Annotated in this window: 60 protein-coding genes (1 of these 60 cut by a window edge); 22 read left to right on the forward strand and 38 right to left on the reverse strand. The window is 64.9% G+C overall.

Features of this window, described 5'->3' with window-relative positions; genetic code table 11:
• Positions 1-116: 116 nt before the first annotated feature.
• From QMG28_RS10840 to QMG28_RS10850, 3 genes are all read right to left on the reverse strand, one after another.
• Complete coding sequence (locus QMG28_RS10840) at positions 117-914, reverse strand: 2-keto-4-pentenoate hydratase (protein WP_281842318.1); 798 nt, start codon at positions 912-914, stop codon at positions 117-119.
• Positions 915-950: 36 nt separating this feature from the next.
• Complete coding sequence (locus QMG28_RS10845) at positions 951-1817, reverse strand: alpha/beta fold hydrolase (protein WP_281842319.1); 867 nt, start codon at positions 1815-1817, stop codon at positions 951-953.
• A gap of 92 nt (positions 1818-1909) precedes the next feature.
• Entirely contained in the window at positions 1910-3079 is a 1170-nt protein-coding gene (locus tag QMG28_RS10850) for a 3-carboxyethylcatechol 2,3-dioxygenase (RefSeq protein WP_307726351.1), read from the reverse strand.
• On the opposite strand from QMG28_RS10850, the gene QMG28_RS10855 reads away from it, so the two are divergent.
• The 3 genes from QMG28_RS10855 (at position 3007) to QMG28_RS10865 (ending at position 6907) form a co-directional block, all read left to right on the forward strand.
• Positions 3007-3849 (forward strand): IclR family transcriptional regulator domain-containing protein, encoded by an 843-nt coding sequence (locus QMG28_RS10855; RefSeq protein WP_281842321.1) that lies wholly within the window; start codon positions 3007-3009, stop codon positions 3847-3849. The genes QMG28_RS10850 and QMG28_RS10855 overlap by 73 nt on opposite strands.
• A 99-nt stretch (positions 3850-3948) precedes the next feature.
• A complete protein-coding gene (locus QMG28_RS10860) occupies positions 3949-4974 on the forward strand; it encodes a TRAP transporter substrate-binding protein (protein WP_281842322.1) in 1026 nt (341 codons plus the stop codon).
• 73 nt (positions 4975-5047) lie between these two features.
• The gene (locus QMG28_RS10865; protein WP_281842323.1) at positions 5048-6907 is read left to right on the forward strand and encodes a TRAP transporter large permease; all 1860 of its coding nucleotides are present in this window, start codon (positions 5048-5050) and stop codon (positions 6905-6907) included.
• Between the two features lie 276 nt (positions 6908-7183).
• Here QMG28_RS10865 and QMG28_RS10870 read toward each other — a convergent pair whose 3' ends face one another.
• Both QMG28_RS10870 and QMG28_RS10875 read right to left on the reverse strand, forming a co-directional pair.
• Positions 7184-7864, reverse strand: coding sequence for a DUF4386 domain-containing protein (locus QMG28_RS10870; protein ID WP_281842324.1), 681 nt, complete (start codon positions 7862-7864; stop codon positions 7184-7186).
• 124 nt (positions 7865-7988) lie between these two features.
• Positions 7989-8993, reverse strand: coding sequence for an NAD(P)-dependent alcohol dehydrogenase (locus QMG28_RS10875; protein WP_281842325.1), 1005 nt, complete (start codon positions 8991-8993; stop codon positions 7989-7991).
• A gap of 101 nt (positions 8994-9094) precedes the next feature.
• Here QMG28_RS10875 and QMG28_RS10880 point away from each other — a divergent pair, with 101 nt between their 5' ends.
• Positions 9095-9979 carry a LysR family transcriptional regulator gene (locus QMG28_RS10880; RefSeq protein ID WP_281842326.1) on the forward strand — a complete coding sequence of 295 codons (885 nt, stop codon included), beginning with the start codon at positions 9095-9097 and terminating at the stop codon, positions 9977-9979.
• Between the two features lie 99 nt (positions 9980-10078).
• Here QMG28_RS10880 and QMG28_RS10885 read toward each other — a convergent pair whose 3' ends face one another.
• Genes QMG28_RS10885 through QMG28_RS10900 form a run of 4 tightly spaced genes read right to left on the reverse strand, consistent with a single transcriptional unit; the run spans position 10079 to position 12597 of the window.
• Positions 10079-10657, reverse strand: coding sequence for a hypothetical protein (locus QMG28_RS10885; RefSeq protein ID WP_281842327.1), 579 nt, complete (start codon positions 10655-10657; stop codon positions 10079-10081).
• Positions 10654-11313, reverse strand: coding sequence for a hypothetical protein (locus tag QMG28_RS10890; RefSeq protein WP_281842328.1), 660 nt, complete (start codon positions 11311-11313; stop codon positions 10654-10656). Before QMG28_RS10890 ends, QMG28_RS10885 begins: the two co-directional genes overlap by 4 nt.
• Positions 11306-12061: a MotA/TolQ/ExbB proton channel family protein gene (locus QMG28_RS10895; protein WP_281842329.1), complete on the reverse strand. Its 756-nt coding sequence runs from the start codon at positions 12059-12061 to the stop codon at positions 11306-11308. The genes QMG28_RS10890 and QMG28_RS10895 overlap by 8 nt, the downstream gene beginning before the upstream one ends.
• Before the next feature lie 11 nt (positions 12062-12072).
• Positions 12073-12597: a thermonuclease family protein gene (locus tag QMG28_RS10900; protein ID WP_281842330.1), complete on the reverse strand. Its 525-nt coding sequence runs from the start codon at positions 12595-12597 to the stop codon at positions 12073-12075.
• Positions 12598-12632: 35 nt separating this feature from the next.
• On the opposite strand from QMG28_RS10900, the gene QMG28_RS10905 reads away from it, so the two are divergent.
• Positions 12633-13385 (forward strand): pentapeptide repeat-containing protein, encoded by a 753-nt coding sequence (locus tag QMG28_RS10905; RefSeq protein ID WP_281842331.1) that lies wholly within the window; start codon positions 12633-12635, stop codon positions 13383-13385.
• A gap of 2 nt (positions 13386-13387) precedes the next feature.
• Here the strand turns inward: QMG28_RS10905 and QMG28_RS10910 are convergent, their stop codons facing one another.
• From QMG28_RS10910 to QMG28_RS10920, 3 genes are all read right to left on the reverse strand, one after another.
• Positions 13388-14119 (reverse strand): hypothetical protein, encoded by a 732-nt coding sequence (locus QMG28_RS10910; RefSeq protein WP_281842332.1) that lies wholly within the window; start codon positions 14117-14119, stop codon positions 13388-13390.
• Positions 14120-14125: 6 nt separating this feature from the next.
• Complete coding sequence (locus QMG28_RS10915; RefSeq protein WP_281842333.1) at positions 14126-14635, reverse strand: c-type cytochrome; 510 nt, start codon at positions 14633-14635, stop codon at positions 14126-14128.
• A gap of 83 nt (positions 14636-14718) precedes the next feature.
• A complete protein-coding gene (locus tag QMG28_RS10920; RefSeq protein ID WP_281842334.1) occupies positions 14719-16467 on the reverse strand; it encodes a pyrroloquinoline quinone-dependent dehydrogenase in 1749 nt (582 codons plus the stop codon).
• 181 nt (positions 16468-16648) lie between these two features.
• Between QMG28_RS10920 and QMG28_RS10925 the strand changes: the two genes are divergently transcribed.
• A complete protein-coding gene (locus QMG28_RS10925) occupies positions 16649-16900 on the forward strand; it encodes a hypothetical protein (RefSeq protein ID WP_281842335.1) in 252 nt (83 codons plus the stop codon).
• Between the two features lie 213 nt (positions 16901-17113).
• On the opposite strand, the gene QMG28_RS10930 is transcribed toward QMG28_RS10925, so the two are convergent.
• Positions 17114-17713, reverse strand: a complete 600-nt coding sequence (locus QMG28_RS10930) for a hypothetical protein (protein WP_281842336.1) — start codon at positions 17711-17713, stop codon at positions 17114-17116.
• 664 nt (positions 17714-18377) lie between these two features.
• On the opposite strand from QMG28_RS10930, the gene QMG28_RS10935 reads away from it, so the two are divergent.
• A complete protein-coding gene (locus QMG28_RS10935) occupies positions 18378-18650 on the forward strand; it encodes a hypothetical protein (RefSeq protein WP_281842337.1) in 273 nt (90 codons plus the stop codon).
• Positions 18651-18971: 321 nt separating this feature from the next.
• On the opposite strand, the gene QMG28_RS10940 is transcribed toward QMG28_RS10935, so the two are convergent.
• Positions 18972-19559 carry a rhodanese-like domain-containing protein gene (locus tag QMG28_RS10940; RefSeq protein ID WP_281842338.1) on the reverse strand — a complete coding sequence of 196 codons (588 nt, stop codon included), beginning with the start codon at positions 19557-19559 and terminating at the stop codon, positions 18972-18974.
• A 132-nt stretch (positions 19560-19691) separates the two neighbouring features.
• Here QMG28_RS10940 and QMG28_RS10945 point away from each other — a divergent pair, with 132 nt between their 5' ends.
• Positions 19692-20099 carry a GFA family protein gene (locus QMG28_RS10945; protein ID WP_281842339.1) on the forward strand — a complete coding sequence of 136 codons (408 nt, stop codon included), beginning with the start codon at positions 19692-19694 and terminating at the stop codon, positions 20097-20099.
• Here the strand turns inward: QMG28_RS10945 and QMG28_RS10950 are convergent, their stop codons facing one another.
• Together QMG28_RS10950 and QMG28_RS10955 are read right to left on the reverse strand one after the other, a co-directional pair.
• Positions 20100-20915, reverse strand: coding sequence for a sugar phosphate isomerase/epimerase family protein (locus QMG28_RS10950; protein WP_281842340.1), 816 nt, complete (start codon positions 20913-20915; stop codon positions 20100-20102).
• Between the two features lie 109 nt (positions 20916-21024).
• A complete protein-coding gene (locus QMG28_RS10955; RefSeq protein ID WP_281842341.1) occupies positions 21025-21330 on the reverse strand; it encodes a hypothetical protein in 306 nt (101 codons plus the stop codon).
• A gap of 125 nt (positions 21331-21455) precedes the next feature.
• Between QMG28_RS10955 and QMG28_RS10960 the strand changes: the two genes are divergently transcribed.
• On the forward strand, positions 21456-21851 hold the full coding sequence (locus QMG28_RS10960; RefSeq protein WP_281842342.1) for a hypothetical protein: 396 nt from the start codon (positions 21456-21458) through the stop codon (positions 21849-21851).
• Between the two features lie 4 nt (positions 21852-21855).
• Here QMG28_RS10960 and QMG28_RS10965 read toward each other — a convergent pair whose 3' ends face one another.
• The 4 genes from QMG28_RS10965 to pobA form a co-directional block, all read right to left on the reverse strand.
• Complete coding sequence (locus QMG28_RS10965) at positions 21856-22176, reverse strand: antibiotic biosynthesis monooxygenase family protein (RefSeq protein WP_281842343.1); 321 nt, start codon at positions 22174-22176, stop codon at positions 21856-21858.
• A gap of 59 nt (positions 22177-22235) precedes the next feature.
• The gene (locus tag QMG28_RS10970) at positions 22236-22589 is read right to left on the reverse strand and encodes a TFIIB-type zinc ribbon-containing protein (protein ID WP_281842344.1); all 354 of its coding nucleotides are present in this window, start codon (positions 22587-22589) and stop codon (positions 22236-22238) included.
• Between the two features lie 88 nt (positions 22590-22677).
• Positions 22678-23085, reverse strand: coding sequence for a universal stress protein (locus tag QMG28_RS10975; RefSeq protein ID WP_281842345.1), 408 nt, complete (start codon positions 23083-23085; stop codon positions 22678-22680).
• Positions 23086-23188: 103 nt separating this feature from the next.
• Entirely contained in the window at positions 23189-24373 is a 1185-nt protein-coding gene (gene pobA / locus QMG28_RS10980; protein ID WP_281842346.1) for a 4-hydroxybenzoate 3-monooxygenase, read from the reverse strand.
• Between the two features lie 89 nt (positions 24374-24462).
• Between pobA and QMG28_RS10985 the strand changes: the two genes are divergently transcribed.
• Entirely contained in the window at positions 24463-25311 is an 849-nt protein-coding gene (locus QMG28_RS10985) for a helix-turn-helix domain-containing protein (RefSeq protein ID WP_281842347.1), read from the forward strand.
• 70 nt (positions 25312-25381) lie between these two features.
• Here the strand turns inward: QMG28_RS10985 and QMG28_RS10990 are convergent, their stop codons facing one another.
• Genes QMG28_RS10990 through QMG28_RS11015 form a run of 6 tightly spaced genes read right to left on the reverse strand, consistent with a single transcriptional unit; the run spans position 25382 to position 30074 of the window.
• Complete coding sequence (locus QMG28_RS10990) at positions 25382-26233, reverse strand: class III extradiol dioxygenase family protein (protein ID WP_281842348.1); 852 nt, start codon at positions 26231-26233, stop codon at positions 25382-25384.
• A gap of 12 nt (positions 26234-26245) precedes the next feature.
• Complete coding sequence (locus tag QMG28_RS10995) at positions 26246-26605, reverse strand: protocatechuate 4,5-dioxygenase subunit alpha (protein WP_281842349.1); 360 nt, start codon at positions 26603-26605, stop codon at positions 26246-26248.
• A gap of 13 nt (positions 26606-26618) precedes the next feature.
• Positions 26619-27512: an amidohydrolase family protein gene (locus QMG28_RS11000; protein ID WP_281842350.1), complete on the reverse strand. Its 894-nt coding sequence runs from the start codon at positions 27510-27512 to the stop codon at positions 26619-26621.
• Between the two features lies 1 nt (position 27513).
• Complete coding sequence (locus tag QMG28_RS11005) at positions 27514-28587, reverse strand: 4-oxalomesaconate tautomerase (RefSeq protein ID WP_281842351.1); 1074 nt, start codon at positions 28585-28587, stop codon at positions 27514-27516.
• A gap of 57 nt (positions 28588-28644) precedes the next feature.
• The gene (locus QMG28_RS11010) at positions 28645-29337 is read right to left on the reverse strand and encodes a 4-carboxy-4-hydroxy-2-oxoadipate aldolase/oxaloacetate decarboxylase (protein ID WP_281842352.1); all 693 of its coding nucleotides are present in this window, start codon (positions 29335-29337) and stop codon (positions 28645-28647) included.
• A complete protein-coding gene (locus QMG28_RS11015; RefSeq protein WP_281842353.1) occupies positions 29337-30074 on the reverse strand; it encodes a PIG-L deacetylase family protein in 738 nt (245 codons plus the stop codon). Before QMG28_RS11015 ends, QMG28_RS11010 begins: the two co-directional genes overlap by 1 nt.
• 165 nt (positions 30075-30239) lie before the next feature.
• Here QMG28_RS11015 and QMG28_RS11020 point away from each other — a divergent pair, with 165 nt between their 5' ends.
• From QMG28_RS11020 to QMG28_RS11035, 4 genes are all read left to right on the forward strand, one after another.
• Complete coding sequence (locus tag QMG28_RS11020; protein WP_281842354.1) at positions 30240-31451, forward strand: LysR family transcriptional regulator; 1212 nt, start codon at positions 30240-30242, stop codon at positions 31449-31451.
• A gap of 95 nt (positions 31452-31546) precedes the next feature.
• Positions 31547-31939: a protocatechuate 4,5-dioxygenase subunit alpha gene (gene ligA, locus QMG28_RS11025; protein ID WP_281842355.1), complete on the forward strand. Its 393-nt coding sequence runs from the start codon at positions 31547-31549 to the stop codon at positions 31937-31939.
• The gene (locus QMG28_RS11030; RefSeq protein WP_281842356.1) at positions 31939-32790 is read left to right on the forward strand and encodes a class III extradiol dioxygenase subunit beta; all 852 of its coding nucleotides are present in this window, start codon (positions 31939-31941) and stop codon (positions 32788-32790) included. Before ligA ends, QMG28_RS11030 begins: the two co-directional genes overlap by 1 nt.
• An 11-nt stretch (positions 32791-32801) precedes the next feature.
• Positions 32802-33749 carry a Gfo/Idh/MocA family oxidoreductase gene (locus tag QMG28_RS11035; protein WP_281842357.1) on the forward strand — a complete coding sequence of 316 codons (948 nt, stop codon included), beginning with the start codon at positions 32802-32804 and terminating at the stop codon, positions 33747-33749.
• A 63-nt stretch (positions 33750-33812) separates the two neighbouring features.
• Here the strand turns inward: QMG28_RS11035 and QMG28_RS11040 are convergent, their stop codons facing one another.
• The 5 genes from QMG28_RS11040 to QMG28_RS11060 all read right to left on the reverse strand — a co-directional run bounded on the left by QMG28_RS11040 (position 33813) and on the right by QMG28_RS11060 (position 40405).
• On the reverse strand, positions 33813-35066 hold the full coding sequence (locus QMG28_RS11040; RefSeq protein ID WP_281842358.1) for a glycerate kinase type-2 family protein: 1254 nt from the start codon (positions 35064-35066) through the stop codon (positions 33813-33815).
• Between the two features lie 232 nt (positions 35067-35298).
• Positions 35299-36564, reverse strand: a complete 1266-nt coding sequence (locus QMG28_RS11045; RefSeq protein ID WP_281842359.1) for an ABC transporter permease — start codon at positions 36562-36564, stop codon at positions 35299-35301.
• The gene (locus QMG28_RS11050; RefSeq protein ID WP_281842360.1) at positions 36561-37709 is read right to left on the reverse strand and encodes an ABC transporter permease; all 1149 of its coding nucleotides are present in this window, start codon (positions 37707-37709) and stop codon (positions 36561-36563) included. Before QMG28_RS11050 ends, QMG28_RS11045 begins: the two co-directional genes overlap by 4 nt.
• Positions 37706-39232: an ABC transporter ATP-binding protein gene (locus tag QMG28_RS11055; RefSeq protein ID WP_281842361.1), complete on the reverse strand. Its 1527-nt coding sequence runs from the start codon at positions 39230-39232 to the stop codon at positions 37706-37708. Before QMG28_RS11055 ends, QMG28_RS11050 begins: the two co-directional genes overlap by 4 nt.
• A 153-nt stretch (positions 39233-39385) precedes the next feature.
• Positions 39386-40405: a BMP family lipoprotein gene (locus QMG28_RS11060; RefSeq protein WP_281842362.1), complete on the reverse strand. Its 1020-nt coding sequence runs from the start codon at positions 40403-40405 to the stop codon at positions 39386-39388.
• A gap of 255 nt (positions 40406-40660) precedes the next feature.
• On the opposite strand from QMG28_RS11060, the gene QMG28_RS11065 reads away from it, so the two are divergent.
• Positions 40661-41380, forward strand: a complete 720-nt coding sequence (locus tag QMG28_RS11065; protein ID WP_281842363.1) for a DUF5765 domain-containing protein — start codon at positions 40661-40663, stop codon at positions 41378-41380.
• On the opposite strand, the gene QMG28_RS11070 is transcribed toward QMG28_RS11065, so the two are convergent.
• On the reverse strand, positions 41377-41754 hold the full coding sequence (locus QMG28_RS11070) for a c-type cytochrome (protein WP_281842364.1): 378 nt from the start codon (positions 41752-41754) through the stop codon (positions 41377-41379). The genes QMG28_RS11065 and QMG28_RS11070 overlap by 4 nt on opposite strands.
• A gap of 104 nt (positions 41755-41858) precedes the next feature.
• Between QMG28_RS11070 and QMG28_RS11075 the strand changes: the two genes are divergently transcribed.
• On the forward strand, positions 41859-42263 hold the full coding sequence (locus tag QMG28_RS11075) for a PaaI family thioesterase (protein ID WP_281842365.1): 405 nt from the start codon (positions 41859-41861) through the stop codon (positions 42261-42263).
• Between the two features lie 8 nt (positions 42264-42271).
• On the opposite strand, the gene QMG28_RS11080 is transcribed toward QMG28_RS11075, so the two are convergent.
• From QMG28_RS11080 to proS, 6 genes are all read right to left on the reverse strand, one after another.
• On the reverse strand, positions 42272-42829 hold the full coding sequence (locus QMG28_RS11080; protein WP_281842366.1) for a L,D-transpeptidase: 558 nt from the start codon (positions 42827-42829) through the stop codon (positions 42272-42274).
• A gap of 118 nt (positions 42830-42947) precedes the next feature.
• Positions 42948-43394, reverse strand: a complete 447-nt coding sequence (locus QMG28_RS11085) for a L,D-transpeptidase (protein ID WP_281842367.1) — start codon at positions 43392-43394, stop codon at positions 42948-42950.
• Positions 43395-43481: 87 nt separating this feature from the next.
• On the reverse strand, positions 43482-44165 hold the full coding sequence (locus QMG28_RS11090) for an ABC transporter ATP-binding protein (RefSeq protein WP_281842368.1): 684 nt from the start codon (positions 44163-44165) through the stop codon (positions 43482-43484).
• Positions 44158-45444: a lipoprotein-releasing ABC transporter permease subunit gene (locus QMG28_RS11095; protein WP_281842369.1), complete on the reverse strand. Its 1287-nt coding sequence runs from the start codon at positions 45442-45444 to the stop codon at positions 44158-44160. Before QMG28_RS11095 ends, QMG28_RS11090 begins: the two co-directional genes overlap by 8 nt.
• Positions 45445-45794: 350 nt before the next feature.
• Positions 45795-46280 (reverse strand): DUF2937 family protein, encoded by a 486-nt coding sequence (locus tag QMG28_RS11100; RefSeq protein WP_281842370.1) that lies wholly within the window; start codon positions 46278-46280, stop codon positions 45795-45797.
• 264 nt (positions 46281-46544) lie between these two features.
• On the reverse strand, positions 46545-47885 hold the full coding sequence (gene proS, locus QMG28_RS11105) for a proline--tRNA ligase (RefSeq protein ID WP_281842371.1): 1341 nt from the start codon (positions 47883-47885) through the stop codon (positions 46545-46547).
• Between the two features lie 239 nt (positions 47886-48124).
• Here proS and QMG28_RS11110 point away from each other — a divergent pair, with 239 nt between their 5' ends.
• The 6 genes from QMG28_RS11110 to QMG28_RS11135 form a co-directional block, all read left to right on the forward strand.
• A complete protein-coding gene (locus QMG28_RS11110; RefSeq protein ID WP_281842372.1) occupies positions 48125-48652 on the forward strand; it encodes a fasciclin domain-containing protein in 528 nt (175 codons plus the stop codon).
• A gap of 230 nt (positions 48653-48882) precedes the next feature.
• Positions 48883-49986, forward strand: coding sequence for an AI-2E family transporter (locus QMG28_RS11115; protein WP_281842373.1), 1104 nt, complete (start codon positions 48883-48885; stop codon positions 49984-49986).
• A 2-nt stretch (positions 49987-49988) separates the two neighbouring features.
• Entirely contained in the window at positions 49989-50669 is a 681-nt protein-coding gene (locus QMG28_RS11120) for a P-loop NTPase family protein (RefSeq protein ID WP_281842374.1), read from the forward strand.
• A 126-nt stretch (positions 50670-50795) separates the two neighbouring features.
• The gene (locus QMG28_RS11125) at positions 50796-52997 is read left to right on the forward strand and encodes an RNA degradosome polyphosphate kinase (RefSeq protein ID WP_281842375.1); all 2202 of its coding nucleotides are present in this window, start codon (positions 50796-50798) and stop codon (positions 52995-52997) included.
• Between the two features lie 93 nt (positions 52998-53090).
• A complete protein-coding gene (locus QMG28_RS11130) occupies positions 53091-54023 on the forward strand; it encodes a calcium/sodium antiporter (protein ID WP_281842376.1) in 933 nt (310 codons plus the stop codon).
• A gap of 68 nt (positions 54024-54091) precedes the next feature.
• Positions 54092-54112: the 5' end (the start) of a Ppx/GppA family phosphatase gene (locus tag QMG28_RS11135; protein ID WP_281842377.1), read on the forward strand. The gene runs 1518 nt beyond the window's last position; 21 of the gene's 1539 nt are visible here — the first part of the coding sequence; it begins with the start codon at positions 54092-54094; the stop codon falls past the right edge of the window.

Genomic DNA, 54112 nt, shown 5'->3' on the forward strand with positions numbered 1-54112 from the left:
GCTGTCAGGGTCGATCCCCACCAGCGCCGCCATTTCCAGCTCGTCAGACCCCTTCAGGATCTTCATCATCAGATCCGTGCCGATATTCCCCGAACCGATGATCGCTACCTTCTTCTTCATTGCGCCTGGTCTCCCGTGTCAAAAGCAATCTGCAGGGGCTCGAAGCCCATGATCTCAAGGCTGAACACATCGCCCCCCGAGACCGGCACAACCGGCCCGAGCGCCCCCGACAGGATCACATCGCCCGCCGCCACCGGGCGGCCCAGCGACGCCATCTTGCGCACCAGCCACAGCGTCGCGTTCAGCGGGTGGCCCATGCAGGCCGCCCCGAGGCCGGTCGAGACCGTGCGCCCGTTGCGCGTCATCATCATCCCGGCAAGCCGCAAATCCAGGCCCGCCAGCGCCCGCGGGCTGCTGCCCAGCGCAAAGCCGCCGCCCGAGGCATTGTCGGCGATCGTGTCGACCAGACCGATATTCCAGTCCGCGATCGCACTGTCGACGATCTCGATCGCCGGCAGGGCATAGGCGATGGCCCCGATCAGGTCGGTCATCGAGGCCGCCGGATCCTCGATCCCGCGCTCCATCACGAAGGCGATCTCGCCTTCCGCCCGCGGCTGCATGAACCGCGAGATCGCCACCTCGTCGCCGCTGCTGAAGGCGTAATCCGCCCAGAGCACACCGTAATCGGGCTGGTCCACGCCCATCTGCGCCTGAACCGCCGCGGAGGTCAGCCCGATCTTGCGCCCGACAAGCCGACGCCCCGCGGCAAGGCCCCGCGCCGTCACCCCGTCCTGAACCGCCTGCGCATCCTCGAGGCGCGCCAGCCCGTGGCTCTCGCGCAACGGCGCAACCTGCCGAAACGCCGACCGCGCTCGCCACAGAACATCAACCATATCCTCAATCGACCGGCTCATCACTCAATCCTCATCTCACAGCGCAATCGGCGGCGCTCAGCGCCCAAGCAGAAAATCGAGGTGCAGCCGGTTGAAGGTGTCGGCATCCTCGAATTGCGGCCAGTGCCCGCAGCCGTTCATCACCTCATAGCGCGCGCCGGGGATCAGCTCGGAAATCCGCCGCCCCTCTTCCGGCGTGGCCGTCGGATCGTGCGAGGTCCAGAGCACCAGGGTGGGCGCGGTGATCGTGCCGGTTTCCTCGTCGCTGAACATGTTGCGGCGCCGGATATCCATCTCCTGCAGGCACAGAATGCCCTCCATCGCCCCGATCATGCCCGGCTGGGCATAGATCGCCCGCCGCACCTCGACGAGATCGTCGTTCACCTTCGAGGTGTCGTGCATCAGGAATTCGAGCCGGGTGCGAATGCGCTCGGGGTTCGGGTCGTTCACCGCTTCCATCGACAGCCGCTTGATCCGCTCCATGACCTCCGGATGGGCGGTCCAGCCGCCGGCGGTGTTGAGCACCAGCCGATCCACCTTGTCGGGGTGATGAACCGCCAGCCATGCCGCGACCCAGCCACCGAGCGACTCGCCAGACACATGCGCGCGGTCGCGGCCCAGCGCCTGCATCACCGCGAGCACATGCGCGCCGTAATCCTTTACCTCGTAGCCACTGGCCGGCTTGTCGCTCCAGCCATGTCCGATCAGATCAATCGCGACGGTCCAGAAATGCTCGCCATGCGAGGCAAAGTTGCGGCTGTATGCCTCGGCATGCCCACCGGTGCCGTGCAGAAGCAGCAGCAGCGGCTTATCCGGCGTCCCCGACGAGATGAACCGGGTGCGGATACCCCCGGCGTCGATATAGCCCTGACTGAACGCGACGCCGGTCAGGTCGGTCCAGATCGAATTGTGAAAATCCGACATTCTGTCTCTCCTTGGATGATATTTGGAGCGCGCAGGCGCCTGGCAACGCCCGGATGGGCGTCGCTATTTCGATTTCGGTCGCGTCGCCCGCGTCAGGCCGCGGTGGCGCTCAGGATCCCCATTCCGGTGATCCATTCGTCAATCGGCTCGTAGAACAGCTCGCGTGCAGCATAGCCCGGGCCCATCGCCGCGAGCGCAGCCACCCAGGTGCGCACCTCGTGGCCACCGCGCCCGCCGGTCTCGGTGATCGACCGGTCGGAGGTATCGTCGAGCACGTCGAGCTTGCCCGCCAGGAAGGCATCGAGCAGCATCCGGTCCCAGGCCGGATCGAGCGGCAGCAGCTTGGAATTGCCCGCGCGCATGGCAATGCCTTCGGTCGTGGCGCGGTTCTGCCGTATCATTCGCTGTTCGTGGCTGAGATCGCCGCCATTGATCAGCCGCGCCCGCACTTCCGGCGTGGCCGTCGCGAGCGCGGGCACCGGCGGATCGTGCGACAGGCCGCCGGACCCGAGCACCAGCACCCGCTCCGGCGCCGCGCGGGCCCATTCGCCCACTGCCTCGCCGATGGCGCGGACGCGCTCGAAATTGGGCCGCGGGTCCGCCGCCGAGTTGATGAAGATCGGGATGATCCGCGACAACGGATAGGCATCCGCGAGCAGTTCGACCGGCTGCATCGCCCCGTGATCCACCTCCATCCGGTAGGAAATCGCGGTATCGACGCCCCGGTCCATGACGTGCCGGACAAGGTCCAGTGCCCGGTCCTGGGGGATGTTCAATTTACCGGCCGCGGTGCCGTAATCGCCGATCGACTGCCCTTCGATCCCGACGCAGAACGAGGGCAGCAGGTCGTAGAAGAACCCGTTCACGTGATCGGGGTAGAAGACCACCGTCAGTTCCGGCTCGGCGGCGGCGACAAAATTCCGCGCTTCGTTCAGCGCGGCATGAAACCGCTTTTCCGTATCCGGACTCGCGCGGTTTTTGTCCATAATCGGGCTGTGCGACATGCAAACCGAACCGACAATCATGTAAACTCCTCCCAGAAATCTCGCAGTCGTCACCGCCCGCGCATCGTCTCTGCAAGAGAACGAGCGGGGCACGAACCGCTTGTCTGGCCCGAAAATGAGAAGCGATTTGACGAGTGGCAACACGCATTGCCATAGTGTTCTCCAAGTGAACACAGGGTGACGAGATGACGACCGGACAGGACACCCCATACAAGGACGTTCGTGCATTGGCGCGCGGCCTGGGGGTGATCGAGGCATTGAGCGAGATGGGCTGGGCCAAGGTCGGCGAACTCAGCACCGCCGTCGATATCGACCGCTCTTCGCTGTATCGCCTGATCAATACGCTGATCCAGCTTGGCTACGTCGTGCGCCGAAAAGAAGACGGCGCCGTCGCGCTCACGGTCAAGATCGCGCATCTCGCCGCCGGGCTTCGCGATGGGGATGTCATTGCGCAGATCGCGGCCCCCTTCATGCGTGACCTCACGAAAGAAGTGCTTTGGCCATCCGATTTCGCGAGCTTCATCCGCGGCAGCGTGACAATCCGATTTTCCACCCACCAGATCAGCCCGATGTCGGTTCATCGTGGCGTGATCGGAAAAAACCGCCATCTGTTTCGCTCTGCCATCGGCAGCGCCATCCTCTCGGCGATGACGCCTGCCGAACTCGATGCCGCGCTGGACATTGTCGAGCGGGTTGGTGGCGAAGAGGCTGATGAGGCACGCAACCGCCATGCGGTGAACCGCCTGGTCGAATCCGTGCGCGCAGCGGGTTACGCCAGCTCGATCGGCGCGCTGGAAAGCAATATCAGCGCGATTGCCCTCCCGGTTTTCGGGCCGGATCGGCGCGTTGCAGGCGCCATGAACCTGATCTTCTTTCGGCGGGCCATGACCTCGGCCGAAGCCGCCGCGCGGTATCTGCCAGCCATGAAGCATTGCGTTACCGGGATTGAAACCGCGCTTGTCAAACGCGCAGCCGAGGAGGAAGGCGCCGCCAACGCCGATCCTGTTCACCAAGAGAACAATATCTAATTCCGGTTTGCCCGTCCTGACCTTCTGAACGACCCTGACCCGCGCGAACCGGACGTAGCAGGCGCTACCGTCCCCAAAACAAAACCAGGGAGGAATAGAATGACGGGTTTTCCCGCTTTGGCACGCCATTGGGCACTTGGAACCGCGGCGGTCCTGACAATTGGGACGCTGACGCCGGCTTCGGCCCAGGAAACAACACTGCGTTTCGGTACCTTCGTTGGCCCCACCTCGTTTCTGAATACGGATATCTTCGAGCCCTGGCTGGCCCAGATCGAGGAGGCGAGCGGCGGCCAGCTGGCGTTCGAAATCCTGTCCGGCGGTGCCGCGGCCAAACCGACCGAGGTGATCGATTCCGTTCTGGCCGGCATCATCGACGTGGGCTGGAGCATCACCTCCTACAACCCTGGCCGTTTCAACGCCGCCGGGGTCAGCGAATTGCCGCTGCTGACGCTGAATCCCGCCGAAGGCTCGGTGGGCATGGCCGCGCTCTACGATGCCGGGCTGCTTGACGGGTTCGACGGCGTGAAGGTGCTCGGCGTTGGCACCGCCGACGTGGCCCGGCTGCACATGGCCATCGACGTCACCGGGCTGGCGGATTTCGAGGGCACCAAGATCCGCGCGGCTGGCCGTGTTCTTTCCGAGATGCTGGAACGGATCGGCGCGACCCCCGTCGGCATGCCGATCACCTCGGTTGCCGAAAGCCTCGCGAAGAACGTGATCGACGGCGCAGCAGCGGACTGGTTCTCGGTCGAGAGCTTCCGGCTCATCGACTCGACCAAGACCCACATGGACCTCGAACTTGGCGCCCCAGCCATGTACCTGGTGATGAACCAGGCCCGCTATGACCAGTTGCCCGATGACGTCAAAGCGCTGTTCGACACCTATTCGGCCAGCGCATTCGCGGAATTCTGGGGCACCCGCCTGACCGCCGAGAGCAACCGGGTGCGCGATGTCGTTGCGCAAACGGAAGGGCATGTTCTGCTCGAACCGACGGAAGCGGAGCAAGCCACCTGGAACGCGGCTGCCGAAGCTGAAATCGCGGCATGGACGGACTCGACAGCAAACGGTCAGGCCGTGATAGATACCTACAATGCGGCGGTGCACGCGGTGCGCGAGGCACAATAAGGTGGGGGCCGATGTTCTTGCCCGCTCGGCAGAACAATCCCGCGAACATAACGCTCTGGACAGGAGAGTCGGATTGTTTTCTAGAGCATCGGCCCTTTCGGGTTACCTGGCCGGAGCTGCGCTTTTGCTCGCAGCTCTGGCCGTCACCACCGACGTGATCCTGCGTTGGGCCATCGACAGGCCGATCAAGGGCCTTTTCGAACTGTCCGAACTCGGGTTTGCCGCGATCATCGCGCTCGGCTTTGCCTATGCGAACGATACCAGGCGGCATGTTGCCCTGGAACTGATCGGCAGCCTTACGGGTCGCAAACGCGGTCTGCACGTTGTCGCGAGCCTGCTCTCTGCCGTCACCTTCGCGTTGTTTACCTATTTTCTGTGGCACCACGCCGGGGCAAAGACCTCCTATGGCGAAACCACGCTCGTGCTCGGCCTGCCGATCGGGCCATTCTGGTATGCGGCCAGTGGTCTGATGGCGCTCAGCTTTCTTGCGCAGATACCCGCTGTGCTGCTCGATTTGAGAGAGATCGCCGGCAACGCCCCCCGCGAGATCGCCAGTGAACTGGCCGCGCCCCTCCTCCTGCTCGCCGGCTTCGCCCTCGCGATCGGCGCTCTCTTTCTGCTGCCCTCCGGCGCCACGGCGCTCACCAAGGTCGGACTGGGTTTCGCCGCGCTGTATCTGCTTGCGCTCGCACATGTGCCGCTTGGCGTGGCGCTCGCCATCGCCGGACTTCTGGGAAGTTACGCATTGCTGGGCCAGACGCCCGCGCAACTGATCGGCATCAACAGCCTCACCGGCTCGCTGGCCAGCCCCGACCTCGCCGCCCTGCCGCTGTTTCTTCTGATGGGCAATCTGGCCATTGCCGCAGGCTTTGCCGACGATATTTTCCAGGCCGCCAGCGCCCTCTTCGGGCGGCTGCGCGGCGGGCACGCGCTGGCGACGATCATCGGCTGCGCCGGCTTCGGCGCAATCTCGGGATCGTCGGTCGCCACCACGGCAACCATCGGCGGCGTCGCCTATCGCGAGATGAAAACCCGGAACTACGCGCCCGGTCTTGCAACCGGGTCGATCGCTGCGGGCGGCACACTCGGCGCGCTGGTGCCTCCTTCGGTCATCCTCATCATCTACTGCGTCATCGCCGAACAGTCGATTTCGGAAGCTTTCGCGGCGGCGCTGGTTCCCGCGCTGCTCGCCATCGCACTCTATGCCGTGACGGTGCTCGTGCTCGCACATCTGTCGCCGCGCATGGCGCCGGCCCCCGGCCCCGAGCAGCGGTTTCGCCCGATCTTCGCGCTACGGGCCGCATGGCGGCCCGCCGCCCTGTTCCTTTCGGTGCTGGGCGGGCTCTATGGCGGGCTGTTCACGGTGCAGGAGGCGGCGGCGGTCGGCACCGGCTTCGCCTTCGTCTTCTGGCTCGCCTCGGGCCGTGCCAGCATTGCCGGCTTGCTGGATGCGATACGCGAAGCGGTCGCCAGCAGCGCCGTCTTCTACCTCATTCTCATCGGCGCCGGCATTTTCGGCTCTTTCCTGAACCTTGCGGGCGTCACCAACGCGGTGCTGTCGGTCATCAACCCCGAAACCATGCCCGCCTGGCTGGTGCTGGCCCTGCTCGCAATCATGTACCTGATCCTCGGCAGCGTGTTCGACACCGTTGCGGCGCTGGTGGTCACCGTGCCCTTCGTGATCCCGATCATCCTTGCGCTCGACTACGATCTTGTCTGGTGGGGGATCGTCACGCTCAGCCTTGTGGAAATCGGCATGATCACGCCGCCCATCGGAATGAACGTGTTCGTCCTCAAGGGCATGCTCGGTGGGCAGGTTTCGATTGCGTCGATCTTCCGCGGAGTCATCCCGTTCCTGGCGGCGGACCTTGTCAGGCTGGTGATCCTGATCGCCTTCCCCGGTCTCACGCTCTGGCTTCCCTCGGCCTGGTAGAGCAAGGCCGTTTTGCGGCCCCGGCGCCGGCGACCCGACTGACATATTCAGCAGCGCCCGCTTGGCACGCCATGGAGTCAGACCTTCGGCGCAAACGACGGGCCTCACCTTGTGTCACGTCGCCGCCTTCGAAAAGGTGTGGTTGAGGCTTCCCTGGATTTGCAGACGGCTTGTCCCCTGACTTTGAGGCACGGGGGCCGAGATGAGGACAAGCGGTTCGCGTAGAGATCGGGCATACAGAGATGCCGGGCCGATCGCATTCAGCCCGGCAACCGTTCACTCCGCAGTCACCGGTATGTTGAAGCCTTTGCCGATCAGCCAGACGCTCAGGCTCAGCTCGAACAGCCCACCCGGCAGCGCCAGCATCACGCCGATGGGGTAGCCGAACATCTCCGCCGTGGTGCCGACCATAAAGACGAGGTAGCCAACGAAGCCCCAGACGGCCAACACGCGTGGCACCAGACGCCCGAAGAAAAGCGCTGTGCATAGGATTAACCCTCCAATGCCCCACAGCGTCATACTCATCTGATAGCCGTAGAACCCGCCTTGTTTCAGCACGAAGGCGATGGCGTCGAACGACTCGGTGGCGACGTTGCCGCCGATGCTGGCTTCGCTCAGCGGTACGAGCAGGGCGAGGAACAGAGCGCCGATCACGGCGGTCGTGGTGGCCGTGATCCCCGCTGCAAGATAGCCGCGCGCCACGTAGCCGCTGACGGTTTTGAGGACGGGGAAGGCCAGGACCGACAGGCCGATGTTCACAAAGGAATGCACGATCGCCATGAGGAGCACGCCGATCATCAGCGTCGTCTTGCCGGCGAACACACCCTCAAGCCCGAGGGCATTGTCGGCAACCGAGGCCACCATTCCGCTGCCGGCGCCGTAGCTCACGAAGGCCAGGATGAAGAAGATGCCGAACAGCCGTGCGGCCAGGCGGTGGGCGTTGAGGTCTTGGGTCATTGTGTTTCTCCGAAATTGGGTGCCCGGTCCGGCGCTGCGGATGTGGCGCGTGTGCGGGGGAATGAGATGTTGTGAAATCCGAAGGCACGGTCGCCTGCGGTGTTAAAGTTCCGTTCAGCGACGTTCAGACGACAACCACGTTGCCGCGCTTGTGACCGGTTTCCATGTAGCGATGCGCCTCGACCAGCTCGCCGAGCGGGTAAGTGCGGTCCATCACCGGCGCGAACTTGTCCGCTTCGACGAGGTCTATAAGCTGCTGATGCATGGCGCGCTGGCGCTCGGGTTTGAGCATGCCGGTTGCCGAGAACCGGGCTTTGCGGGCGCCCCACAGCGCGCTGCGCAGAGACGCGCCTAGCAGAGCGCCATTCAGCACCGGGCAGACATAGCGGCCATTGCGGGTCAGGGCGCGTTTGGCCCGGCCGAACGAACTGATGCCCAGCGTGTCATAGATCACGTCGTAGCGCTCCGCAGAGCGGGTGAAGTCCTCGGTCGCGTAGTCGATCACCCGGCTCGCCCCGAGCGAGGCCACCATCCCGGCGTTGCGCGCGCTGCAGGTGCCGGTGACCTCTGCCCCGATGGCAGAGGCGATCTGAACCGCGGCAGTGCCGAGGCTGCCGGCAGCCCCAAGGATCAACACCTTTTCGCCGGCGCGCAGTTCCGCGACTTCATGCAGGAAATTGAACGAGGTGATTGCCCCGTCGCCCATCACCGCCGCCTCCTCATGCGAGAGCGCCGCGGGTTTGTGCATGAGCACGCCGTTCTCATCCATGCAGATGTGGCTTGCATTGGCGCTGAACGACATCCCCGCCATGCCGTAGACCTCGTCGCCCACCGCAAAGCGCGACACGGCGCTGCCGGTGGCGATGACCTCGCCCGACAGGCAGGTGCCGATCAGGTCGTGGCGCGGGCGCCGGAACCCGATGAAGGCGCGGGCGAAGCGCGGCAGGCCCGCGCGCATCATCCCGTCGGCGCGGCTCACGGCGGAGGCCCGGATACGGATCAGAACATCGTTCGGCCCCGGTGTCGGCATCGCGCGCGTCACCGGCGCGAGCTTCTCAGGGCCACCATAGGCGGTGACGCTCCAGGCGTTCAGGGTTTGGGCAGTGAGGGTTTGGGCAGTGGCGTGCATCGAAATTCTCCTTCGTTGACTTGACGAGGGCGGTTTAGCGAAGCACAAACGATCCGAATATTGACGGAAACTCGCCACACCGGAACAAAAACGTTACACTCATGCTGGATTGGAAAGCCCTGCCCGCCTTTCTCGCCGTCGCCCGTCAGGGGTCGTTGCGGGCGGCTGCGGATCAGCTCGGCGGAACCCATGCGACCGCGCGCCGCCAGATCGAAGCGCTGGAAGCGCAACTTGGCGTGCAGCTGTTCCGGCGTGGCGCCGACGGGTTTCATCTCACCGCCGCAGGGCGGACCTTGCTGCCGCAAGCCCTGAAGGCGGAGGAGGCGCTCCTGCAGGGCGCCAATGCCGTTCAGGGGCTGGACCGCGAGGCGTCGGGCCTGATCCGGCTCTCGGCCGATCCGATCAACGCGCACTTCATGCTCGCCCCGGTTCTCGCCGATTTCGCCGCGCTCTATCCGGAGATCGACATCGAGCTCCAGCTCTCCTTTGGCATCGATTCCATCGAGAAACTGGAAACCGACATATCGGTGCGCAATGTGGCGGCGGTTGACGAGGATGTGGTCGGCAGGAAGCTGTTTGCCGCCTCCATCGGCATCTTCGCCGCGCGGGAATACCTGGATCGCATGTTGCCCAAGGCCGGCCCGAAGGGACAGGGCCTGCAATGGATCGGCTACGGGCCGGTGCCCGAATTGCTGGCATTCGTGCGTAATTCTCCGTTCCCGGAGGCGAAGATCCGGCACGCGATCCCGGACCCCGAAATGCACCTTCACCTGGCACGCGCCGGGGCCGGCCTGGCGATCCTGCCAGCCTGGGTCCCGGCCCGGTTTCCTGAACTGCAACGCGTACCCGGAACCAGCCTGGACGAGAGGCGGTCAACCTGGGTCTTGCTGCATTCCGATCTGCGCCGCGTTCGCCGGGTCCGGCTCTTCGTCGACTACCTGTGCGCCGCCCTTCTCGAACGCCGGGCCGACTTCATCGGCGCATAATGCCCCGGGGCCGGCGTCGGCGACAGGCAGACCATACGGTTGCCGGGCGCGCTCCTTAGCTCTGTGTGACATCAGCACACGCCTGACAGTCCACGCAGACTAATTGCGTTTCTCGGGCGTCACCGGCGCCGGGGCCGGGACGAATTCGAGATTGCCGAAATCGAAGCTCAGATATCTCTCGCCCACGCGCGTCGAGTTTGACTCGGCGCTATCCTCGGCGACCTCGGCGGCGAGTTGTTCTTCCGTGTCGGCCTCTTCGGCGTCTTCGCTGACCTCGCCCGCGATCTGCTCGCCCTGGCTGATCTGCTGCTGCGCCTCGATCACCAGCGCGGCCAGTTCCTCCGAATAGGGCAGCTTGTGCGCGCGCGGCATCCCAATGGGGTAGTAGTCCTCGTCCAGCTCACCGATCCAGAGAAAGATCGAGCCCGTTTCACCAGACAGTTTGTCGGGCTCGGTGATCTGCGCCCAATAAAGCCGGAACCGGTCCGGCGGCGCGGAATCGCTGGGCAGGCCGCGGATTTCGCCGATACCCCAGTAGGTGTAGAAAACCAGCGCCGCGACCGCCACGGTCAGTCCGGCCCGCAAGATGAGAGGAAACCGGCTGTTGAAGACCATCAGCATCGAGAGCACGATCAGCAAGCCGTAGGCGACCGAGAGGGTCAGGATCGTTTGTGTCATTGCGCCACCACCTCGCCGGTAGCGGCATCCTGATCGCCACCGGGACCGGCCGGTCCGGTCCGGCGGGTGGCTTCCACAAGGCTTTTCTGCCGATTGTTGACGTCGCGGATTTCATCGTCCTGAAGGGTGAAGCGCGCCACTGTCACCTCATCGCCGGTGCCGGTCAATTCGACCTCGCCGTAGTAGATCACGCGCACTGACGGGTTCATCTTCTCGACCTTTACCGTAACGGGCAAGGGATCAACGCTGGTCGCAATGAAGTGCACCACGTTGACCACGTATTCGCCGTTCATCAGCCCGCGCACCGAGACCGTTTCCTGGTTCAGCGGGTTCTCGATCTCTTCGCCGTTGATCAGGAGCACATCCTTGAACTGGCCCCGATCGTCGCGGTCGAGATGCATCAATCCGGTCTCGCGGTCATTGTACCAGACAATGTTGCCCACCGGATCTTCAACGTAAACATCCACGTCGTCCTCATGCCCATCCGGCCACCGCATGGTGATGAGGATCTCCACGTCCGTGTCGATCTTGCCGGTTTCGGCCACCGGGTTGATCATCGCGAAGGCGATGAAGAACATGAACGCGAAACCGACCAGCGCGTTGAACAGCAGGTCGGTGAAAGCGTCGAACTCGCCGTCCCGCAACTCATCAAACATCGCGTATGTCGCCCTCCGTCATCGCTGCCGGCAGGACGACTTCGCTGAAGCGCACGAGACGTTGCATGATCCTGAGCGCGAGATTGTCGAGCAGGTTGAACTGCATCCTGAGCAACACGCCGCAGGACAGGCCGCTGATGGTTGTAAGCAGGGCGACCGCCATGCCTCCGGTCATGGACTGCAATGCCTCGCGCATGGTCTCGACATCGAATTCACCAAGATCGCGCATCGAGACAAGCATCAGGATGAAGCCGATCACCGTGCCCAGCAGACCGAGCTTGTAGAGCGTGTCGGACACGAAAACGCCAAGCCGAACCGGACTGCGACATTCGGAAGAGAAGGCTTGCAACAGCGTTTCGGGCGAACTGTCGCCCAGCGTTCGGCGCACGAGCACCAGATCGCGCGCGATCCTGCGCACGCGACGGTTGCCGTCGAGCTGTGCCAGCATACCATCAGCGCCCGAACGCGGGCTTGCCTCAAGACCTGCCGAGAGCTTTTCAAGCGCCGACAGTTCGCCCGACAAGTCGAACAGAAACCACAGGCAATACAGACTCGCCACGCCGAAAACGCCGACGATCAGCGTCGAGATGCCGCTGGTGTCATTTTCGAACAGGTAGGCAAGAAAGCCGTAATCCCACAGGATCACCGCGCCGAGGCAGATCAACGCGATCAGGAGGACCCAGCGAAACAAATCGTCATAGGCCCGGTTGACCAGCATGCGTCCTGCAAAACTTTCTGCCTGCGCCATCTTCTTCTCCCTCACCTGTAACCGCCGGGCGTGTTGGTACGGCGGAAGTCCCACGGCGCGTCGAATTCCACCCCAAGCTGCCAGAGCCCGCGCTCCTCGGAAATCGCCTCGATCTGTGCGTCTACATAGTCGGACGATTGCTCCTCCAAGGCCAGCGCCATGCCCCGGCGGACCATTTCGTCGTTGATCGCCACGCCGCCGCTTTCACACACGCCGTAGCGGCGGTTGAACGGGTCCGGTTCACCGAGCAGATAGCACGTCACTTCGCCGCGTCCGGCCAGCAGTTCCAGCGTGCGCCGGGCAGCATCGGCGCAGCCCCATTTGTCGCCGTCCTTGTAGCAGAATTGCGATCTTTCCGGCGCGTCGAGTCCCCAGAGAATCACCCGCTGGGTGCCGACGCGGATGATGTCTGCGTCGATCACTTCGGCCATGCCGCTGACCTCGTCGCCATCCTGCCCCAGCGCCTCGCCGGCGACGAAATATGAAGATAAACTTATGAAGAACAATGAAAGTATTGTAGCCTTGCCGGGACTCATGCAGCGATCCTTTCGCGCGAACAGGGAGAAACAAGATGCGGCTCGAACTGGCTCTTGCCATAGCGCTCGTCCTGCCCGGCGCAGCCAGCGCCGACCTCGTGGACGACTTGCGCAATGGCGTCATTACGGAATGCCGTGGCTGCGATCTGCGCGAGGCCAATTTCAAGAAGGCGGATCTGGCCGGAGTCGACCTGACCGGCGCGAACCTGACCGACGCGACTTTCCATCGGGCCAACCTGCGCGGCGCGACTTTGGTCGATGTCGAGGCCATTGGAACCAATTTCAACCTGGCTGATCTGACCCAGGCCCAGATGGCAAATGGCGATTTCATGCGAGCCATGTTTTATGGCGCGCAGATGTCCGGGGCCGACCTCAGCGACGTCAATCTGACGGAAGCGCGGTTGCAGACGGCGCGTCTCACCTCGGCCAAGTTGCCGGGCGCGGTGCTGGACAGGGCATTGATGCGGGAGGTGGTGGCCAATAATGCCGATTTCAGTCACACCTCGATCGAGCAAACCAACCTCAACGGAGCGCGTCTGGGGCGCAACAGGTTTGACGGTGCGACCATCAGTTATGCCGGCTTCATCGAGGCCAAAGCCGGTGGAGCAAGCTTTGTCGATGCGCAGATTTCGCTGAGCGACTTCTACGGCGCCGACCTGCGACGTGCCAGTGTGGCAGGCGCCACTTTGACCGGAAACCGGTTTACCAGAGCGGCCACCAGAGAGGTGGACTTCGACGCGGCCACCATGACCGGGAACTTCATGTCGAACGGGCGGCGGCAGGACTGACGTCATGGCTCGGTCACCGGGACGTAGGGGGACAGGACTTCTTCGTACCGGGTCTGGCTTTCGAAGTAGCCCGTATTTACTTCCTGGGTTTCCCGATTGATACCGAGCTGGCCCTTTTTGCGCAGATAGCTGGCTTCTATTGCGATCAGGGTCTGACCATCAGGCGAATGCCCCGTACAAAGCTCGTGGATGAACTGGTTGCCGACAGGCTGCTGGCCCTCTTGCATCGGGACATCGGCACAGTCCAGTGACCAGTCTCTGTAGCGCGCCTTGAAGTTCCGTATCAGCGTGAAAGCGGTGCGCCGTTCACGGTCGCTGATGCGGTTGTCGGTGAAGATCCGGCGGCCCTGCACAACGCCTTCCGGATCGACAAGCAGCGACACGACGACGGGATGCGCAAAGACCGAGGTGCCGCCCTGAAGGGTTCTGTACTCCAACTCCATCGCGCGTGCGATGTAGTCCTGTTCATCGTCGTAGTTGAACTCAATCTCCCGCAGGCCGGATTGTTCGGGCTGGCAGGTCAGAAAATCGCTGAAAGAGGTCAGTGGTTGCCCCGTGGGGCCACCGTTCGTGCCACATGCGATCTGTCCAACCGCCAGGTCGGGCACCTGAGAGACGGGTTGGCCGAGAACGACATCCCAGATGGAATACACGGGTTCGACCCGCATCTGACCAAACGCGGCATGGGCCGATAGGCAAAGGCCACAAATGGCAAGAAGGGTCTGTGTGCGCATCGCGAGTTACTTGAACCTACTGCACGGACGGGCGTCCGGGTTGTCAAAGAAATCCGCACATTCTTCGAAGGTCGGTTCTCCAAGGCCCATCACGCTGGTTTCCAGATAGGCGACGAGATTGGTGATATCCGCGTCGCTAAACGTCTTGCCGCGTCTCGGTTTGTTTTCGGGGGCAAAGTCGGCAAGGGCCATGCCATAGCAGCTGTCGTCGCGGTAGGCGGTTCTGCCGTGATAGGGCATCGGTGTGCCGGGAAGGCCGCATTTGATGATTTCGAACAACGTTTCCGTGTCGAGCGTGGACTCGCGCAAGCTGGGCGCGGCCGGAGCCTGCAACATGGTCCCGGTCAATCCGTCGCCGGGCCAACCATGGCAATTCCCGCAATACCCGACAGACCGATAGACGACCTTTCCGCGCTCCGGATCTCCGGCCAGACCGTCCTCCATCTGAGCCAGGGCCATAGGCGTGGTCAGCGTGAGAAAAGCAAGCGACACGGCCACCAAACGGGTCATCGTCATGAGGGGTCCTCGGGTATTGGCAAGCATGTATTGACAAAAATGCCGGGCAGCCGAAGCCGCCCGGCACCAGATTTTTCTGGGGATCAGTCGAGACCAAAGACCCACAACATATTTGCGGGCTGGATGGAATTCAGCTCGGCATAGCCCATGCCCGCGATGCCGATGCCGCCGCCTACGATGGCAATATATTCCTTGCCGCCAGCAGTGAAGGCGATCGGCGGCGCCTGGAACGAGGTACCGACATTCATCGACCACTTCTCTTCCAGCGTCGTCGCGTCATAGGCGGCAACCGTACCGTCCGTGTGGGCGGTCCACATCAGGTCCGGCGTGGCCAGAACACCGCTATACATCGGGTAGGTCGTCGGCCGCGTGGCCGAAACTTCGCCCGTAGCGACATCGACGGCATTGATGGCACCGGTCTGAGCACCGCTGTTCACGCCGGAACCGCCGATGAAGATCTCGCCAGCCACCACGTCATCCGGATCAACAGAGCGCACGCTCAGATCCGAGCAGCCCTCGATGCCCACGGCATAGGCCAGGCCAAGCTCGGGGTTGTAGGCAGTCGGGAAGAAGTTGGTGCCGCCCTGAATGTTCGGGCAGGTCGTGGCGGTCGCGCCGGCACGGTCGATCGCCCCGATCGCATAGGTCTGCAGCGACGCCGAGGGGTCATATTCCATCGGCTTGCCGGTCTTGGGGTCGATGCCCTCGGTCCAGTTCAGATTGCTGACATAGGTGGCCGAGTTGATATAGGCGCCGTTGGTGCGGTCGAGCGTGTAGAAGATGCCGTTCCGTCCGAAATGCGCCAGGACCTTGCGCTCTTCGCCATTGATCTCCTTGTCGATCAGCAGCTGGATGCCGACTTCGTCGTAGTCCATGTAGTCGCCCGGCGTGTACTGGAAGTGCCACTTCAGTTCGCCGGTATCGGCGTCGAGCGCCAGGGTGGAGTTGGTGTAGAGGTTGTCACCCGGACGATATTCCGGGTCGTACATCGGCACCGGGTTACCCGTGCCCCAGAACAACGTGTTCGATTCCGGGTCAAACGAGCCGGCCACCCAGGCCGCGCCGCCGCCGGTCTTCCAGCAATCCGGGTTCCCTGTTTCTTCGCACAGCCAGGTTTCCGACCCCGGCTGCCCCGGCTCCGGCACCGTGTAGAAGCGCCACAGCTCGTCGCCGTTGTCCGGGTCAAGCGCGGCGATCCAGCCGCGAGTCGCCCAGTCACCGAACGACTGTCCGATAATGATCTTGTCGCCGATCGCCTGGGGCGAGTTGGAGAAGCCTTCACCCTGGTCGGTGGCGGCTTGCACGTCCCAGACCACGTCACCCGTTTCGCTGTCGCAGGCCACAACGCGACCGTCGTTCAGGACGGTAACGACATTGTTGCCCGAGAGCGCGAGGCCCCGGTTCGCCAAGATGACGCCGTTGCTGGGATCCTTGTCGATGCCAGTGTCGCAAACCCAGACCGGTTTCAGAGATTTGCCGTCATTCATGTCGAACTTGTAGGGGGTCCCCCAGGGGTCCGAAACGTACAGGAAGCCATCGTCGGCCAGCGGCGTCGCCTCCATCGAGCCCACGCCGAAACCGGCCGGTTCGGTGCCTCCGAGGGTTGCTGCCGTGATAAGGCGCAGACCAGACACGTTGTCGGCGTTGATCTCGTTCAAGGTTGAAAACCGGTTGGAATCAAAGGTCTTGTGGACCATGAGCCAGTTTCCGGCTTCCGCTTCCGTACCAGCGGCCAGCAAGCGCTCTGCTGTCACTTCGCCAGCGATGCTTCCGCTTGCCAGGCCTGCAGCTGTGAGAGCTGTCAACCCGGCGACACAGTGTTTCATTTTCATCGAATGTCTCCCTACACTTGGGTTGGATGTGAACCAAGTGAGGGCATGTTGGCATCAACGAGTATTGGATGTACCCAATACACGGTATTGGCATTTGTTATACATAAGGATTGGCATCTATCTACGCGATTTAATTTATTAGATTTTTTCGGCCAAGCGAGGACGGTGCCTTCCGGTCGTGGTGGGGGAAGGTATCACCATTGCGCTTCAGCGGGGCTCTGACTCTGCGGATCTGATCCAGACCGGCGGCTTTCCGGTCTGCGCAACTGTAACCGGCGATCAATTCGTTGAAAATTTGGGGATTTGGGAATGGCGTGTAAGAAATTCGCGCGGAACTAAGGCAATACTCCCATCCATCGCTTTGATTTCAAAAGGCTTTGCGGCGCTCGCAGGTCAGGTATTCGCGTTCGGCGCCCGCGAAGTGCATGACTAACCGATCACCGTGCCTGGATCGTTGGGCCGGGATCTTTGAATGGATCGGTGCGCTGCTCGATTCCCCTTGGCCACGCCATGGAGCGAAACGACTGTCAATCGGACTCGGCCCGCTCGATAGTCAAAAGCGGCGGGAATTACCCCGCCGCTCGAGCCTTCTCTTTCAAAGCCGGCCACCCGCCCGGCATCATGCGCCGACGGCTCGGGGCAGCCCTTATGCCTTCTGCGTGCGGTTGAACAGGCCGCGAAGCAGGCCCAGGACAAACAGCGCCGCCGCCGCATAGACCGCGTGCCAGTACCCGATTTGCAGGTCGGCAACCAGTTTCATCTTACGGTGCGACATCGGGTCCGTGTACTCGGATTTTCCGATGAAGTTGATGCCCGTCGCTTCAGCCCGAATGTTGCCAATGCCATAGGCCAGCCCAACCGTAATCAGGTAGGACAGTCCAACAAGCAGGATCATGATCGTTGCGTAAGACACCTTGAACCGGCCCAGGGAGATCGTCTTTTTCCAGAAAAGACTGACCACCAGAGCCAGCATGGCGAGGCTGAAATAGACCCATGTGAAAGGTGCAAAGAACCCCGGCATTTCGTAAAGAGCGGGATCGGCCTGGACTCTCACCTGGCGCACCACCTCAACACCCCAGGGGTGCAACACGATGTCGTTGTCGCCCTTGATGACCGCCATGTCTGCAATCCACCACGGTTGGAACCATGAATAAGCCATGTATGCGCCGGCAGCGATGACCAGGATCCGAAAGATCCAGACCAATGTTCCACTACGAGCAACCTGTTGCGTTTCTGCCTGTGTCATTATCCCTCTCCGGTAAGCCCACCGACCTCAGGCCGGCCTCTCGGCTCATTAGATTTATTCAATTATTACATGTCGTTACACGACGGCCAACATCCTTACAGCGTCATTTTCCCACGTCAAGCCGCTGACCCCATGCCTGTGATTCCCCACAGAACGCGGCGGCCCTACTTTCTCAGGGTGTAGTCTGGGAACTTTGGAAACCGAAGGCAAATCCGATGCTGCAATGTATGAAATTGGCTTTTCCAATTTTACCGGCTCTGTGCGGCCCAGGTGGCGCAAAACCGGCAGAATTCCCGGGATGACCATGTCGGGAAGTATCAGCTGATCGCCACGTTCCGGCGACACGCATCGCTGCCGCTTGACGACTGGCTCTGCGCCCCGCAGCGGACGATCCCGCATCGCAGGCGCCCTTTGTCGCACCGTGGTCTCCAGCGCCACTGAATCTCGCCCCTGCCCGACGTCGACGGCGACAAGTCGAAACGCTAAAATTCAGGTGCTATCCCGTCAGCCTCTTCCGCACCGACATTGCCGAGGCCAGAACCGAGAAAGGCAAACTCCGTCTCTTTGTGACCATTGACCGAACCAGGAAGTTCGCAGTTGCACGATTGGTGGAAAAGCCGGCCGCAAGGCGGCGCGGGACTTCCCTGATCATCTGCTGGAGGCCGTGCCCTATCGCGTCCATACGATCCTGACCGACAACGGCATCCGGTTCACTGAGCACCCTGGCAATCGCGGCGTCACCCTCCGCAAGATACGGTTCGGCTTGATTTGTAAGGTCAACGGGATTGAAAACAGGCTGACCGGGCCAAACCACCCATGGACCAGCAATCAGCTCGAGCACATGAACCGCACAACCAAGGATGCCACCGTGACACGGTATCGCTACGACGGCCGCGATCAGCCGCACCGCCATCTCGCGGGCTTGCTCGCTGCATAAACCATGCCCGCAGACTGAAGACGCTCAACGGGCTCACACCCTACGAATACATCTGCAGAATCTGGGCATCGGAAACAGATCGCTTCAGCGTGGCTCCGATCCACCGGAGGCCGGGACCGAGCAACCGGTGGGCCAGAACCCAACCTGAGAAAATGGCAGCCTCGGGCAAAACCGAGACCCTCCTTAACCTGGGTTGCATACTGCTCAGAATACCGGGACCATCTCTCAACAGCCAATTCGTTCAGAAATGCTTCGAAACTACGCCCTTGTCTTCTCAAGCCGTCAGGAGCGGCAACCGCAGGGTGCGCCTGAAGGCGCACCCTACTCGGTCACGCTCAGGCCCAGCATCCGCCAGACCTGCATTCCGCCGCGATAGTAGGAGATCTTCTCCGCCGGGTAGCCCGCCTCGATGATCCGGCGGATCGCGGTGGGCGACTGGCCGCACCACGGGCCGTTGCAGAACAGCGCGATCTCGGGCACCGCCTCGCAGATCCAGCCGTCGAAATCGAGCTCGCAGCCGAGTTTGTCGAGCTCGTCGGACATGCCGGTATAGGGCATGTTCACCGCGCCGGGAATCGAGCCGCCTTCGAACCATTCCGGCGTGCGGCTGTCGATCACCACCGCCTCGGGGTCTTGCAGCATGTCGAGCAGTTCCAGCTCGCCGATGGTGCGCACGCCCTCGGCGGGCGAGACCGGCTGGATGCAGAAGGGCGGGCAGGCGCGCGAGGTCTTGGCCCAGTCGCCCTCCAGCCTGTTCTCGGGGTCCTGCGCGCGCGAAATCACCGCGGGTCCGTTCGGGGTGTCGACCGTCACCGAAGGCACGTCCGGACGGATATTGACCGGGTCGGCGGCGAGCGCCGGAGCAGCCAGCCCCATGAAACAAGCGACAAGAAACGAAAACCCCCGCATGAGCGACCTCCCTGAAAACCCCGGATGCGTCCGCCGACCCTAGCAACCGAAGCGCCGTCTTGCACCCCCTCGCGGGCCGGCCAGAAACCGGTTGCCCGCAGGCCACGGCCCGCCCTACCCTTCGCCCATCCAATGCGAGGACAGACCATGCTGACCGGCACCTGCCATTGCGGCAATCTTCACTGGAGTTTCGACGGCACCCCCGACAGCGCCACCGCCTGCAACTGCACCCTGTGCCGGCGCTACGGCGTGCTGTGGATCTATGACTGGGAGGGCGAGAAGGTCACCACCTCGGGCACATCCAGCTACTACCGCTGGGGCGATGGCGGGATCGAGTTCCACTTCTGCCCGAGCTGCGGCAATGTCGGCTGGTGGCGCGGGCATGAGCCGCATCCGGACGGGCGCACCCGCATCGCCGTGAATGTCCGCCTGTCGGAACCCGATACCGTGGGCCAGATCCCGATCCGCCATTTCGACGGGCTCAATACGTTCACCGACCTGCCATCCGATGGCCGCTGCGTCGCGGATATGTGGGCCTGACTACTGGCCCAGCCCCAGCGCCCGCAGATGCGCCACCGCCTCCTGCACGCGACCGAACTCGTTGATCTCGACGATCAGCCGGGGATTGTTCCCGATCCCCGCCAGCGCGGCAAAGACCGGCGCGAAGGGGATCGTGCCTTCGCCAAGGCACCAGTGCCGGTCGGCATAGCCATCGGCATCCTGCAGATGCACATGGCCCAGCGCCTCGCCCGCCGATGAGATGTAGCGGTCCACCGCCGGCGCGCCTTCGCTCACATGCGCCCAATAGGCATGGCCCACATCGACCGAGAGTTTCAGCGCCGGGCTGTCCGCCGCCTCGATCAGCGCCGCGCGGTGGGCCGGATCGACATCCCTGATGTTCTCGATCACGATCTCCACCCCCTGCGCCTCTGCCCGCTTCAGGGCCGGGGCCAGCGTCTCCTGCATCGCCGCCACGCGCCGGGTGCGGTCATTCGGCTTGTTGTCGAGGTTATGGGCATCCCAGGCATCATAGGGCGAGTGCAGCACCATCTGCGTCGCCCCCAGCTTCTCCGCCGCGTCCAGCGCCTGGCCGATCCGGCGCTGCACCACCGCGCGCACCTCCTTGTCGCGGGTGTCGAGCTCGAAGCCGGAAAACGGCCCATGGATACCCAGCCGCCCGGCCCAGCCATCGAGCGCCTTTTTCGCCATGTCGATGAAGGGATCGGGGGCGGCGAGGATATCGGCCATGCAGAATTCGGGCAGTTCGAGATCGCGGTTCTTTTCGATCAGCCAGTCGCGGTGTTTCGGCAGATCGAGCACCGTCAACTGCGCGCCGATGATGGGCAAGTCCTTCATCTGAATCCCTCCCGTTTCGGCGGAGAGTGCCATGAAAGAAGGTGCTTGTCCCGCCCCGTCCGGTAAGAGGGCGGGACAAGCCGCGCGGGATGTCGGGGTCAGGGAGGACCTACGATATCACCCGCACGTAATCGTCCGGCAGCGGGCTTGGCTGGCCAGCCGCGTTGCCGCCGGATCTGACAAAACCCGTCACCACAACGCCATGCGCGCGGATCAGCCCGGCGATCTCGGGATCGTCCGATTCCGTCACCGCGCGGATGCCGCCCGGGATGGTCTCGACACTGCGGCGAATCGCATCGTGGCGGCGCAAAAGCTCATGAAATACCGCCTGGTCGCGCTTGTGGCGTGCAGCCTGTTCGGCGCTGTGGCGATGCTGACCATGTCCGCCACCCCGGCGGTGAGATCCATCATGCATGGCGGGCTCCGGCAAAAGTTGTATCTTCAATATATATTTTGAAGCCGGGCCGTCAGCAGGCCACGTTGCCGCACCCGCCGGGGCGGGTTAAGCCTTTGGCAAGACCCGCGCGCTAGCTTTGCTGCATGTCGCCCGCCGCCCGCCTGTTCGCGCTTCTGATCCTGCCGGTTCTGGCGGCCTGCTCCTCGCTTCCGCCCGAGGCGCAGTGCTTCGCCGATGCCACGATCGAGTACCGTGCCGCCTGGCGCGGGGTGCAGCAGATTGATGCCGATCTGGCGCGCGGCTACGGGCTGCGGCGGCAGGAGATCAGGATCGCGCAAACCTTTGCCTGCGGCGCAGGGCGCTGTCTGATGCAGGGGCGTGAAGAGCTGGCCTTTCCCACCCCGATCGACGCCGGGGCGCTGCGGGCGCGCCGTCAGGTGCTGATCGCACGGCTGGATGCGCTGCGCCCCGCGGCGAAAGCCGCGGCCCTGCGCTGTGGCTACCCGCCCCCAGGCGGCGCGGGCACCCGGCCCCCCTAACGCCTCAGTCGGAGGTGGTCACCACCTCATACATCACCGGCTCGAAGGTTTTGCACAGATCGTTGAACTTGCGGTTATAGACCCGCATTTCATCCGAACGCAGCATCTTCTGGAAGTCCTCACGGCTCTCCCACTGGGTGTAGTTGGCGATCCGCGTCCGGGCATCGTTCACATGCATCGCCGCGCTGATAAAGCCGGGCTGCTGCGAAACGAAATCGTTGCAGGCCAGACGCAGCTCTTCCAGCAGGTCGTCGCAGGTGCCGGGCGTGACTTCGAATGTGGTGATAACGGTCTGAAGGTTCGGGTCTTTCCTGATCATGGGCATCGGCACATCTCCCCTTGTGACAGGATCAGCCTAGCACCGCGCGGCGAAAGCGCAAAACCTCAGTCGAAGTCGAAGATCTCTTCGAGGATGTTCCTGAGCCGCGCCTTGCCGGAATAGCGCCCGCCATAGCGTTTGCCCTTGCCCGGCTCGGCCACCTCGCGGCCCCGGTCCTCGAACCGCTCGGCGCGTTTCTGCGCCGGCGCATAAGGCTTGCCCTTGCGCTCGGCCGGGCGTGGCGGCGGGGGCGGCGCGGGATCGGGATTATCAAGCTCGATGGCCGGGCGGAGGGCCGCGATCAGGTGATCGAGCTCGCCACCGTCAAGCCAGACCCCGCCGCAGGCCGGGCAATGGTCGATCTCCACGCCGTGGCGGCTCACATGGTCCATCTCGGTCGCGTCATGCGGGCATTTCATCGGCATCCCTCCTCGTCGGCTCCCTTCGATATGGAAACGAAAAAGGCGCGCCGCAACCGGCGCGCCCCGTCATTCCCCCGGACCAGGTTCAGCGCACGACATGCACCGAGCAGGGCGCATGGCGCACCACGCGGGCCGCCGTCGACCCGAGGAACAGATCCTGCAGGCCCGGCCGGTGCGAGGCGATCACGATGCAATCCACCTTATGCTCCGCCGCGTAATCCACGATCGAATGGCCGGCATGGCCCTCGATCACCTTCACCTTGATGCTGCCATGTTCGGCAAGCTTCTTGGTCAGAATATCTTCGATTTCATGAAGGTTATGGTCGATCTGCCCTTCGGGAAGATATTGCGCGACGTAGGACGGCACCTCCTCGATCACATGCAGCGCGGTGATCGTCGCATCGGGGCCAGCGATGGCCTCGGCGATCTGGATGGATTTCATCGTGTCGCGGCCCGTCTCGAAGGCCACTGGGACTAGAATATTGTCATACATCTGCGCGCTCCTGGTTGTGTCGCCGCCACTGTGGCGACGAGAGTGGCGCGGGGCCTTGACCTAGGTCAACCCCCCGCCTGCTCCGCACATTCTCCACATCATATCAGAACGGCAGGCCAACGTAGTTTTCCGCCAGCGAGGTCATCGCCGCGTCGGAGCTGAGCAGATAGGCCAGCTCGATATCCTGAAGCCGCCGGTCGTAATCGGGATTGTCGGGGAAGTTGTGCAGCATCGTGGTCATCCACCACGAAAAGCGCTGCGCTTTCCACACCCGCGCCAGCGCCTTGGCCGAGTATTCTTCAAGCCCGGTCGGGTCGCCCTTGAGGTAGTGATCCATCATCGCATGATAGAGGTAGTAGATGTCGGACGCCGCCGAATTGAGCCCCCGCGCGCCGGTCGGCGGCACGATATGGGCGGCATCGCCGGCGAGGAACAGATTGCCCCAGCGCATCGGCTCGGCCACGAAGCTGCGCAGCGGCGCGATGCTCTTCTCGATCGACGGACCAGTCTCCAGCCGTGCGGCCACCTCATCCGGCAGGCGCTTTTTCAGCTCGTCCCAGAACGCCTCGTCAGACCAGTCCTCGACGCTGTCGGTGAGCGGAACCTGGAGGTAGTAGCGGCTGAGCACCTGGCTGCGCAGCGAGCAGAGCGCAAAACCCCGGTCGGTCTTGGAATAGATCAGCTCATCGTTCACCGGCCTGGTGCGGCTGAGCACCCCGAGCCAGCCGAACGGATAGATCTTTTCGTATTCCTTCAGCACATCGCGCGGGATCGCCTTGCGGCTCACACCGTGGAACCCGTCGGCGCCGATGATGAAATCGCAATCCACACGGAAGGTTTCATCGCCCTGCCGGTAGGTGAGATAGGGGCTGTCGGACTTTGCCTCATGGATCGCCACATCCAGCGCCTCATGGATCACGTTGCCGCCCATATTCTCGCGCGCCTCGTAAAGATCGCGCGTCAGCTCGGTCTGGCCATAGACCACCACCGAATTGCCGCCGGTATGGCCGGCAAGGTCCATCCGGTGCATCGCCCCATTGTCGTTGATGTAGAAGCCCTCGTGAATCTCGCCCTCGGCGTCCATCCGTTCGCCGCATTGCGCCTCGCGCATCAACTCGGCGAAGCCATGCTCCAGCACGCCGGCCCGGATACGGCTCAGCACATAATCGCGGGTGTGTTTTTCGAGAACGACATTGTCGATCCCCTTGAGGTCGAGAAGCTGGCTCAGCATCAGCCCCGACGGGCCGCCGCCGATGATGCCCACCTTGGTGCGAATCGTGTTGGTCATGGGGTCCTCCCTGTTCGTCGCGGCAATCATCGGCCCGCAGCGGGCGGATTTGAATGGACCGACCCGGCCAAAACTTGTACCGATCGAACATGAACAGCATCGCCAATTACAACCTGTTCGGTGAACGCGAAGACCTGCCCGACGTGGTGCATTGCGAAACCATCGCCGCGCGCTCGCTGAAACATGACTGGGAGTTCACCCCGCATCGCCACGCGCGTCTGCACCAGGTGCTGATGATCGCGCGCGGCGGCGGGCGCGGCACGTTCGACGGCGAGAGCCTGCCGCTCAGCAATGGCAGCCTCGCCAATGTGCCCACCGGCTCGGTCCATGCCTACAGTTTCACCCCCGGCACCGAAGGCTGGGTGGTGACGATCCCCAGCGAGCTGCTCGACGAGGGGCTGGCAGAGGGCGAAGGGCTGCGCCCGCTGCTCGCGCGGGCCTGCGTGGTTGACGGCAGCGACGAGATCGTCGCCACGATCAGGGCCATCTTCGCCGCGTTCGAAACCCGCGCCTTCGCCCGCGCCCACGAGCTGCGCGCGCGCACCGCGCTGCTGGCCGGGCTGGTCGCCCGCGCCATCGCCGAGGCAACGCCCGCCGCCACCCCGGCCGAGAGCAATCTGCAACGCCGCTTCGAAGCGCTGGTCGAGGCGCATTTCACCGAGCATTGGCCGGTCGCGCGCTATGCCGCGCGGCTGGCGGTCAGCCCCACCCATCTGTCGCGCGTGCTGCGGTCGGCCACCGGCCAGCCCGCCTCGGCGGTGATCCTTGAGCGCATCATCCGCGAAGCGCGGCGAAATTTGGCCTATTCGAACCTCTCCATCGCCCAGGTCGCCTATGCGCTCGGCTATGACGACCCGGCGCATTTTTCCAGGCTGTTCCGCCGCGCCACCGGCCTCTCCCCGCGCGCCTTCCGCAAACAGACAGAGGCCGCAGGATAACCCGCGGCCCCTTTCATCTTGCCGGAAATATCCCGGGGTCCGGGGCAGAGCCCCGGTCCCGCCCTCTCCGTCAGGCGGCACATTCCAGGAGCAGCGTGCCGGCAGCGGTATTCGAGATCGGGATATGGTAGTTGCGGGTGATCTCGGTCACATCGTCGCCGAGCGCCCCGCGCATCATCATCCACATCAGGAACTCGGTGCCCTGCGCGCCCGCCTTCTCGACCAGCTCCATGCGGCTGATCTTGGTCAGCTCATCGGGGTTGTGCACGATGTTCTCAAGGCAATACTGATCGAACTCCTTGTTGATGAAGCCCGCCCGCTGCCCGTCAAGCTGATGCGAAAGTCCGCCGGTGCCGAGCACGACGATCTTCGCATCCTTCTCGGGGAAGCTCAGCAGCGCCTTGCGCAGCGACCGGCCAAAATCCAGCGCCCGCTTCAGGGTCGGGATCGGGTGCTGCACCGTGTTGGCGCTGATCGGCACCGTTTTCGGCATATCCGGGTGATGCGGCGCGCCCGGCCAGAACAGCTGCATCGGCACCACGAAACCGTGGTCGACCGGCAGCTCCTGGCAGGAGGTGATGTCGAATTCATCGGCCACCATGCTCTCGATGATATGCCAGCTCAGCTCCGGCGCACCGGGGAACGGATCGAGGCTCGGCAGGCCCCAGCCTTCGTCCTCGTTCTTGTATTCATGCGCCGCGCCGATCGCGAAGGTCGGCATCCGGTCGAGGAAAAAGCCCAGCCCGTGGTCGTTGTAGATGTTGATCACGTAATCGGGCTTGTTGTCCTGGATCCATTTATGGACCTTCGGATAGCCGTCGAAGAAGGGCTTCCAGTAGGGATCGTCATACAGCTCCTTCTGGATCGCGTTGCCCACTGCGGGGATGTGCGAGGTGGTGATGCCGCCAAGAATTTTTGCCATGATCTGTCCTCCTCAGGCCTGCGATTTCAGGTAATCTTTGAATTCCTCGGTGCTGCGCCCGGTCTGCAGACCGCCCACATCCTGCACCGAGAGCCCGAAGATACCGGCAAATTTGGCGAGGTAGTAAATGTTGCCGCCCGCCTCGATCAGTCCCAGCACGTTGCGATCGCGGATCGCCTGTTTCTGCTGGTCGTTGAGGCCGTATTTTTCCATGAAGGCCTCTTCGTCGGCCTTGAATGCCTCGCGGTTTTCGGCCTTGTTGAACGAATAGCACATCTTGTTCAGCGCATAGCCCTTCATCGCCTGCTTGCCGTCGAAGATGGTCGTTCCGGGGATGTCGATATGGTAGTCGAACGCCGGCATATCTGCCATCGGTCCTCTCCTCCTATTTTGCCCAATACAAACGCATCGGGTTGTCCACGAGCAGTTTCCGCTGCTCCTCCGGAGTTCGCGCGATTTTCGGGATGAAGTCGACGAGGGTGCCGTCATCGGGCATGTGCGACTTCATGTTCGGGTGCGGCCAGTCGGTGCCCCAGAGCACCCTGTCCGGAAAACGTTCGACGATGGCGCGCGCGAAGGGCACGACGTCGTCATAGTCGGGCGGCCCCTCAACACTGAGCCGCTCGGGGCAGGTCACCTTGGACCAGATGTTGTCATTGCGCGCCATCAGATCAAGGAAGCGCCGAAAATCAGGGTGATCGGCGCCCTTGGCCACGTCCGGGCGGCCCATATGGTCGACCACGATGATGCCGGGCAGGCTTTCGAGGAAGGGCACCAGCTCTTCCAGGTCCTGCGCCTCGAAATAAACGACGATGGACCAGCCGAATTCCTGAATGCGCTCGGCCACCTCGGTGAAATGCGCGCGCGGGGTCGAATCCACCAGCCGCTTGACGAAGTTGAAGCGCACGCCGCGCACGCCGGCAGCATCCATGTCGGCCAGCTCGTCGCGGGTGATATCGTGGCGCACGCTCGCCACCCCCCGCGCCAGATCGCCACCGGCCCGGCAGGCATCCACCAGCGCCGCGTTGTCCTTGCCGTGGCAGGTGGCCTGCACGATCACGTTGCGCGAGAAACCCAGAAAGTCCCGCAATTCAAAGAGTTTGTCCTTGCCCGCGTCGCAGGGTGTATATTTGCGCTCCGGCGCGAAGGGGAACGCATCGCGCGGGCCGAACACATGGCAATGCGCGTCCACCGCGCCCTCGGGCAGCACGAAATCGGGCTTCTTCGGATTGGGGTGAAAGTCGAGCCAATCGGCGTCGGTGATCTGTGCCTCGGTCATGTCAGTCTCCAAATACCTCGCCGTCCATCAGCTTGCGCGCGGTGCGCAGGATGGCGGCGGAGGTCGGGGTTCCGGTCGCGTCCAGCCGGGCGATCACACTCATCTCGCCGGTGGGGTGTTCGATGCTCAGGCTGCGGGTCTCGCCCGCGCCGGTCTCGGCCAGCGCCGCGGCGGGGGAGCCGTCGAGCAGGCAGGCGGTGGCCACGCTCACCGCGCCCAGCACGCCGATCGTCTTGTGGCAGCGATGCGGAATGAAGGTGCGGGTGTTGATCGCGCCGCCGTTCTTCGGCGCCGTCACCATCGTCATCTTCGGCACCGATTTTTCGGCCACGTCACCGAGATTCATCAAGGGCCCCGCCTTCAGCCGGATCGCTTCCAGCGTCGCACGCAGCCCCTCATTCGCTTCCAGCTCTTCCGGCGTCTCGTCGCCGGTGATGCCAAGGTCCACCCCGCGCATCACCACGCAGGGCATGCCGTTGTCGATCAGCGTCACCTCGACGCCCTCGATCACGTCGACCACATTGCCGGTCGGCAGCAGCGCGCCGCAGGACGAGCCGGCGGTATCGCGGAATTCCAGCGGGATCGGCGCCGCCGTGCCCGGCACACCGTCGATCCTGGCCTCGCCGGCATAGCTCACGCGCCCGCCCGGCGTCGCCACCTCGGCCACCGCCACCTGGCCGGTATTTTCCATGTAGATGGCAACCTTGGTCACCTCGCCCGTGGCCGCCACCAGCCCACGCTCGATGGCGAAGGGGCCGACGCCCGCGAGCATGTTGCCGCAATTCTGCTTGTCGGTGACGATGGGCTGATCGACGAACACCTGCAAAAACAGGTAATCCACGTCGACGCCCTCACGCGCGGACTTACGCACAACCGCCACTTTCGAGGTCAGCGGATCGGTGCCGCCCATGCCGTCGATCTGGCGAATGTCGGGCGATCCCATCACCCTGAGCAGGAAGGCGTCGCGCGCCGCCGCGTCGGCCGGCAGGTCATCGGCAAGGAAATACCCGCCTTTCGAGGTCCCTCCCCGCATCCACATGCAACGCACACCTTCAGCCACGTCGTTCCCTTTCATCTTGCCTCAAATATCCCGGGGGGTCCGGGGGGCTGGCCCCCCGGCCACCGGTGCCGGTCACACGTATTTCAGCCCCTTCTCGGCCAGCCGTTCCCGCATTCCGTAAATGTCGAGCCCCAGCTCACCCTTGCGGAACCGCTCGCGCTTGGCTTCCTCGTTGGCCACCCGGGCGCGGGCTTTCTGCAGCACGTCCGCCGCCTCTTCGCGGCGCACGCAGACCACGCCGTCATCGTCGGCCACGATCACATCGCCGGGGTTCACCATCTCGTCGGCGCAGACCACCGGCACGTTGACCGAGCCCAGCGTCTCCTTGATCGTGCCCTGCGCGCCGACCGCCTTCGACCAGACCGGGAAGTTCATCCCGGTCAGGTCCGCCACATCGCGCACGCCGGCGTCGATCACCAGCCCGCGGCAGCCGCGCGCCTGCGCGCTGGTCGCCAGCAGATCGCCGAAATAGCCCGTATCCGAGGGCGAGATGGTGCCGAGCACCATGATATCGCCCGGCTGAAGCTGTTCGATGGCAACGTGGATCATCCAGTTGTCCATCGGCGGGGCGAGGATCGTCACCGCCGAGCCCGCCACCCGCGCGCCGGGATAGATCGGCCGCATGTAACTCGCCAGCAGGCCCTTGCGGCCCTGCGCCTCATGCACCGTGGCGGTGCCCATTTCGGCGAGCCCGTCGACGATCTCCGTCGAAACCCGCTCGATGTTCTGGACGACAATGCCCGTGGTGCCCGGCTGATACGTCATCAGTCCAGCTCCTCCACGGTGCGCGGGAAGACCGCCTCGAACCCTTCGGCGTATTTTGCGGGCTTGCCGCCGGCCTGACCGCCGGAATTGCGGCGGAAATGGTTGCCGCGGTTCTCGGCCACGTTCTCATAGAAGTGCCACAGATGCTCCTGGCCCTGCATGCACTGGATCGCGGCCCATTTCTTGTCCCACACCTGCGAGATGTCGAGGAAGACATTGGGCTTCCAGCCCATCTGCTCGGTCTGGTGCGGCTCGAACAGGTAGAGCTGCGGCGCGCCGAGCACCTTCTGGCCGGGGTTGTGGCCCCAGGCCTGCGCCACCATCCGCGCTTCGAGCGCGAAATCGGTCGTGCGCATGTGGTCGGTGTTGTACGGGTCCCATTTCGAATGGGAAAACATGAATTTCGGCTGCACCTCGCGGATGATGTCGACCATCATGTCAAGCGTTTCGCGGCCCAGATCGAGCGGGTAGTCGCCCCGGTCGAGGAAGCGGATATCGCTCACGCCCAGCGCGGCGGCGGCGTTCTCGGCCTCTTCGCGGCGCGCGGTCTTGACCTTGTCGAGCGTCATGCCCTCCTGCTTCCACAGCTTCGCGCTTTCGCCGCGCTCGCCATAGCTGAGGCAGACCACGGTCACGTCATAGCCCTTCTGCTGGTGCAGCGCGATGGCGCCACCGGCGCGCCAGACGAAATCGGCACTATGGGCCGAGATGACGAGGGCGGTTTTCTTGTCCGACATTCAAATCTCCCTGAAAATTCCTGGCTCCGGCGCGGCACGCGCCCGGTCGGCACCGGCTTAGTCCCCCCGTGACGCCATGACCATTTGAATCCCGCGCCCACGTCATAAATATTTGCTATAGTGTGATGCACGGGAAGCAGGCAGCAAAACGATCAAGTATCTGGTATGACATTCGAATTTCCAAATCTCAGGCACCTGCGGGCCTTCATGGAAGTTGCCGATGCGGGGGGAATCAGTGCCGCGGCGCACCGGATTCACCTCAGCCAGCCGGCGGTGACGCAGGCGATTGCGGGGCTGGAGAAGCGCTTCGGGGTGCGGCTTCTGGACCGGCGGCCGGAGGGGATGTTCCCCACCGCCGAGGGCGAGGTGCTGCTCACCCGGATCAGGCGGATGTTCGATACGCTGGCCGAGGGCGCGGCCCGCGCGGTGCGGCTCGCCGCCCGGCGCGAAGGCAGGCCGGTGGCCGATTTCCACACCCGCGTGACGGCGGCGCAATTGCGCGCGCTGGTGGCGATCCGCGAGGCGGGCAATTTCTCGCTCGCCGCGCGCGGCCTGGGCATTTCGCAACCCTCGATTCACCGCGCCGGGCGCGATCTGGAAAAGCTCTCCGGCCTCAAGCTGTTCATACCGGCGCGGCGCGGGATCGAACTGACCCCGCAGGCCGAGGCGTTTGCCCGCGCGGTCAAGCTGGCCGAGGCCGAGCTGGGGCAAGGGCTGGATGACCTGACCCGCCTCAAGGGCCGCGACGCGACCCGGATCAGCGTTGGCTCGATGCCGCTGTCGCGCTCCGAAATCCTGCCCGCCGCCTGCGACGCCCTGCTTGGCGAAGCCTCCGGCGTGCAGATCCGCATCGTCGATGCGCCCTATGCCGAGCTTCTGCGCGAATTGCGCTATGGCGAACTCGACGTGCTGATCGGCGCGCTGCGCGACCCGCCCCCCGCCGACGACATCACCCAGGAGCCGCTGTTCGACGATACGCTGGCGATCATGGCCGGCGCGCGGCATCCGCTTGCGGGCCGCGCCGGGCTCACGCTCGACGATGCGCTGGCCTTCCCCTGGATCGCCCCGCCCCGCGATGCGCCCACCGGGTCTTACCTGTTCCGCGCGCTCGGGATCGAGGCGATGGCGCAAACGCCGGTGCGGATGGTCACCTCGTCGATGGTGCTCGTGCGCGGGATGCTGGCGCGCGGCGATTACCTCACGATCCTGTCGCCGCGTCAGGCCGCCGTCGAGATCGAACAGGGGCTGATGGTGCCGCTCGACCTTCCGCTGCCCGGCTCGGCGCGCACGATCGGGCTCACCACCCGCACAGGCTGGATGCCAACCCCGACTCAGGCCCGCTTCATCAATCTGCTGCGCACCGCCGCGGGCGCATGAGCTATAGAAAGATTGAATGCCAATCCCCGGGTTTGGATTTCCAATCCCGCATCGTGCAACTTAAGTGAAGGCCACCAAGCGAACAGGAGAACCCCATGACGGAGAAGGCATACGACGACATCCCCGGCACCTTCGTCTTCGACGCGGACCGCTCACGCGAGGGCTACTGGCTCAACCAGTTCTGCATCTCGCTCCGGCTGCAAAAGAACCGCGATGCGTTCAAGGCCGACCCCGAGGAATACTTGTCGCGTTTCGCCATGACCGAGGATCAGAAACAGGCGGTGCGCGACCGCGCCTGGAACCGCCTCCTCGAACTTGGCGGCAACATCTACTACACCTCGAAGCTCGCCGCGTTCGACGGCATCGTGTTTCAGGATCTGGCCGCGATCATGAGCCATATGAGCCGCGACGATTATCGCAAGATGATGGTCGACGGTGGCCGCTCGATCGAGGGCAACCGCTACAAATCCGAATGGGAGAAAAAATAATGGCCCGTATCACCGCAGGGATCGCCTGCAGCCACGTGCCCGCCATCGGCGTGGCGATGGATCAGGGGATCACCGACCAGCCCTATTGGCAGCCCGTGTTCAAGGGCTTCGAGTTTTCACGCAAATGGAACGAGGAAAACAAGCCCGACGTGGTTTTCCTTGTCTATAACGATCATTGCACCGCCTTCGACGCGAGCGTGATCCCGACCTTCGCCATCGGGTGCGCCGCCGAATTCGTCCCGGCCGACGAAGGCTTCGGCCCCCGGCCCGTGCCGGTGGTCAAGGGCCACCAGAAGCTCGCCAGCCACATCGCGCAATCGGTCATCCTCGACGAGTTCGACCTGACCATCATGAACGAGATGGAAGTCGACCATGGCCTCACCGTGCCGCTCTCGGTGATGTTCGGCGACCGCAAGCCGGAGGACGACTGGGGCACGCTGGTGGTGCCGCTCGCGGTGAACGTGGTGCAATACCCGGCCCCGACCGCCAACCGCTGCTACAATCTCGGCAAGGCAATCCGCCGCGCCATCGACAGCTACCCCGAAGATCTCAACGTCCATATCTACGGCACCGGCGGCATGAGCCACCAGCTTCAGGCCGAACGCGCCGGGCTGATCAATGCCGAATGGGACCAGAACTTCATGGACGAACTGGTGAACGAGCCCGACAAGGCCCGCAAGATCGACCATGTCGAGTTTCTGCGCGAGACCGGCTCGGAGGGGATCGAAATGGTGATGTGGCTGGTGATGCGCGGCGCGCTTGACGAGCAGGTCACCGAAGTACACCGCCATTACCACGTGCCCGCGTCGAACACCGCCGTGGGCCACCTGATCCTTGAAAACCACGCCTGAGGAGAAACACCATGCGTATCTGCGTTGCCGGCGCCTACGGGGCCTTTGGTCTGAAGCATCTCGACGCGCTCGCCAATATCGACGGGGTCGAGGTGACCTCGGTGATGGGGCCGACGAAAGACAAGATCGAGGCGCTGGCCGCCGAGCGCGGCATCGGCCATGCCGGCACCACGCTGGAGGAATGCATCGCGCGCGATGACGTGGATGCGGTGATCCTCTCTACCCCGACGCAGATGCACGCCGATCAGGCCGTGGCCTGCATGGAGGCGGGCAAGCATGTGCTGATCGAAATCCCGATGGCCGACAGCCTCGAAGATTCGGTCCGCGTGGTCGAGAAGCAGAAGGAAACCGGGCTGGTGGCGATGGCGGGGCAAGTGCGCCGCTTCAACCCCTCGCACCAGTGGATTCACAACAAGGTGGCGGCGGGCGAGCTGAAAATCCAGCAGATGGATGTGCAGACCTATTTCTTCCGCCGCACCAACACCAACGCCAAGGGCGAGCCGCGCACCTGGACGGACCATCTGCTGTGGCACCATGCCTGCCATACCGTCGATCTGTTCCAGTACCAGACCGGCGAAACGGTGAGCCAGGCCTATGGCCTCGAAGGCCCGCATCACCCCGATCTCGGCATCGCGATGGATATGTCGATCGGGATGAAAACCCCCTCGGGCGCGATCTGCACGCTCAGCCTGTCGTTCAACAACGATGGCCCCTTGGGCACCTTCTTTCGCTATATCTGCGACAACGGCACCTATCTCGCCCGCTACGACGATCTCTATGACGGCAACGACAATCCGATCGACCTGTCGGGCGTGGCCGTCTCGAATAACGGGATCGAGCTGATCGACCGGGAATTCATCTCGGCCATCCGCGAAGGCCGCGAGCCGAACGGCGCGGTAACGCAGGTGCTGCCGGCGATGGAAACGCTCGACGCCATCGAGCGCGGCTTCAAGGGCTGACAACACCGAGGCAAGGCACAGACAGGGCCGCGCATCTTGCGCGGCCCTTTTCTTTGCGTGCGCCTAACGGATCAGGATCGCCCGGAAATCGTTGACATTGGTGCCGGTCGGCCCCGGCGCGAAGAGATCGCCAATGGCCGCGAAGGCGGAATAGGCGTCATTCGCCGCCAGCAGCGCCGCCGGATCGTGGCCCGCCGCCCGCAGCCGGGCGGCGCTGGTGCCATCGGCGAAGGCGCCGGCATTGTCTTCGCTGCCGTCGATCCCGTCGGTATCCGCGGCAAGGGCGGCCAGCGCCACGCCGTCCACTCCGAGCGCGAAGGAGAGCAGAAACTCGGAGTTGCGCCCGCCCTGTCCCTTGCCCCGCAGCGTCACCGTCGTTTCGCCACCCGAGAGCAGCACCACGGGCCGGGCGAAGGGCCTGCCCTTCGCCGCCACCTCGCGCGCCAGCGCCGCATGCATCTTCGCCACCTCCCGCGCCTCTCCCTCGATCGCATCCGACAGGATCGCCGCCGGCACCCCTTTCGCCTCGGCCACGCGCGCCGCCGCCTCCAGCGAGCGAGCGGCGGAGGCAATGACGGTGACGGTATTGCCTTCAAAGGTGGGATCGTCCGGCGAAGGCGCCGGGCTGCTGGCGATATGCTCGCGCATCGCCTGCGGCAGCGCGATGCCATAGGCGTCGATTGCCGCCAGCGCGGCCTCCGGCCCGGTCGCGTCGGGCACGGTGGGGCCGGAGGCCACCTGAGCCGGATCGTCGCCGGGCACGTCAGACACGATCAGCGTGGCCACCCGGGCCGGATGCGCCGCCTGCGCCAGCCGCCCGCCCTTCACCCCGGAAAAATGCTTGCGGATCGCGTTCATCGCCGAGATCGGCGCGCCGGAGGCCAGCAGCGCCTCATTCAGCAGCCGCTCATCGGCCAGCGTGAACCCCTCGGGCGGGCTTGGCAGCAGCGCCGAACCGCCACCGGTGATCAGCGCCACCACCAGATCGTCGGCGGTGAGCCCGTCGAGCGCGGCAAAGAGCGCGCGGGTGGCCGCCAGCCCGGCCTCGTCCGGCACCGGATGGGCCGCCTCGATCACCGTGAGATGGCGCGTCTCGCAACCATAGCCGTAGCGGGTAACCACCACGCCCTCTACCGGCGCGCCCCAGGCCGCCTCGAAGGCGGCGGCCAGCTGCGCCGCGCCCTTGCCCGCGCCGATCACCACGGTACGGCCCTTGGGCTTGTCCGGCAGGTTGCCCCGCAGGGCCACAGCCGGATCGGCGGCGGCGATGGCGGCGTCGAACAACTGGGTGAGAAAGGCGCGGTCGGTTTCGGTCATGGCGTCCTATCGGTTTTTGCGGCCCATACCGCACCGCCGCGGCGGACCACGTCCACAAATCCAGAAATCCGGTTTTCCGGTTTTCCGGTTTTCCGGTTTTCCGGTTTTCCGGTTTTCCGGTTTTCCGGTTTTCCGGTTTTCCGGTTTTCCGGTTTTCCGGTTTTCCGGTGAAGCGGAATGCGAACGGGGCCGGGTGTCAACACCCCGGCCCCGCCAAACCCGGATCGCGGGCCTATTCTTTCACGTAAGGCTGGCCGTCTGCCGCCGGTGGCCGCGCTTTGCCGATCAAACCGGCAACCACGATAATCGTGGCGATATAGGGCGCCATGGCGAGGAATTCCGACGGGATCGGCGTGTTGAGCAGCGCCAGCTTCTGCTGCAGCGAATCCGCGAAGCCGAAGATCAGCGCCGCCGAGAGAGCGCCCACCGGGTGCCAGCGGCCGAAGATCATCGCCGCGAGGCCGATGAAGCCCTTGCCGTTGGTCATGTTCTCGTCGAACCGGCCCACCGAGCCGAGCGTGAACCACGCGCCGCCGAAGCCCGCGACCATCCCCGCCAGCGTCACGTGGAAATAGCGCGTCCAGTAGACGTCGACGCCGAGCGTATCGGCGGCGCGGGGGTGTTCGCCCACCGCACGCGCGCGCAGGCCCCCCTTGGTGTGGAACAGATAATAGGTCGCCACCCCGACCAGGATCAGCGCGCCATAGACGAAGATATTCTGCTGAAACAGCACCGGCCCGAGCACCGGGATGTCGCTCAGCAGCGGGATCTTCCAGGCGCGGAACACCTCGGCGTTGTTCATCCAGCGGTTCGAGGCGAAAACCTGGCTGGTGACGTAACTCGTCAGGCCCAACACGAAGAGGTTGATCACCACGCCGGCGATGATCTGGTCCATTCGGAAGGTCACCACCAGGGCGGCCAGCATCATCCCGAACATGCCGCCGATGGCCACCGCCGCAAACAGCCCGACCCAGCTGCCGATCAGCGAGCCCACCAGCGCGCCGGTGAAGGCGCCGGCAAGCAGCATCCCCTCGATGGCGATGTTCACCACGGCGACCCGCTCCGAGAGCACGCCGGCGAGCCCACCCAGCGCAATCGGCACGGCGCGCACCATGGTCGCCTGCAACATGCCGGTGAGGTTGAAGCTCTTGCCCGCATCGGCCCAGACCAGGAAGGCCAGCACGACGAGGAACAGCCCGCCGCCGATGGAGAGCGTCGACCACTTGCCGCCGCCGCGCAGGAACTGGCGCACGCCGATGAAGGCGAGCAGGGCCGCGACGATGGTGTTGAACCCGCCGGGCACCACGAGGTCCGGCAGCTGCACCGCGTCGCGCACGGTGGTCAGCCGGAAGGTCGCCACCTCGCCGGGGGCCACGTCGAGCGCGAACAGCACCAGCGCCGAGAGCAGCAGAAGGATCACACCGGTGATCCGCGCCCGGCGGTCGGAGGTCGAGGCGACCTGTTCGGCGCCGGCGGTATTGATGGTCACGTTGCTCATGCCGCGCCCCCTTCCTTGTCCTTGCGGAAGCCCCACGGGAAGATCGCGCGCACCAGCAGGGGGGCGGCGATAAAGACGATGATCAGCGCCTGGATGATGCCGATCAGGTCGATCGACACACCGGCATCCACCTGCATCTGCCGCCCGCCCGCTTCCAGCCCGCCAAATAGCAGCCCGGCCAGCAGAATGCCCACCGGGTGCGAGCGGCCGAGCAGCGCCAGCGCGATGGCGTCAAAGCCGATCCCGGCCGAGAAGCCGGGGCTGGCGCGCTCCAGCACGCCGAGCACCTGGCTCGCGCCGCCCAGCCCCGCCAGCGCCCCGGCGGTGCCCATCGCGGCGACGATGATCAGGCCCGACTTCATGCCCGCGTAACGCGCCGCATCGGGGTTTTCGCCTGAGGCGCGGAAGGCGAAGCCGATCTTCGAGCGGAACAGCAGCCACCAGATGAAGGCGACCATGATCAGCATCACGAACAGCCCGGCATGGACCCGCAGGTTCGGGTCGATCCAGTCGAGCAGGCGCGGCAGCTGGCCGGCCTCCGGCACCGATTTCGAGATCGGGTCGGAGCGGCCCGCCACCTGCACATAGGGCTGTTTCAGCGCCCAGATCAGGATCAGGAAGGATGACAGGTTGAGCATGATGGTGGTGATCACCTCATGCGCGCCGGTGGTCGCCTTCAGCACCCCGGCAAAGCCTGCATAGATCGCCCCGGCAATCGCGCCAGCCAGCAGCGACAGCGGGATCAGCAGGATCGCCGGCAGGCCCGGGAAGGAGAAGGCGAAGATCGCCGCCGCCAGACCGCCCATGACGATCTGCCCCTCGGCGCCGATATTGAACAGCCCGGCCCGGAAGCCGAGCCCGAGGCCGAGCCCCGCGAGGATCAGCGGGATCGCCGAGGTCAGCGTTTCCGAGATCGCGTTGAGCGAGCCGACCGAGCCCTTGCCGAGCGCCACGAAGCTCTTGCCGATGGTGCCGATATCGACCCCGGTGGCGAGCATCACCAGCGCGCCGAGAACCAGCGCCGCGATCACCGCAAAGATCGGCACGATCACCAGGTCTTCGAATTGCCCCCGTCCGCCGCTGGCGCGTTGCAGAAGGGCGCGGCCCGCATCGTCGAGCTCGCGTTTGCCGATGGATGTGCTCATGCTGCCTCTCCCTCGGTGGCCCCGGCCATCGCCAGACCCACCTGGTTGCGGTCGGCCTTGCCGCCGGTATTGTCAAACTCCGCCACGATCCGGCCCTCGAACATCACCAGGATGCGGTCGGAGAGCCCCATGATCTCGTCAAGCTCGGACGAGACGATCAGCACGCCGTCGCCCTCGTCGCGGCTTTCGACCAGCCGTTTGTGGATATATTCGATCGAGCCCACGTCGACGCCGCGGGTGGGCTGGCTGGCGACCACCAGTTGGGTCTGGCGTTCGAGTTCGCGCGCGACCACCATCTTTTGCTGGTTGCCGCCCGACAGCGAGCCACCGGGCAGGAAGACCGAGGGCGTGCGCACGTCGAAATCGACGCAGAAGGCCGCCGCCGTCTCGTTCACCCGGTTCCAGTCGATCGAGCCGAGCGGAGCGGCATAGGCCTCGTCGTAATAGGAATTGAGCACCATGTTTTCGGCGATGGTGAACTTGTCGACCATGCCCATGCGGTGCCGGTCTTCGGGAATATGCGCCATGCCCCGGCGGTGCCGGTCGCGCACGCTGGTATGGGTGATGTCGTCGCCGGCGAAGGTGATCCTGCCGGCATTGCCGCGCGCCAGCCCAGTGATCACCTCGACCAGCTCGGTCTGGCCGTTGCCCTGCACCCCGGCGATCCCGACGATCTCGCCCGAGCGGACGGTGAACGACACATCGTCGATCAGCCGGTCGTCCTTGTCGTCGAGCAGGGTCACCTTTTCGAGCCGCAGCATCTCGCTGCCGGGCTGGGCCGGGGTCTTGTCGACGGTGAAGCTCACATGGCGGCCCACCATCATCTCGGCCAGCTTTTCCTCGTCGAGCGTTTTCGGGTCGCCCTCGCCGGTGATCCGGCCCTGGCGCAGCACGCTGATCCGGTCGGAGATGGCGAGGATTTCATGCAGCTTGTGGGTGATGAAGACGATGGCCTTGCCCGCCTCCTTGAGCCCGTTGACGATGCCGAAAAACTCTTCCACCTCCTGCGGCGTGAGCACGGCGGTGGGTTCGTCGAGGATCAGCACATCGGCTTCGCGGAACAGCACCTTGAGGATCTCGACCCGCTGCTGAATGCCCACGGGGAGGTTCTCGATCAGCGCGTCGGCGGGCACGTGCAGCCCGTATTTCTGGTTGATCTCCTCGACCTGCGCGCGCGCTTTTTTCAGGTCGAGATGGCCGAGCCGGCCGGTGGGCTCGACGCCGAGCACCACGTTTTCGGCTACGGTGAAGACGGGAACGAGCATGAAATGCTGGTGCACCATGCCGATGCCGGCCTCGATCCCGTCGCCGGGGCCATCGAACTTCACCGGCTTGCCGTCGATCAGGATCTCGCCCTCGTCGGGCGTGTAGAGACCCGAGAGCATGTTCATCATGGTGGATTTTCCGGCGCCGTTCTCGCCAAGGAGCCCGAGCACCTCGCCGCCACGGATCACCAGGTTGACGTTATCGTTGGCCACCACCGGACCGAAGCGCTTGGTTATCCCGCGCAGTTCGACGTCCATGTCCCTACCCCCGCTCAAGGCGCGAAAAGATAGGCCGGCACCGCACCACCGCGTCGCGCGGCAGGAGGAAGATGCAATGCTATTCGGACAATCCGCGCCGTAAATGCAAAAAAGTCCCGCCGCCGGGCGTGCCGGCGGCGGGCGTGAGTCACCTTACATGCCGGTGACAGAGATCGAGCCGTCGATGATGCCGGCCCTGATTTCGTCGAGTTCGGCTTTCAGCTCGGCGGGCACGGCGTCTTCGAACGAACCGAAGCCGGCGAGGCCGACGCCTTCGTTTTCAAGCGTGCCGACCACGAGGCCACCCTCGAAGGAGCCGTCCATTGCCGACTGGATGACCTGATGCACGGTCGAGTCCATGCGCTTGAGCACCGAGGTCAGGTAGACATGCGCCTTTTCCGGGTCGGTCTGGGTCTGGTCGGCGTCGACGCCGATGATCTTCAGCGCATCGGTGCCCAGTTCGTCGGCCAGCGAGGCCGAGCCGAGGCCGACGGGGCCAGCGACCGGCATCACGATGTCGGCACCTTCGTCATAGAGGTTCTGGGCGAAGGCGCGGCCATCGTCGAGTTGGTCGAAGTTGCCGGTAAACAGGCCCTCTTTCGAGTCCGGGTTCCAGCCGAGCACCGAAACCGAGGTGCCGTGGCGCTCGTTGTAGAGGTTAGCGCCATGCACGAAGCCATCCATGAACACGGTCACCGGCGGGATGTTGATGCCGCCGAAGGTGCCGAGAATGCCGGTCTGGGTCATGCCGGCGGCAAGATAGCCGGCGAGGAAGGCCGCCTGTTCGGTGGCATAGACCTGGCCGACAACGTTCGGGATGGTCGGATCGTAGGCGAAGTCGACGATCGAGAACTTCTGGTCGGGGTTGGCCTCGGCGGCCGTCTTGGTGGCGTCGCCCATCAGGAAGCCGACGGTGATGATCACGTCGCAGGAGCCGTCGAGCAGCGAGTTCAGGTTCGCCGCGTAATCCGACTCTTGCTGGCTTTCGAGAAAGCGGCCTTCGATACCATCGGCGGCGATCGCATCTTCGACGCCTTTCCAGGCCGTCTGGTTGAAGCCCGAGTCGTCAATGCCGCCGGTATCGGTCACCTGGCAGGCGGTAAACGCCGAAGCGGCGGTTACCGAGCCGGCAACAAGGGCAGCAGCAAGCCCGATTTTGCTGAGAAACGTCATATGAAAACCTCCATGTCACGCCGCGCCCTGACGTCGGTCACGCGGCCGGTTTCAGACCCGCTGAAAATGGCAAACCGCAACTGGTCGGCAGCGATTCCCCCTGCGGCCATGCCAGACTTTAGCACGTTGCTTTGAAAGGGGTATGGTTGAATTTTTGTCCGGATGAACAAATTTTTGTCGCACCCTGCACGGCGCGGCGCGATTGACGCAGGGGTAAGCACATGCCACCTCTGCCCGGCAAACCGGAGGAAAGCCATGTGCTGGAGTGAAGGCGCCTCGGCGGCGATGTTCGGGGTCGGCGCGGTCGCCACGATGGTGACGTGGCGGCGCGGCGATGCGCGCGCCATTCCGGTGACGCTGGCCTATTTCACCCTGATGGAAGGGCTGCAGGTGGCCGGCTACCAGGTGCTCGATCAATGCACGCTGACGGCGAATAAGGCCATAACCATCGCAAGTTACCTGCATATCGCGTTCCAGCCGCTGATCATCAACGCCTTCGGCATGGCGATCACCGGAAACGTCACTGCGCGAACGCGGCGGCTCGTCTATCTCCTCGCCGCCATCGCCTCGGCGATCCTGCTGCTCCGGCTCCTGCCCTTCGGCTGGGCCAGCCCCTGTGTTGACGGTCAGGTGCTCTGCGGCCCCGCCTGGTGCACGCAATCGGGCAACTGGCATCTCGGCTGGGCAGTGCCCTATTACGATATCTGGTCGCCGATCCTCGGCCCGTGGCTCGCCGCCTGGGTGCAGTTCCCCGCCTATCTCGCCGCGATCTTCGTCATTCCGCTGATCTATGGCGCGTGGCGGTGGGCGCTGTTCCACGCGGTGCTCGGCCCGGCCTTGTCGATACTGCTCACCGACGATCCGAACGAGATGCCGGCGGTCTGGTGCCTGTTCTCGATCGGGCTGGTTCTGGTGAGCCTGAGCCCGATGCTGCGGCGCGGCCTCGCCCCGGCACGGGAACCGCGCGCCGCCTAACCCTCCTGCTGGCCCTGGAGATATTCGTTGAGCAGCATCAGCGAGACCGGCGTGGGCGTCGGCACGCCCTCCGGGTCCACCCAGGTTTCGACCGGCGCGTCGATCAATTCGCCGAAGATCGGCATCGGCCCATGGGTCGCCTCGCGGGCATAGCCATCAATCGTCGACATCACGTAGACCGCCGGATAGGCGCCGCCATGACGCCTGGCGAGGCCGGTCAGATCAGGCGCCCCCGCCTCAGCGCCGCCGCGCGCATCATTGCCGTGGCAGCCCGCGCAATACGCGCCATAGAGACCCGCCCCGGTCATCGGTTCCTGCTCGCATCCCGTGAGCGCGAGCGCAAAAGCGCCCAGCACGATCGCCCGTAATCTCATTGCCCTGGCCTCCCTTGTTGCCGCGAGGTTAGCGCATGCGCACCAGCGCCGCCAAGCCCGCCTTTGGCCTTGCGCGGCCTGCCGCGCCGTCGCAAGCTCACCTTATGGATAGCAAAACCGCAAATGGCTGGCTCGACGCCTATTTCGCCGATTGGGTCCGCGCGCTGGAGCCGCGGGTGGAGCGGATGGCCTGCACCGGCGTGGTGATGACCATCCCGGTCACCGACGCGATTGCCCGGGTCGGCGGCATCGTCTCGGGTCAGGCGCTGGCGACGCTGGCCGACACGGCGATGGTGATCGCCTGCGCCGGGCATTTCCGCGAGTTCCGCCCGGTCGCCACCACCAATCTCGACGTGCAATTCCTGCGCCCGGCCAGCGGCGAAAGCATCTCCTGCACCGCCACCATCGTGCGGGCAGGCAAATCGCTGATCTTCACCCGCGCGGTGCTCACGGCCGAACCCTCGGGCAAGGAGGTGGCGACGGCCACCGCCACCTTTGCGGTGCCATAGCCTTCGGCCTATTGCCGGACGATGATCGTCGTGTTCCGCAGCCCGACATCCTCGACCATCTTGTAGAAGATCTCGGCCTGCGCCGGATGCAGCCGCACGCAGCCGTTCGAGGCGGTCTGGCCGAGCATCCGCGCATCGGGATCGCCGTGGATGGCGATATTGCCGTTGAAGAACACCGACCAGGGCATCGGCACGTGATAGATCGACGAGACATGATCGGGCGACAGGAAATCGACATAGAACTGCCCGGTCGGCGTCGGCTTGCGGTCGATCCCGCTTGAAATCACCCAATGGTATTGCTCGGGCTGGCGGCCATCGTCAAAGCCGCGCACCGCCGTCAGCCGCTGATCCGACAGATCGACGATGGCCAGCACCTTGTTCGGCCCCGGCGAGGCCAGCGGCGCGACCCGCTCGGCCACCGGCGGCGCAACCGGCCCGCGCGTGACAACCGTGGTCGTCCCGTCGCCGGCATCGGGCGTCGCGCCCGGCGGCGGGGTTTCGCAACCGGCCAGCAGACCAAGCGCGGCAATGCCCGCAAGGATAGGATGGAACGAACTCCGTTTCATGCTGCACTCCCCAATCCACAACTCAAATGACGGTGCCGGCCCGGCCGGCCATGGCACCACAGGGTCCAAAGCTTCAGCATAAACCGGATGCGCATATGCGCAACCTTGCCGGCAAGGCTCAGTCCTGCACCACGATGTAGGTGTCCGCCTTGCCGGTGGCATAGACCATCTCGTACAGCGTGCGGGCATTGTCGGGATGCAGCCGCACGCAGCCATGCGAGGCGGGCTGGCCGAGCATCTCGGTCGAGAAGGTGGCGTGGATCGCGTAGTCGCCATCGTAGAAGATGGCGAAGGGCATCGGCGCATCGTCATACTTGCTGGAGCGGTGATCGCGGCTGAACCATTCCGGCTGATAGGTGCCGGTCGGGGTCACATATCCGTCGCCGCCGGTCGAGACCGGCCAGGAAAACAGCCGCCGCCCGCTTTGCAGCACCGTCATCCGCTGGTCCGACACATCGACCCGGATCACGATCTGGTCCGAGCGGTTGGCGGTCGACAGCCGCTCACCCGCCCCGGCCGCCGTCGCGGCCAGCATCCCGGCAATGGCCACAATACTCTTGGTCATGAAACTCATGTCACAGACATCCCTGTTTTCCCCAGGGTCCATGCTTAGAGGCCGCGCGAGCGGATGCAACCCGATTCCCGGGCCATATCAGCCCCTTGTGATGACGCCATTGTCGAGCCGCACGATCCGGTCCATGCGCCCGGCCAGATCGGCGTTATGGGTGGCGATGAGGGCGGCAAGCCCGGTCTCGCGCACCAGCTCCATCAGCGCGGCAAAGACGGTGTCGGAGGTGTCGGGATCGAGATTACCGGTCGGCTCGTCGGCCAGCAGCAGCGCCGGGCCATTGGCCAGCGCCCGGCAAAAGGCCACCCGCTGCTGCTCGCCGCCCGACAGCGCGGCCGGGCGATGCCCGGCGCGCGGGCCAAGGCCGACCGTGTCCAGCAGCCGCTCCGCCCGCCCCCGCGCCGCGCCCATGCCCACCCCGTTGGCAAGCTGTGGCAGCACCACATTCTCCAGCGCCGTGAACTCCGGCAGCAGGTGGTGAAACTGATAGACAAAGCCCACCTTCTCGCGCCGCGTCCCGGTGCGCGCGCGGTCGGAGGCGCGGGTCATGTCCTGCCCGGCAATCGCCACCCGGCCCGCATCGGGCGTGTCGAGCAGCCCGGCAATGTGCAGCAGCGTGGATTTGCCCGCCCCGGAGGGCGCCACCAGCGCCACCACCTCGCCCGGCATCAGCGCCAGCGACGCCCCGCGCAGCACGCTCACCTCACCCGGCCTGCCCTTGCCATAGATCTTTTCCACGCCGTCCAGCGCCAGCACCGGCTCACTCATAGCGCAGCGCCTCCACCGGGTTCATCCGCGCCGCCCGGCGGGCGGGAAAGATGGTGACGAGGAAGGACAGCGTGAGCGACAGCGACACCGCCGACAGCACATCGCCCATCCGCACCGTGGCGGGAAGCTGGTAGATGCCGCGCACCGACGGATCCCACACGCCGCCGCCGGCGATGTAATCCACCACGGCGAAAACGTAGTCGATATTGACCGCGAAGAGCACGCCCAGCACCACGCCCATCGCCGTGCCCACCAGCCCGGTCGAGGCGCCGACCAGGAAGAACACCCGCAGCACCGACCCTTCGGTCAGCCCCATCGTGCGCAGGATGCCGATATCGCGGCCCTTGTTCTTCACCAGCATCACGAGGCCGGAGATGATGTTCATCGAGGCGATCAGCACCAGCACGGAGAGGATGACGAACATCACGTTGTCTTCCATGTCGAGCGCGCGCAAAAAGGCGCCGGCGCTGTCGCGCCATGTCCAGATCGCCGCATTCTCGCCCGCCGCCGCCATGATCGGGGCGATCCGCTCGGTGATGCGCTCGGGGTCGTCCACCATCACCTCGATCTCATCCGCCCGCCCCTCCTTGTTGAAGAAGGTCTGCGCCACCTCGAAGGGCAGATAGACGCGGGTCTGGTCGATATCCCAGCGCCCGGCCGTGAAGATATAGACCACCTCATAGACGCTCACCCGCGGCGTGGTGCCGAAGGCCGTCTTCACCCCGTTGGGCGAGATGATCTTCACCTTGTCGCCGAGATAGACGCCAAGCTCGCGCGCCACGCCCGAGCCGATGGCGATGCCGCGCGGAAAATCGTCCAGGCTGCCCACCGCCTCCTCCGGATCGGCGATGCGCGGGATGGCGGCAAGATCTGCGGCGCGGATGCCAAAGACCTGCACGCCGGAATTGTTCGCCCCGGCATTGGCCATCACCTGCCCCTTGATGAGCGGCGCGGCATGGGTCACCCCCGGCACCTGGGCGATGCGCGCAGCCCAGGCATCGTAATCGGCGATATCGCGGGTCATGTTGCCGGTCTCGTCCGCCGTCAGGCGCGCATAGACGGTCACATGCGCATTGGCGCCGAGGATCGTATCGACGAATTCCTCACGAAACCCGGTGCGCACGGCGAGCGTGATGATCAGCGCCGCCACCGCGAGCGTGATCCCGATGAGCGAAATCCATGTCATCACGCTCACGCCTCCCTCGGCGCGGCGCGCGCGCAGATAGCGCCAGGCAATCATCCACTCGAAACGGGAAAACGGGGTAGTGCTCTTGGCCAAATCCATGCCTCTCACGGGTTTGCGGCACACTGGGGTGCGGGCACGGGAAGGTCAAGCCGCACCGGCCCGCGCTGGCGCAGCTGTGACCGCGTGGGGCGCCCGGGGGATTTGAGTATTTTTGCAAGGATGAAGGGAAAGATTCACCACCCGTTAAGGTTACTCTGCGACAACCGGCGCGCGGTACAGGCTGGAGAGCCGATGACCGCCAAGGGTGAAGCCCCGGCGCGGCGTGGACTGCAATGAAACAGTGCGCCGGCCGGGGTGGAACGCCGCACGACCCGGCGCAGCCGTACTGCCTCTTCATCCTTGCGGAAATACTCCACGGGGGTGCGGGGGTGTGAAACCCCCGCTCATGCCCGCCGCAGGCGACGGCGCCCGAACAGGGCGCCGATCAGCAGCGTCACCAGCCCCCAACCGCCCGCAAAGCCGATCCCCGCCGAGATCAGCCCTTCCGAGGTCACCGGCAGGGCCGGCCGGAAATCGTCCCATGTGCGCTCGACCAGCTCGACATCGCGGATATGCCAGAACCGCGCGAGGCGCTGCAGCGGCGCGGCGCCGGCAAGGGCCTGGTAGTCGGCATTCAGCCGTTCGTAGCGGTAGATCCGGCTGCGCATGTCATCCCGCAGCCGGGTCTGGAACTCGCCGTCGCCGATCGCGTCGAGCGCTTCTTCGCGGCTCATCCCGGCGATCCGCGCAGTGGTGTCGAAGGCGAGGGTGACGCCGCGCAATTCGTCGACCGCGCCGGAGAGGCGCTGCACGTATTGCTGCGAAAACTCGGGAAACTGCGACAGCGCCACCGCGCCCGCGATGCCGCCCGCCATAGCCAGGATGCGCATTGGCTCCGCCCTTTCTGCCTGCGCCGGATCTGTGCCCGGTCTGGCAGGAGTCTGACCCGTCCGGCGCCTTCGGTCAAGCTGGCGCTGCGGACCGGGCGGCGGGCCGCCAATGCAGCAATCGGATAATGGATCGACCGCGAAAGCCCGAAACTGGCTCACAGAATGCAGGAATCCTGAAATCAGGCGGTCGGCGCCGCCAGTGCCCTCACGCGCCGGTCAAGCGGTCGCCCGGCGGCGCACAGGCCGGCCCGTCCGGTGCCTGCATCAGATATGCCCGGCGTAGATGTCCCTCAGCCGCGCCACGGCCAGCTCGGGCGCCAGTTCCTCGCTCTCGCCGGTGCGGCGGCTGGTCAGCTCGACCACGCCGTTCTTCAGCCCGCGCGGGCCGACGGTGATGCGCCACGGCAGGCCGATCAGGTCCATCGTGGCGAATTTCGCGCCCGCGCGCTCCTCGCGGTCGTCATAGAGCGGCTCCAGCCCCTCGGCTTCCAGCGCGGCATAGAGGCGCTCGCAGGCGGCGTCGGTTTCGGCGTCGCCCTGGCGCAGATTGACGATCCCGGCATGGAACGGGGTGACGCCTTCGGGCCAGATGATGCCGTTCTCGTCGTGATTGGCCTCGATGATCGCGCCCACCAGCCGGCTCACCCCGATCCCGTGCGAGCCCATATGGACCGGCACCCGCTCGCCGGTATCGGTGGTCACCACCGCGCCCATCGGCTCGGAATATTTGGTGCCGAAATAGAAGATCTGCCCCACCTCGATGCCGCGCGAGGTTTTGCGCCGCTCTTCGGGGATGGCGTCGAACAGCGCCTCGTCATGGGTTTCGTCGGTGCGGGCATAGGGCGTGGTCCATTCGGTGCAGATGCCGGCGACCTCGTCCCAGTTGTCGTAGTCGATCTCGCGGTCGCCGAGCTTCAGCCCGGTGATCTCGCTGTCATAGAACACTTCCGACTCGCCGGTCTCGGCCAGAACGAGGAATTCGTGGGTGTCGTCGCCGCCGATCGGGCCGCTATCGGCGCGCATCGGGATCGCCTGCAGGCCCATCCGCTCATAGGTGCGCAGGTAGCTCACCATGTGGCGGTTATAGGCGTGCATGGCGTTTTCGTAATCGAGGTCGAAATTGTAGCCGTCCTTCATGAAGAACTCGCGCCCCCGCATCACGCCGAAGCGCGGGCGGATCTCGTCGCGGAATTTCCACTGGATGTGGTAGAGCGTGAGCGGCAGATCCTTGTAGGAGCCGACATGGCTGCGGAAGATGTCGGTGATCATCTCCTCATTGGTCGGCCCGTAGAGCAGATCGCGCCCGCCCCGGTCCTTGATCCGCAGCATTTCCTCGCCGTAATCGTCGTAGCGCCCGCTCTCGCGCCACAGATCGGCCGGTTGCAGCGTCGGCATCAGCATCGGGATATGGCCCGCCCGCACCTGTTCCTCGTGAACGATATTTTCCAGCCGGCGCAGCACCTTGAAGCCGAGCGGCAGCCAGGAATAGATGCCCGCCGCCTGCTGCTTGATCATGCCCGCGCGCAGCATCAGCCGGTGCGAGGCGATCTGCGCCTCGGCGGGCGTTTCCTTCAGAACGGGCAGAAAGTAGCGGGACAGGCGCATGTAAGCCTCTTGTGCAGGTGTTTCGGGTCGCAACCGCCATAGCCGAGCGCAAAAGCCCCGGCAAGCCCGCCGCCCGGCTCGCCGCACGATTCCCCCGGCAGGCATGCGGCCCGGACCGCCGGACAAGGCCGGGCCGCGGGCCCGATCACGTCAGGTCACGCTCGCGTGACGGGCCTGATCCCGGGCGCCGGCCGGGCCGTAACGACAAGCATGTAACGCGAAACCGACAGGAGGACTTCATGCGTTTCACTCTCAAGACCACCCTCGCCGCCACCGCGCTCGCGCTGTCCGGCACCGCCGCGCTCGCCGATGACCATGGCGGGATGAAAACCATCGTCGATATCGCCGCGGGCGATGACCGGTTCGAGACGCTCGTCGCCGCCGTCACCGCTGCCGGGCTGGCCGAAACGCTGTCGGGCACCGGCCCCTTCACCGTCTTCGCGCCGACCGACGATGCCTTCGCCGCGCTGCCCGAGGGCGCCGTCGAGGGTCTGCTGCAACCCGCCGCCAAGGGCGATCTGACCAATGTGCTGCTCTATCACGTGGTGCCCGGCACGGTCATGTCGGGCGACATCGCGATCGGCGCGTCGCGGGTCGCCACCGCGCTCGACGGCGCCGATATCCGCGTCCTGCTCGACGGCGGCGTGATGCTGGATGACGGCTCGGGCGGCATGGCCAATGTGATCGCCGCCGATATCGAAGCCTCGAACGGTGTGATCCATGTGATCGACAAGGTGATCCTGCCGGGCAACACGCCGGATTGCTGACCGACACAGGGCCGGGCGCGGGATCTGCGCCCGGCCACGCCGTCAGCGCGAAGGCGGCGGTGGCGTCGGGTAGGGCCAGGGCCAGGCCAGCGGATTGGGCCGGTGTCGCATCGGCGGCGCTCCTGTGACGATGGCCCCACTCTTCCACAAGGCGCCCCGCGGCGTCCATCCCGGGTTGCACGGACAGGCCAAACAGGCGATGACTGGCGCATCGGTTTACGAGGAAACCCATGGCCCTGCCCGTCGGCATGCAACTGAGATACTGGACCATCGCGGCGGCGATCTTCCTGATCGCGCTGTGGTTGCTCGGCGATGTGATGCTGCCCTTCGTGATCGGCGGGGCGGTCGCGTATTTTCTCGATCCGGTGGCCGACCGGCTTGAAGCGATGGGGCTGAGCCGCATCCTGTCGACCACGGTGATCACCATCGCCGCGCTTCTCATTTTCGTGCTCGCCGCGCTTCTGGTGATCCCCACGCTCATCAACCAGTCGGTGCAGCTCGTCAATATCGCGCCCTCGCTGGCGCAAGACCTGCAGGCGTTCCTCACCTCGAAAATCCCCTCGCTGATGGATCAGGATTCGATCCTGCGCCAGTCGCTCGACACGCTGGGCGCAAAGGTGCAGGAGCGTGGCGGCGAGCTGATCAATGCGGTGCTCTCCTCGGCCATGGGCGTGCTCAACATCGTGCTGCTCATCGTTGTCGTGCCGGTGGTGGCCTTCTACCTGTTGTGGGACTGGGACCGCATGATCGCCGCGATCGACGATCTGCTGCCGCGCGACCATGCACCGGTGATCCGCAGCCTCGCCGCCGATATCGACAAGACGCTTGCGAGCTTCATTCGCGGCCAGGTGACGGTCTGCCTGATCCTCGGCACCTATTACGCCGTCGCCCTGATGCTGATCGGGCTGCAATTCGGCCTCGTGGTGGGCTTCGTCGCCGGGCTGATCAGCTTCATCCCCTATGTCGGCGCGCTGGTCGGCGGGGCGCTGGCGATCGGGCTCGCCTTCTTCCAGTTCTGGGGCGAATGGTGGCTGATCGGCGGCGTGGTGGCGATCTTCATGTTCGGCCAGTTCTTCGAGGGCAATATCCTGTCGCCCAACCTCGTGGGCTCCTCCGTGGGGCTGCACCCGGTCTGGCTGATCTTCGCCCTGTCCGCCTTCGGCTCGACCTTCGGCTTCGTCGGCATGCTCGTCGCCGTGCCGGTGGCCGCCGCCATCGGCGTGGTGGTGCGCTTCTTCGCCGAACGCTACCGCGAGGGCCGGCTTTACAGGGGCCTCGACCAGAACGAGACCCCGCCCGGCGAAACCGACGAGGCCGGCGGGGACAACGCCTGACCATGGCCCGCCAGCTCACCTTCGATCTGCCCTTGCGCGAGGCACGGGGCCGGGGCGATTTCTTCGTCTCCGACAGCAACGCCGCGGCAATGGCCGCGCTGGATGCCTGGCAGGGCTGGCCCGCACGCAAACTGGTGCTGACCGGCCCGGAAGGCGCGGGCAAGAGCCATCTCGCGCAGGTCTGGGCCGACATGGCGGGGGCGCAGGTGATCGCGGCGCGGGATCTGGCGGCGCTCGATCCGGCCAGCCTCGCCGGCGGCAATGTGGCGCTGGAAGACGCCGACCGGATCGCCGGCGACGCGGCGGCGGAACAGGCGGCGTTTCATCTGCACAATCTCGTGCTGGCCGAGGGCGGCAGCCTGCTCGTCACCGCCACGACGCCACCGAGCCGCTGGGGGCTGGCCCTGCCCGACCTCGCGAGCCGGATGGAGGGCGCGCCGATGGTCGCCATCGCGCCGCCGGACGAGGCGCTGCTGGCCGCCGTTCTGGTCAAGCTTTTCGCCGACCGCCAGATCGACCCGCCGGAAACCCTGATCCGCTACCTCGCCGACCGGATCGAGCGCTCCTTCGCCGCCGCGCGCGACATCGTCGCCGCGCTCGACGCGGCGGCGCTGGCCGAAGGCAAGCCGGTGAGCCGCGATCTGGCCCGGCAGGTGCTGGAACGGCAGGGCGATCTGTTCTGACCGCCGCGCCAACCGGCGGCAAATCGCTCCCGCCCGGCAGGCCGTTCCCGCCCGAAGCTGGATTTCCGCCGCCGCAAAGCGCATAACGTCATTAATCCGCTACGATTATTCGCCTACAGAGCAGCCATGACACTCGACGCCCCTGCCCCCGCCCCGATCAACGCCGATTTCCTCGAAACCGAGTTTCCGGCGGCCGTCACGCTCGCGCCGGAAGAGACGGAAGGGCCGAAGCGGTTCTTCAACCGCGAGCTGTCCTGGCTCGGCTTCAACTGGCGGGTGCTGGAAGAGGCGGAAAATCCGCGCGTGCCGCTGCTCGAACGGCTGCGCTTCGTCTCGATCTCGGCCACCAATCTCGATGAATTCTACACCGTCCGCGTGGCGGGTCTGCGCGAGCTGGCCCGCGAGGGTAACACCAGCCCCTCGATCGACGGGCTCACCCCCGCCGAGCAACTCGTGCTGATCAACGCCGATGCCCGCCGCCTGATGGCGCATCAGCAGGCGGTGTTCGATGCGCTCTCTTCCGAGATGCAGCGCGAGGGGATCGTGCTCTGCACCCGCGAGACGCTGTCGAAGGAGGATGAAACCTATCTCGAAGACGTGTTCATCAGCCGCGTTTTTCCCGTGCTCTCGCCGCTGGCGATCGACCCGGCCCACCCCTTCCCGTTCATCCCCAATACCGGCTTCGCGCTGGCGCTGGAACTGCAGCGGCGCACCGACGGGCGCAAGCTGAAGGCGCTCCTGCCGATCCCGCACCAGATCGACCGCTTCGTGCGCCTGCCCGCCGACGAGGGCGTGGCCCGCTTCCTGCCGCTGGAAGGCCTGCTGCTTCTGTTCATCGACCAGCTCTTTCCCGGCTACGAGGAAAAGGGAAGCTGCGCCTTCCGCGTGCTGCGTGACAGCGACATGGAAGTCGAGGACGAGGCCGAAGACCTGGTGCGCGAATTCGAGACCGCACTCAAACGCCGCCGCCGGGGCGAGGTGATCCGGATGAAGATCTCCGCCGGCGCGCCCTCGGACCTGCGCAACATGGTCAGCCGCGAATTGCACGTGACGGAAGACGAGATCGTCGAGGTCGAAGGGCTGATCGGCATGGCGGATCTGTCGGAACTGGTGATCGACGAGCGGCCCGATCTGCTCTGGCCCTCCTACACCCCGCGCGTGCCGGAGCGGGTCGAGGACCACCAGGGCGACATCTTCGCCGCGATCCGCCAGAAAGACCTGCTGCTGCACCATCCTTACGAGACCTTCGATCTCGTGGTGCGCTTTCTCGAACAGGCCGCCCTCGACCCGAACGTGGTGGCGATCAAGCAGACGCTCTACCGCACCTCGCGCCATTCGCCCATCGTGAGCGCGCTCTGCGAGGCGGCGGAAGCGGGCAAATCGGTGACGGCGCTGGTGGAACTCAAGGCCCGGTTCGACGAGGCCGCCAATATCCGCCAGTCGCGCCGGCTGGAACGGGCGGGCGCGCATGTGGTCTACGGTTTCATGCATTACAAGACCCACGCCAAGATCTCGACCGTGGTGCGCCGCGAGGGTGACGATCTGGTCACCTACACTCATTTCGGCACCGGCAACTACCACCCGATCACGGCCAAGATCTACACCGATCTCAGCCTGTTCACCTGCGATGCCGCCCTCGGGCGCGATGCGACTCGGGTGTTCAACTACCTCTCGGGCTATGCCCAGCCGGAGAAGCTGGAAAAGCTGGCGATCAGCCCGATCACGCTCAAATCCACCCTGATCCAGCGGATCGGCGAGGAGGCGAAATATGCCGAAGAGGGCAAGCCCGCCGAGATCTGGGCCAAGATGAACTCGCTGATCGAGGAAGACGTGATCGACGCGCTCTATGCCGCCAGCCAGAAGGGGGTGAAGATCACCCTCGTGGTGCGCGGCATCTGCGGGCTGAGGCCGGGGATCAAGGGGCTCAGCGAGAATATCCGGGTCAAATCCGTGGTCGGCCGCTTCCTCGAACACAGCCGGATCGTCTGCTTCGGCAACGGCCATGGCCTGCCGTCGAAAAAGGCGAAGGTCTACATGTCGTCCGCCGACTGGATGGGGCGCAACCTCAACCGCCGGGTCGAGACGCTGGTGGAGGTGACCAACGCCACGGTGAAAGCGCAGATCGTGAGCCAGGTGATGGCCGCCAATCTGCATGACATCGCGCAAAGCTGGGTGATGCAGCCCGATGGCAGCTTCCAGCGGCCCGACCTTTCGGACGTGGAGCAGCCCTTCAGCTGCCACCGCTTCTTCATGGAAAACCCCTCGCTCTCGGGCCGCGGCTCGGCGGGCGCGAAAGACGTGCCGGAACTGGCGCACAGCCACGACTAGCGGGGCTTGAAAGGCCCGCCGGGCGCACCGATCTGATGCGCTGTGCCTGGCACGCGCATTGCGGCGCCGGCCCGGAGGTATGACGCGCCTGCCATGAGCTATCTCTTCCTCGCCGCCGGGCTCGCGCTGCTCGTCATCGGCGGCGATATCCTCGTGCGGGGGGCCGTGACGCTGGCCGCGCGGCTGGGGGTTTCGCCGCTTCTCGTCGGCCTCACCGTGGTGGGATTTGGCACGTCGACACCCGAACTCGTGACCTCGCTCGACGCAGCTTTTTCCGGCGCGCCGGGCATCGCCATCGGCAATGTTGTCGGCTCCAACATCGCCAATATCCTGCTCATCCTCGGTGCGGCGGCGGTGATCGCGCCCGTCACCGTCGAGACGCGGGCGTTTCGGCGTGACGGGACGGCGCTGGCACTCGCCTCACTGGCCGCGCTTGCCGTGGTCCTGCTCGGCAGCCTGTCGCGGCCCGCGGGTGCGCTGCTGCTGGCCGGGCTGATCGCCTATGTCGCCACCGCCTACTGGCTGGAAAAGCGCGCGGTCCCCGCGGAGGCAAGCGCCCCGGAGGACCAACAGGGCGGACTGGCGCGACCGGCGTTGCTGGCGCTCCTGGGCATCGCCGTCACCATCCTCGGCGCGCGGCTTCTCGTCGGCGCAGCAACGGAGCTGGCGCAGGCCTGGGGCGTATCCGACACGGTGATCGGGCTGACCGTGGTGGCGGTGGGCACCTCGCTGCCGGAGCTCGTAACCGCGCTTGTCGCCGCGTTCCGCCGCCAGGGCGATATCGCCTTCGGCAACGTCGTCGGCTCCAATATCTACAACATCCTCGGCATTCTCGGCGTGACGGCGCTGGTGCACCCGCTGCCGGTGCCCGCCGAAATCGTCGCCTTCGACATCTGGATGATGCTCGCCGCCACCGGGGCGCTGGCGCTGGCGACCTTCACCGGCGGGCGCGTCAGCCGGGCCGAAGGCACGGCAATGCTGGGCGCCTATGCCGCCTATACCGGCTGGCTTGCCCTTGCGGCATGAAAGCTGCACGGCGTTGACCCTGCGGGCCGGTGCTTGCGATAACGGTCCCGGACCTGACCGGGGGAATCATGGACGGCAGCGAAGCGCGT

It is taken from the genome of Sinisalibacter aestuarii (assembly GCF_027923545.1).
GTDB lineage: Bacteria > Pseudomonadota > Alphaproteobacteria > Rhodobacterales > Rhodobacteraceae > Sinisalibacter > Sinisalibacter aestuarii.

What these genes read in the sequence shown, in the direction of transcription:
- QMG28_RS10840 (WP_281842318.1), bottom strand. Translation starts at nt 914, where the DNA reads ATGAGCCGGTCGATTGAGGATATGGTTGATGTTCTGTGGCGAGCGCGG.
- QMG28_RS10845 (WP_281842319.1), bottom strand. Translation starts at nt 1,817, where the DNA reads ATGTCGGATTTTCACAATTCGATCTGGACCGACCTGACCGGCGTCGCG.
- QMG28_RS10855 (WP_281842321.1), top strand. Translation starts at nt 3,007, where the DNA reads ATGACGACCGGACAGGACACCCCATACAAGGACGTTCGTGCATTGGCG.
- QMG28_RS10850 (WP_307726351.1), bottom strand. Translation starts at nt 3,079, where the DNA reads ATGCCTCGATCACCCCCAGGCCGCGCGCCAATGCACGAACGTCCTTGT.
- QMG28_RS10860 (WP_281842322.1), top strand. Translation starts at nt 3,949, where the DNA reads ATGACGGGTTTTCCCGCTTTGGCACGCCATTGGGCACTTGGAACCGCG.
- QMG28_RS10870 (WP_281842324.1), bottom strand. Translation starts at nt 7,864, where the DNA reads ATGACCCAAGACCTCAACGCCCACCGCCTGGCCGCACGGCTGTTCGGC.
- QMG28_RS10875 (WP_281842325.1), bottom strand. Translation starts at nt 8,993, where the DNA reads ATGCACGCCACTGCCCAAACCCTCACTGCCCAAACCCTGAACGCCTGG.
- QMG28_RS10880 (WP_281842326.1), top strand. Translation starts at nt 9,095, where the DNA reads ATGCTGGATTGGAAAGCCCTGCCCGCCTTTCTCGCCGTCGCCCGTCAG.
- QMG28_RS10885 (WP_281842327.1), bottom strand. Translation starts at nt 10,657, where the DNA reads ATGACACAAACGATCCTGACCCTCTCGGTCGCCTACGGCTTGCTGATC.
- QMG28_RS10890 (WP_281842328.1), bottom strand. Translation starts at nt 11,313, where the DNA reads ATGTTTGATGAGTTGCGGGACGGCGAGTTCGACGCTTTCACCGACCTG.
- QMG28_RS10895 (WP_281842329.1), bottom strand. Translation starts at nt 12,061, where the DNA reads ATGGCGCAGGCAGAAAGTTTTGCAGGACGCATGCTGGTCAACCGGGCC.
- QMG28_RS10900 (WP_281842330.1), bottom strand. Translation starts at nt 12,597, where the DNA reads ATGAGTCCCGGCAAGGCTACAATACTTTCATTGTTCTTCATAAGTTTA.
- QMG28_RS10905 (WP_281842331.1), top strand. Translation starts at nt 12,633, where the DNA reads ATGCGGCTCGAACTGGCTCTTGCCATAGCGCTCGTCCTGCCCGGCGCA.
- QMG28_RS10910 (WP_281842332.1), bottom strand. Translation starts at nt 14,119, where the DNA reads ATGCGCACACAGACCCTTCTTGCCATTTGTGGCCTTTGCCTATCGGCC.
- QMG28_RS10915 (WP_281842333.1), bottom strand. Translation starts at nt 14,635, where the DNA reads ATGACGATGACCCGTTTGGTGGCCGTGTCGCTTGCTTTTCTCACGCTG.
- QMG28_RS10920 (WP_281842334.1), bottom strand. Translation starts at nt 16,467, where the DNA reads ATGAAAATGAAACACTGTGTCGCCGGGTTGACAGCTCTCACAGCTGCA.
- QMG28_RS10930 (WP_281842336.1), bottom strand. Translation starts at nt 17,713, where the DNA reads ATGACACAGGCAGAAACGCAACAGGTTGCTCGTAGTGGAACATTGGTC.
- QMG28_RS10940 (WP_281842338.1), bottom strand. Translation starts at nt 19,559, where the DNA reads ATGCGGGGGTTTTCGTTTCTTGTCGCTTGTTTCATGGGGCTGGCTGCT.
- QMG28_RS10945 (WP_281842339.1), top strand. Translation starts at nt 19,692, where the DNA reads ATGCGAGGACAGACCATGCTGACCGGCACCTGCCATTGCGGCAATCTT.
- QMG28_RS10950 (WP_281842340.1), bottom strand. Translation starts at nt 20,915, where the DNA reads ATGAAGGACTTGCCCATCATCGGCGCGCAGTTGACGGTGCTCGATCTG.
- QMG28_RS10955 (WP_281842341.1), bottom strand. Translation starts at nt 21,330, where the DNA reads ATGCATGATGGATCTCACCGCCGGGGTGGCGGACATGGTCAGCATCGC.
- QMG28_RS10960 (WP_281842342.1), top strand. Translation starts at nt 21,456, where the DNA reads ATGTCGCCCGCCGCCCGCCTGTTCGCGCTTCTGATCCTGCCGGTTCTG.
- QMG28_RS10965 (WP_281842343.1), bottom strand. Translation starts at nt 22,176, where the DNA reads ATGCCCATGATCAGGAAAGACCCGAACCTTCAGACCGTTATCACCACA.
- QMG28_RS10970 (WP_281842344.1), bottom strand. Translation starts at nt 22,589, where the DNA reads ATGAAATGCCCGCATGACGCGACCGAGATGGACCATGTGAGCCGCCAC.
- QMG28_RS10975 (WP_281842345.1), bottom strand. Translation starts at nt 23,085, where the DNA reads ATGTATGACAATATTCTAGTCCCAGTGGCCTTCGAGACGGGCCGCGAC.
- pobA (WP_281842346.1), bottom strand. Translation starts at nt 24,373, where the DNA reads ATGACCAACACGATTCGCACCAAGGTGGGCATCATCGGCGGCGGCCCG.
- QMG28_RS10985 (WP_281842347.1), top strand. Translation starts at nt 24,463, where the DNA reads ATGAACAGCATCGCCAATTACAACCTGTTCGGTGAACGCGAAGACCTG.
- QMG28_RS10990 (WP_281842348.1), bottom strand. Translation starts at nt 26,233, where the DNA reads ATGGCAAAAATTCTTGGCGGCATCACCACCTCGCACATCCCCGCAGTG.
- QMG28_RS10995 (WP_281842349.1), bottom strand. Translation starts at nt 26,605, where the DNA reads ATGGCAGATATGCCGGCGTTCGACTACCATATCGACATCCCCGGAACG.
- QMG28_RS11000 (WP_281842350.1), bottom strand. Translation starts at nt 27,512, where the DNA reads ATGACCGAGGCACAGATCACCGACGCCGATTGGCTCGACTTTCACCCC.
- QMG28_RS11005 (WP_281842351.1), bottom strand. Translation starts at nt 28,587, where the DNA reads ATGAAAGGGAACGACGTGGCTGAAGGTGTGCGTTGCATGTGGATGCGG.
- QMG28_RS11010 (WP_281842352.1), bottom strand. Translation starts at nt 29,337, where the DNA reads ATGACGTATCAGCCGGGCACCACGGGCATTGTCGTCCAGAACATCGAG.
- QMG28_RS11015 (WP_281842353.1), bottom strand. Translation starts at nt 30,074, where the DNA reads ATGTCGGACAAGAAAACCGCCCTCGTCATCTCGGCCCATAGTGCCGAT.
- QMG28_RS11020 (WP_281842354.1), top strand. Translation starts at nt 30,240, where the DNA reads ATGACATTCGAATTTCCAAATCTCAGGCACCTGCGGGCCTTCATGGAA.
- ligA (WP_281842355.1), top strand. Translation starts at nt 31,547, where the DNA reads ATGACGGAGAAGGCATACGACGACATCCCCGGCACCTTCGTCTTCGAC.
- QMG28_RS11030 (WP_281842356.1), top strand. Translation starts at nt 31,939, where the DNA reads ATGGCCCGTATCACCGCAGGGATCGCCTGCAGCCACGTGCCCGCCATC.
- QMG28_RS11035 (WP_281842357.1), top strand. Translation starts at nt 32,802, where the DNA reads ATGCGTATCTGCGTTGCCGGCGCCTACGGGGCCTTTGGTCTGAAGCAT.
- QMG28_RS11040 (WP_281842358.1), bottom strand. Translation starts at nt 35,066, where the DNA reads ATGACCGAAACCGACCGCGCCTTTCTCACCCAGTTGTTCGACGCCGCC.
- QMG28_RS11045 (WP_281842359.1), bottom strand. Translation starts at nt 36,564, where the DNA reads ATGAGCAACGTGACCATCAATACCGCCGGCGCCGAACAGGTCGCCTCG.
- QMG28_RS11050 (WP_281842360.1), bottom strand. Translation starts at nt 37,709, where the DNA reads ATGAGCACATCCATCGGCAAACGCGAGCTCGACGATGCGGGCCGCGCC.
- QMG28_RS11055 (WP_281842361.1), bottom strand. Translation starts at nt 39,232, where the DNA reads ATGGACGTCGAACTGCGCGGGATAACCAAGCGCTTCGGTCCGGTGGTG.
- QMG28_RS11060 (WP_281842362.1), bottom strand. Translation starts at nt 40,405, where the DNA reads ATGACGTTTCTCAGCAAAATCGGGCTTGCTGCTGCCCTTGTTGCCGGC.
- QMG28_RS11065 (WP_281842363.1), top strand. Translation starts at nt 40,661, where the DNA reads ATGTGCTGGAGTGAAGGCGCCTCGGCGGCGATGTTCGGGGTCGGCGCG.
- QMG28_RS11070 (WP_281842364.1), bottom strand. Translation starts at nt 41,754, where the DNA reads ATGAGATTACGGGCGATCGTGCTGGGCGCTTTTGCGCTCGCGCTCACG.
- QMG28_RS11075 (WP_281842365.1), top strand. Translation starts at nt 41,859, where the DNA reads ATGGATAGCAAAACCGCAAATGGCTGGCTCGACGCCTATTTCGCCGAT.
- QMG28_RS11080 (WP_281842366.1), bottom strand. Translation starts at nt 42,829, where the DNA reads ATGAAACGGAGTTCGTTCCATCCTATCCTTGCGGGCATTGCCGCGCTT.
- QMG28_RS11085 (WP_281842367.1), bottom strand. Translation starts at nt 43,394, where the DNA reads ATGACCAAGAGTATTGTGGCCATTGCCGGGATGCTGGCCGCGACGGCG.
- QMG28_RS11090 (WP_281842368.1), bottom strand. Translation starts at nt 44,165, where the DNA reads ATGAGTGAGCCGGTGCTGGCGCTGGACGGCGTGGAAAAGATCTATGGC.
- QMG28_RS11100 (WP_281842370.1), bottom strand. Translation starts at nt 46,280, where the DNA reads ATGCGCATCCTGGCTATGGCGGGCGGCATCGCGGGCGCGGTGGCGCTG.
- proS (WP_281842371.1), bottom strand. Translation starts at nt 47,885, where the DNA reads ATGCGCCTGTCCCGCTACTTTCTGCCCGTTCTGAAGGAAACGCCCGCC.
- QMG28_RS11110 (WP_281842372.1), top strand. Translation starts at nt 48,125, where the DNA reads ATGCGTTTCACTCTCAAGACCACCCTCGCCGCCACCGCGCTCGCGCTG.
- QMG28_RS11115 (WP_281842373.1), top strand. Translation starts at nt 48,883, where the DNA reads ATGGCCCTGCCCGTCGGCATGCAACTGAGATACTGGACCATCGCGGCG.
- QMG28_RS11120 (WP_281842374.1), top strand. Translation starts at nt 49,989, where the DNA reads ATGGCCCGCCAGCTCACCTTCGATCTGCCCTTGCGCGAGGCACGGGGC.
- QMG28_RS11125 (WP_281842375.1), top strand. Translation starts at nt 50,796, where the DNA reads ATGACACTCGACGCCCCTGCCCCCGCCCCGATCAACGCCGATTTCCTC.
- QMG28_RS11130 (WP_281842376.1), top strand. Translation starts at nt 53,091, where the DNA reads ATGAGCTATCTCTTCCTCGCCGCCGGGCTCGCGCTGCTCGTCATCGGC.